Raw genomic sequence first — 55,312 nt, 5'->3', positions numbered from 1 at the left:
TTCACGGCTGCCTCCAGGGCCGGGACGACCGACGAGGGAACGAGGCTCGACGATGGCCACCGCACCGACTGCCCCGCGGGTCCTGCTCGCCCCCGACAAGTTCAAGGGCACGCTGACCGCGGCCGAGGTCGCCGGGCACCTGGCCGAGGGGATCGCGCTGGAACGACCCGACGCGGAGGTTGTCGTGGTGCCCGTGGCCGATGGTGGGGACGGGTTGCTGGCGGCGGCGGCCGCAGCCGGTTTCGAGCGGGTGGAGGTCACTGCAGCCGGGCCGCTCGGCGAGCCCGTCCGCGCGGCCTATGCCGCCCGCGCGGGCGGGCGCGAGGCCGTGGTCGAGATGGCCGAGGTATGCGGCCTCGCCCGGCTCAGGCACCGGCTGGCACCGATGACCGCGACGAGCCGCGGGCTCGGCGATGTGGTCGCGCACGCGCTCGACGCCGGCGCCACCTCCCTGCTCGTGGGCATCGGCGGAAGCGCCTCGACGGACGGGGGCGCGGGCCTGCTGCAGGCGCTCGGGGCCCGCCTGCTCGACGCCGACGGGGCGCCCGTGGGACCCGGCGGCGCCGGGCTGGAACGCCTGGCGGCCCTGGACCTCTCCGGTCTGCACCCGAGGCTGGCCACGGCGCGGCTGACCGTCGCCTGCGACGTGGACAACCCGCTCACCGGCCCGCACGGCGCAGCCGCCGTCTACGGGCCGCAGAAGGGGGCCGACGAGGACCACGTCCGGGCGCTGGACGCGGGCGTGGCCCACCTCGCTGAGGTGGTGGCTCGCCATACCGGCCAGGATCTGAGGGACACCCCGGGCGCAGGTGCCGCCGGAGGGGTCGGGTTTGCCGCGCTGGCTGTCCTGGGGGCCGTGCTCCGGCCCGGCGCCGAGGTGGTGCTCGAGCTCACCGGCTTCCACGATGCCCTGCCCGGTGCCGACCTGGTCGTCACCGGGGAAGGCTCCCTCGACGGGCAGACCCTGCACGGCAAGGCCCCGGCGGCAGTGGCGGCCGCGGCCCGCGCGGCGGGTGTCCCGGTGGTGGCGGTCGCCGGCCGGGTGGCGCTCGACGAGCAGCAGCTGCGGCAGGCCGGCTTCCGCGCTGCCCATGCGCTCGCCGACCTGGCCACCTACCCCCAGGAGTCCTTCACCCACCCCGAGCCCCTCCTGCGTGAGGTGGGCCGGCGGATTGCCCGAGAGCTGCCAGGGCCGGATCCGTCCCAGCCCGCCCAGCTAGACTTTCCATCCAGCAGAACTTTCCGCCCACCAAGCGGAGGGTGAGGAAGGATCCCATGGCCGAACCCAGCAGCGTCCCCACGGCGCGGACCGGTGGCGTGCAGTCCCTGGAGCGGGCCTTTGGGATTCTGGAGGCGATGGCGGACGCCGGGGGGATGATCAGCCTGTCCCAGCTGGCCGAGCAACTGTCCCTGGCGCCGGCCACCATCCACCGGCTCATCCGCAGCCTCGTCGACCTCGGCTACGTGCGCCAGGAGTCCAACCGGCAGTACTCCCTGGGCCCCAAGCTGCTCCGGCTCTCGGCGGAGTCCGCCCGGCGCATCGGGGTCTGGGCCGGGCCCTACCTCTCCCGGGCCGTCGAGCAGCTCGGGGAGTCGGTCAACGTGGCCGTCCTTGAGGACGACCACGTGACCTACGTGGCCCAGGTGCAGCCCTCGACGACGCTGATGCGCATGTTCACCGAGGTCGGCCGCCGCACGCTGCCGCACGGAACCGCGGTCGGCAAGGTGATGCTGGCCCAGCTGCCCGAGGATGAGGTCCGCGCCCTGCTGGCCCGCACCGGCATGCCGCGCCTGACCGAGCACACCCGCACCACGCCCGAGCAGCTCCTGGAGAACCTGGCGCTGACCAGGGGGCGGGGATACGCCACGGACGAGGAGGAGCAGGAGATCGGCGTGCGCTGCGTGGCGGTGCCGGTCCCCGGCGCACCGCGCAAGATGGCGCTGTCCATGTCCGGGCCGAGCGCCCGGATGGACGATGCTGCGGTGCGCCGCGGCGTCACCGTCCTGCGGGAGACCGCGCGGCAGATCGCCGACGTGCTCGGGTCCGACCGTTCGCTGCTCATCGGCTGAGGACCTGCCCTAGGGTCGAAGGATGAGCGAAGTCAGCGTCACCCACGAGCCCGAACAGCAGCGGTACGAGGCGCACCGGCAGGGGGAGCTCGCCGGCGTCGCCCAGTACCGTCTCGAGGGCGACCTGGTCGTCTTCACCCACACCCAGGTCGAGCCGGCGCACGAGGGCCAGGGGATCGGCAGCACGCTGGCCCAGGCCGCGTTGGACGAGGTGCGCGAGGCGGGGGAGCGCAAGGTGCGCGCCGATTGCGCGTTCATCGCCTCCTGGATCGACAAGCACCCGGACTACGCCGACCTGCTGGCGTAGCTCCTCGCCCACACCCTGCGGCACGAGGGGGGCCGCCTCCGCACCCTGGTGGAGGACGGGCGCGCGTCGCCGGAGCAGGCAGCCCCAAGCCGGCTGGAGCTGCCGCACCGTGGGCATCAGGCCCCGAGCGCGCTCCCGTGGTCGGTCAGCTCCTGGGCGAAGCCGCCCAGCAGTTCCTGCGCAAGCGCGAGGTCCTGCTCGCCCTCCCAGCCGAGCCGGACGGCGGCGGCCATCGGTGTCGCCCACCCCGGCTCGAACGCGGCCACCACCTGGTGCATGACGGCCGGGTCGCTGCTCCAGCCGCCCCACCGGGGCAGCACCCAGGAGAAGGCGATGCGGCAGAGCCGCCGGCCGGTCGACCGGCAGAACGTCCTGAGGTCGGGAGGGGTGCTGACCCCGCCGTCGGCGCTGCCGACGCTGACCCCGCCGTCGGCGCTGCCGACGCTGACCCCGCCATTGGCGCCCGTGCTGGCCGAGGCCTGAGCCAGCGTGCTCCCGTCCTGCCGCAGCCGCTGCAGGGCGCCGCGCCAGTCGCCCTGGACCCCTCGGGCAAGCTCGAGGTTGGCCTCGTGCGGCGCGACCTCCTCGCCGGCGTCCGGCCCCCAGACCGGCGTGCACAGCACCCGGATGTGGAAGCCACCGTCGTAGTGGTCGGCGGGGTCGACCAGGGCGGCGCGCGCGTCAAGCAGGATCCCGACGAAGCTGACCTGCGGGCCAGTCGCTCCTAGGGTTTCCTCCAGATCGCGCACGGTCTCGCGGTCAGCCGCGGTCGGTTCCCGCCGAAGCAACAGCTGACCGTCCAGGTCGGAGACCCCCAGGCGCGCGGTGCCGCGCGGGATGCTGCCGTAGAGGTAGATGCTGTCCAGGTCGGATCCGAAGGCTGCTCGGGCGTCGGCCGCATACCGCTGCACCAGGGGAGCGAACTCGGGCTGCACCAGGCTCAGGTCCCCCTCGCGCCGGACGTGACCGTGCCGGTCCAGCCCGCGGTCCTTCGGAAGCGTGCCCATCCGGGCAGGGTAGTCGGGAGGGCGGCGGTCTCTCAGGGGAGGGAGCCGACCAGGGCGAGGACCGCGAGGAGCGGCAGGGCGCCCTGCCGCACCGCCGCGCGCCGGTAGGCGGGTGAGCTGAACGCGAGCACGACCGCTGCGGCCAGCATGCAGCCGGTGCCGGCCAGCAGGAGGGTCAGCCCGACCGTCGTGGAGCCCAGGGCGTAGGAGACGGCACCGAGGGCGACGAGCAGGGCCAGGAAGAGGTTGTAGAAGCCCTGGTTGAAGGCCAGGAGGCGCTGCTGCTGGGCCTCTTGCGGCGTGGTGCGGAAAATCCGGCGCGCCTCGCGCGAGGTCCAGGCCATGGACTCGAGGTAGAAGAGGTAGACGTGCAGCACCGCCGCGAGGGCAGCGAGGATGAGTCCGGCGAACAGCACCGCGCCAGGATAGGAAGCCGATCTGGGGATCCGATCTCGGGACGGTCACGGATGGGTGACGGTCCGACAACAATTTCCGCAGATCGCCGTCGGCGGTGGTCAGTGCCGCCGTGCGGGTCGGTCAGCGACGCCGCGCTGGGCGAGCCTCGCGGTCCTGCCGCCCGAGCCAGACCGCGACGAGCACCCCGGCAACGGCGCCGAAGAGGTGGGCCTGCCAGGAGACGCCTTCGCGCAGCGGTAGCACGCCCCACAGCAGCGAGCCGTAGGCCACCACGACCAGCAGACCGACCAACGCCGGGCCGAACGCCCGTGCGACGAAGCCGTACACAGCCAGGAAGGCGGCGTAGCCGTAGACCACCCCGCTGGCGCCGATGTGGACGCTGCCCGAGCCGCCGAACAGCCAGACGCCCAGCCCGCCGATCAGCACGACCAGGCCGGTGACCGCCCACAGGTGGCGGGTGGCCAGGGCCAACAGCCCGCCCAGGACGAGCAGCGAGGTCGTGTTGGCGATGAGGTGGCCGAAGCCGAGGTGCAGGAACGGGCTGAGCACGATGCCGGCCAGGTGCCCGGTGTCGCGCGGGCGGATCCCGAACTGGTCGAGGTTCAGCGGCAGGAGCAGGTCGGTGAGCTCCAGGACCCACATCAGGGCGACCAAAACCAGCACCGGCACGAGGCGGTGCCGCCAGGTCGGGGAGCCGGCGCGGGTCTGCTGGGAGATGGTCACGGGTCCATCGTCGCAGGCCCGGCATCGAGGGCCAGACCGGCCGCCCCTCAGCCGAGCGGCACGAGCTCGCGAGCCCCGACGACGAGCGCGCCCACGGTGACCAACCAGAAGACGGCGGTCCACACCGACGCCGGCACACCGGTGAGCCTCCTCAACTGGTCGGCGTCGCTGCCTCCGCGCCGACCGCGGCGCTCGCGGTGCAGGTCGACCACCGCGCGGGGTGCCGCGAGGAGCAGGGTCCACACCATCAGGTATGCCGTCCCCGACAGCGCGGCCGCCGGAGCAGTCCAGGACAGCAACGCCACGCTGACCCCCAGCACGAGCACCACCCACAGCCCGTAGAGGTTGCGCACCAGCAGCAGCACGAGGGCGCAGGTGAGGACCAGCGCCCAGAGGACGCCTGCTGCATACCCCGCGCCGAGCAGGAAGGCGCCCGCCAGGCCGACCAGGGCCGGGGCCGGGTAGCCGGCCAGCATGGTGGCCACCATGCCGGGCCCGCGTGGTCGGCCCCGGGACACGGTCACGCCGGAGGTGTCGGAGTGCAACCGGATGCCGGAGAGACGACGCCCGACCAGGGCTGCGACCGCCGCGTGCCCGGCCTCGTGCACCAGGGTCACCAGGTGGCGCACCACCCGGTGGCCGAGCGGGCTCCAGGTGACCAGCAGGGCGACCAGGCCGAGCAGCAGGCTGCCCTCCCAGGGCAACGGGGGTTGCGTTGCGCTCGCCCGCGCCCAGAGGTCAGCCAGCACGGACCCGATCCTGGCACACATCCCCGCACCCGACGGTGCTCCGGGGCGCGGGTAGGTTCTTCGCCGTGCACTACACCGAGTACGACACCCGCCTGGCCGTCTACGCCGTCCTCGTGGACGAGCAGGACCGGATCCTGCTGACCTGGTTCAACGGCGGGCCGCGTGGGCTGCGACCGGGCTGGTCCCTGCCGGGCGGCGGCGTCGACTTCGACGAGCGGCTGGAGGACGCGGTGGTCCGGGAGGTCTACGAGGAGACCGGGTATGCCGTCACGGTCGGTCCGCTGCTCGCCGAGCATCACTTCTCCGGTCGCCAGGAGTCGGGCCGCCCCTTCCGTTCCCAGCGGCTGCTGTTTGCCGCGACGATCACCGGCGGGGAGCTGGGGACGGTGGAGCGTGATGGCACGACGGACTTCGCCCGCTGGGTGCCCAGGTCGGACTTCCCGCTGACCGAGCACACCGCGGAGATCGTGCAGCTGGCCGTGGAGCGCGCATGGAACCCGCAGATCTGACCGGCCCGACGGGGTACTGAACCCGACACGACCCCCCTGACAAGTGCACTTGACAGGCCGCTCGGCTGTCAAGTACACATGACACATGAGGTCTCGGGACATCTGCTTGCTGGCAGCAGCGTTGTTTCTTGCGGGGGTCGCGCTGCTTTACCTCGCCGACCAGCGCGAGAGCACCCTGATCCGGGTGCTGTCCAGCGCCTTGATGATCATTCCGGCCGGCCTGGCGGCCAACGTCATCTCCCGGCGGCGTCGTCGGGAGCGGCGGGAGGACTCCCCCGATAGCGTCGAGAGACGGGCGTGGCAGAACGCATACGAGCGGGCCCTCTTGGGCGTCCTGGTCATCAACGGGTTGCTCATGCTGGCTCTGCTGTACGTCCCTGGCCCCACGCCCGGCCTCTGGGGGATCGCGGCCTTCGCCGCGCTGCCGGTGCTGATCTGGAGCTGCTACGCCGTGGAGCTGAGGAAGTTGGGTGGCTGAGACCACGAGCATCCTGCGGTCGCTGCGCGAGGACCGCGGATGGAGTCAGGGGCGGCTGGCCGAGGAGGTCGGGGTCTCGCGGCAGACCATCAACGCCATCGAAACCGGCCGGTTCGACCCCAGCCTGCCGCTGGCGCTGCGACTGGCCCAACTCCTTGGTCGCCCGGTGGAGCAGATCTTCACCCTGGTCGACCGCTGAGTCGCCGGCGGCCAGACGGCCAGCCCGGCGAGGCCCCCGGGGCGCCCGGCGTCAGCGGACAGGGGTGGTCTCCTGCTCGGCCAGCGCCGCCTCGGCGCGGTCGACGACATCCTGGTCGACCCGGGTCGCTACCCAGGCGGTGACCAGCAGCGCCATCACGGTCGCGCCCACGAAGAGCACGGGTAGCCCCAGCTCGCGGGCGACCAGCCCACCGACCGGCCCGGCGACGGCCATCGTGCCGAAGACCAGGGTGCGGGTCGCGCCCCCGGTCCGGCCCAGCAGCTGCGCCGGGACCACCCGCTGACGGATGCTGGCGCCGATGACGTTGCCGACCATGTTGGTGGCGCCGATCACCACCAGCACCGGGCCGATCGCCCACCACGCCGGGACCAGCACCGGCACCAGCAGCAGCGCCGAGTTGACGAACCAGCAGCCGATCATCACCCGCACCTCGCCGACGCGCAGCAGCCATCGGCTGGGGACGAGTGAACCCGCGATCGCGCCCGCCGACAGCACCGCGACCAGGAGAGGGAACTGCCAGGGCTCCAGCCCGACCGCCGACCCCGGGCCGACCGCCCACAGCACGAAGACCGAGAAGTAGGCCGTGTTGGCGAAGTTGGTCAGCGCCGCCGAGATGGTGAACGGGCGCACGACAGGGTGGCGCAGCACGAGGCGCAGCCCTTCGGCCAGGTCCTGACGCACGGTCGCGGCCTCCTCCGCCACCGAGCTGTCGACGGATGACCGGCGCGGGGCGACGAAGCCCTCGGGCCGCCGCAGCCGGCCCAGCAGCAGCACGACGAGCACGACGACGGCCGCCGAGCTGCCGAACACCCAGCCGGCGCCGAGCATGACCAGCGCCCCGCCGATCGGCTGACCGACGAACTCCTGCATCAGCCGTTCGGTGCCCATCACCCGTGCGTTGGCCCGGGGCAGGTCCTCGCGCGGGACGAGCTGGGGGATCATCGCGCTGGCCGCCAGGTCGGAGAACACCTCGGTCACGGCATACGCCAGGCACAGGGCGAGCAGCACCCAGATCGTGAGCACGTCCGCGAGGGCCACGCCGACGCCCGCGCCGAGGACGCAGGTCCGGGCAGCCAGGGCGAGCCGACGCAGCCGGGCCCGGTCGGTGCGGTCGACCACGACCCCGACGAGCAGTGCCCCGAGCAGCCAGGGCAGCCACATCGCGGTGGAGACGAGGCCGACGAGCAGGGGGTCCCGGGTCAGGGTGATCGCCAGGAGTGGCACTGCCCCGGCGACGATGCCATCGGCAAGGTTGCCCAGGCCGACCCCGGCGAGGTGGAGGCGGAAGAGGTGCATGACGGCTCCTAGACTGATTGCAGCCAGAACACTGCAAAGAATTCTCTGCAAAGGTATATCTGCATCATGTTTGAGCGCAACCCCCCTCCCGTGCACGCCCGGGCCATCGACACCTCCGCGCTGAAGGCGTTCGCCCATCCGCTGCGCCTGCGCCTCTATGACCACCTCAAGGACCACGGCCCCGCGACGGCGACGATGCTGGCGCGGGCCACGGGGGAGAGCACCGGGCAGACCAGCTACCACCTGCGTCAGCTCGAGCGGCACGGTGTCGTCTCCGAGCTCGTCGGCCGCGGCACCGGGCGGGAGCGCTGGTGGCAGGCCGAGGGAATCTCCTTCGGCTTCGAGGTGCTCGCCGAGGACCCTGGGGCGCTGACCTCCGTGGAGCTGATCCAGCGTCATCAGGTCCAGGAACGTGCCCGGCGGGGGATGGAGTGGATCGACCGCCAGCCGCACGAGGAGCGCGAGTGGCTGGAGGTCGCCATCACGGACGAGCTCACCGCCCGGATGACCCCCCAGGAGCTCCAGGCGCTGAACACGGCCCTCGCCGAGGTCGTCGCCGAGCACCGGGACCGGGCGCGGGCCGCCCGCGAGGAGCACGGCGACGAGGGCACCCGGACGGTGAAGGTCTATCGGCAGCTGTTCCCGCTACGGGCTGAGGACTGACGTAGGGGCCACCGCCCGGTCCCGGGCTCGGTCGGTCCCGCCCCGAACACCCCGCGGTCGCCCCAGGCCCACCCGTCACCGTGGCAGGCTGACCCTATGACCCGGGAGCACTTCGACGGCATCGCGCAGGACTACGACGACCAGGACAAGGTGGACCGGGCGCGCCAGATCGCAGACGCCGTCCGAGCGGCCGTCCCGCTGACCGGCCGGGAGGGGCTGCTGGAGTACGGCGCCGGCACCGGCCTGGTCGCCCAGGCGCTGCAGGGCGCCGTGGGCCGGCTCACCCTGGCCGACAGCTCCTCCGGTATGCGGCAGGTCGCCGAGCGGAAGGTGGCCGACGGAGCGCTGCCCGAAGGCACCCGGGTGTGGGATCTCGACCTCACCGACCCCGAGGTAACCCTCCCCGAGGAGAACTTCGACCTAGTGGTCTCCAGCCTCGTCCTGCACCACATCCCCGACCTCGCGCCCGTGCTGGCGGGCCTGCACCGCCTCCTGGTCCCCGGCGGGCACCTCGCGGTCGCCGACCTCGACAGCGACGACGGGCGGTTTCACGCCCACCTGCACGACTTCGACGGGCACGACGGCTTCGACCGCCACGGCCTCGCGCGTCAGCTGCGGGCGGCCGGCTTCACCGACGTCACCGTCGACGACTGCACCACCCTGGTCAAGCACGGCGAGGTCTTCGCGGTCTTCCTGGCCGTCGCCCGTCGTTAGCGACGCCCCGCACGCGGGGTCCGCGTCATGCCGTCAGGACGACCGGACGTTCATCCCCACGCCCAGAGCCGCTGGCCCTCCGCGTCCCGGACCTGCGCCCGGTGCGCACCCTCCCGCAGGTCCAGCTCCACCTCCAGCCACTGCCCGTCGGCGCCCACCGACCGGTAGACGAGGTGCTCGTTGGCCAACGACACGGTCTTCGTCCGCGCGCGCACCAGCCAGGGGTGCCGGCGCCGCAGGCCGATCAGGTCGACGTGCGCGCGGTGCACCTGCTGGCCCCATGGCGCCAGCTCACCCGGGTCCTGGGGAAACCGCGGGCGCACCGCGTCGTCCCCGCCGGCCCGGTCCTCCTTCACGCCGGTATAACCCTCCTCGTCCCCGTAGTAGACCGAGGGCACCCCGCCGACGCTCATCAACACGGCCAGGGCCAGCACCGCCCCGTCCTCGCCGACCCGCGAGGCGATCCGCGTGACGTCGTGGTTGCCCACGAACGTCTGCGGCAGGAACGTCTCCAGGAAGTCGTCGTGCCGCCCCAGCCCGTGGTCCAGCTCGTAGAGGTTCGTGTCGACCAGCGCGGACCAGATCGCCTTCCACAGCTCGTACTGGGTCACCGAGTCCACGCCCGAGCCCGCCACGAAGGCAGGGTAGTCCCCGTGGATGACCTCACCCACGACCCAGGCCTCCGGGTGGGCGGCGCGCACCCGGTCGATGACGGGACGCCATACCTCGGCGCCCGGCGCGTAGGCGGCGTCCAGCCGCCATCCGTCCGCCCCCTGCTCCAGCCAGTGCGTCATCACCCCGGCCACCGCGTCGCGGACCGGAGGGTGGGCCAGGTCCAGCTCGACCAGCGTCGAGTGCCCCTCGAACCACCGCGGGTAGCCGTCCACCCACCGGATCCACCGCCCCGCCTCGGAGTCCGGCCCGGCCTCCATCGCCCGCTGCACGACGGGGTGCTCGGCGGACAGGTGGTTGAAGACCCCGTCGAGGACCAGTCGCACGCCGCGGGCGCGACAGCCGCCGACGAGCGCGGCGAAGTCCTCCTCGGTCCCCAGTCGCGGGTCGATCCGCCGGTGGTCGAGGGTGTCGTAGCCGTGCCCCGCCGAGGCGAAGACCGGACCGAGCAACAGCCCGTTGCAGCCCAGCTCCACCAGGTGGTCCAGCCACCGGGTGAGGTGCCGCAAGCGCGGGTATGGCATCGCCCCGGGGGCATTCGCAGCCTTCGCCTCCTCCCCGCTCACCGGGGCACCGGTGAACCCGAGCGGGTAGACGTGCCAGAAGATCGCGTGCTCCGGCCAGGCGGGTGATGTCGGCATCCGACCAGCGTAGGAGGTCGGCGGACGGCCCGCTAACGTCAAGGCCATGACCAGCTGGGCGAACCGGGGCGTCGTGACCTACCTGCGCCTGGTCCTGCACCCGGCGATGGCCACCCGGACACGTGGACTGCGCTTGCTGACCCGCGGGAAGGCGCCTGCCTCACCCCCGGGCCGGCTGCGCGCGAGGGTGCGGCGGCGAGCCCTGCCCGTCCCCGGCCGGCACGTCCTCGACCGGGTCCGGCCGTCGCCGACGACCGTGACCATGCCGGGGACCGCGGTGGTCTACTTCCACGGCGGCGCTTTCGTGCACGGCATCGCCCGCCAGCACTGGGACCTGGTCGGCGACCTGGCCGACGCCACGGGTGCGCCGGTGTACGTGCCGCACTACGGCCGGGCGCCGCAGCACACGGGGGAGGAGATCTTCGCTCTCGTCGACGCGGTGGTGGAGCAGGTCACCGGCCGGGACGGTGACGGACACCGGGACGGCGGCGACCGGGCGGTCGTGCGCATTCACCTCGCCGGCGACTCCGCCGGCGGCGCGATCGCGCTGCTGGCCGCCCAGCACCTGCGCGGCGACCCAAGGCTCGTGGGGGTGACCCTGATCAGCCCCGCCCTGGACCTCAGCCAGTCCAACCCCGGCATCGCCGAGGTGGAGCCCTCCGACCCGTGGCTCTCGCGGGCCGGCACCGCGCCGCTGATGGAGGCCTGGGCCGGCGACCGCGACCTGCAGGACCCGCGGGTCAGCCCGCTCTTCGCCGACCTCTCCGGCCTGCCCCCGATCCACGTCTACTCCGGCACCCGGGACATCTGCTGGCCCGACGTCGCGGTTCTGCAGCGCCGGTGCCAGGAGGCCGGCACGGACATCACCGTCCACGCGGCGAAGGGCTCTCCGCACGTGCACGTGCTCCTGCCCACCCCTGAGGGTCGCCGTGACCGCGGCGTCCTTCTGGCCGGCGTGACTGCGTCGTTGCGCGGATGACCGCGCTGGCCGACCTCGGCGCGCCGGTGGACGCCGACGTCGTGGTCGTGGGCGCCGGGTTGTCCGGGATCGGGGCCGCGCACCGACTGCTGACGGCGCTGCCGCACCTGCGGCTGGAGGTCCTCGAGGCCCAGGACGACCTGGGCGGCACGTGGAGCCTTTTCCGCTACCCCGGCGTGCGGTCCGACTCCGACATGTTCACCCTTGCCTACCCGTTCGCCCCCTGGCGCGAGCAGGAGGCGATCGGCTCTGGGTCACAGATCCTCGACTACCTGCGGCGGACCGCCGCCGAGCACGGCATCGACCGGAGGATCCGGCTTCGGCACAAGGTGATCGGGGCCTCCTTCGACAACGCAGCCGCCCGTTGGACGCTCACCGTCGAGACCCCTGACGGCCGCCAGGAGCGGACCTGCCGGTTTCTGCACGTCTGCACCGGCTACTACTCCTACGACGACCCGCACGACGCGCAGATCCCCGGGCTGGAGGACTTCTCCGGCCACGTGGTGCACCCGCAGTTCTGGCCGGAGGATCTCGACTACGACGGGCGCCACGTCGTGGTGATCGGCTCCGGAGCGACGGCGGTCACCCTGGTCCCGGCACTGGCCGGGCCGGGCGAGGACGGCCAGGCCGCGACGCAGGTGACGATGCTCCAGCGCACCCCCACGTGGGTCGGCTCGATCCCCTCCCGCGACCGGTTCGCCGACCGAGCCCGCCAGCTACTGCCCCCGGGGCCGGCCCACCGGGCCGCGCGGGCCAAGAACGTGCTGATCGGGTCCGCGCTGTGGGCAGCGATGCGGGGCGCACCGGGGTTGGCCAGCCGGGTGCTGACCGGCCGGGCGGTCCAGGCCCTGGGCGGTGACGACGCCGCGCGGGACTACGTGGATGCCCACCTGACCCCGCCCTACGCACCCTGGGACCAGCGGCTCTGCGCCGCGCCCGACGGCGACTTCTTCGCCGCCCTGCGCAGCGGCCGGGCGCGGATCGTCACCGGCACCATCGACCGGGTCGTCCCGGGGGGCGTGCGGCTGAGCACCGGGGAGGTCATGCCCGCCGACGTCGTGGTCACCGCCACCGGCCTGCGCGTCCAGGTAGCGGGCGGGATCGAGCCGCAGGTGGACGGCATACCGGTGCAGCTGGGCGAGCAGCTGGTCTGGGCCGGCGCCATGATCACCGGCCTGCCCAACTTCGCCTTCACGGTCGGCTACGTCAACGCCTCCTGGACCCTGCGGGCGGACCTCACCGCGCGCCTGGTCGCACGGGTGCTCTCCTGGATGCAGCAGCGGGGGTATGCCGTCGTCGCCCCCGCGGACGAGCCCGGGGTGGACCGGCGCAGGCTCATGGGCCTGGACGCCGGCTACCTGCGCCGGGCCGAGGGCCTGCTGCCCAGCCAGGGTGACCGGGACCCGTGGCGGATGCGGCAGAGCTATCTCACCGACGCGTTCGCCGTGCGCAGGCTCGACCTGGACCGGACCTTGAGCGGCCGCCGGCCCGGCCCCGTGCCGGGTAGGACTGCCCTGGCCAGCCCCGTTTTGCACCCTCAGGGGTGATCTTTACTCTGGTTTTGGCCAGATCGGTAACCTTCGGCACAGTTCTGGGGTTGAGTGCGTGAAGGAGGTGGTTGACGATGACCCAGTCTGAGGCCTTGGAGCCGATGGTCGAGGTGTGGGAATGGCAGCAGAATGGTGCCTGCCGCGACGCCAGCCCCGACATCTTTTTCCACCCCGAAGGGGAGCGCGGCCCCTCGCGGGAGCGCCGCGTCCAGCGGGCCAAGGCGGTCTGCGGCACTTGTCCGGTCCTGGACACCTGCCGCGCGCACGCCTTGCGCGTTCGCGAGCCCTACGGCGTGTGGGGCGGGCTGACCGAGGACGAGCGGGAAGCGATCTACCGCAGCGAGGAAGCCGGGAAGGCCAGCTGAGACCGGCTGGCGGTCAGCCACCCGCACGGTGACGGCCGACCCCTCGATGATCCGCCGGAGTTTCGCCTCGTCCCGCTGCCCTGCGCCCACCTGTCGAGGACAGGCCATCATTTGGGTCCTCACGCACCCGCGGGAACATCGAGGGCGCGCGGTGCGCTGACCTGATATGCGTATCGCCATTATCGGAGGACACGGCAAGATCGCCCTTGAGCTGCACCCGCTGTTGAGCCGGGCAGGCCACGAGGTCGATGCGATCATCCGCAACCCGGACCAGCAGGCTGACATCGCCGAGCTCGGGGCCACCCCCGTGGTGGCCGACGTGCAGTCGCTGTCGACGGAGGAGCTGACCGAGCTGCTGCGCGGTCACGACGTGGTCCTCTGGTCGGCCGGCGCGGGCGGTGGGGATCCAGAGCGCACCTTCGCGGTCGACCGCGACGCGGCTATCCGGACCATGGACGCCGCGTCGGCGGCCGGGGTCGCGCGCTACCTGATCGTCTCCTACCTCGGCGCGACCACCGACCACGGTGTGCCGGAGGACAACCCCTTCTTCGCCTATGCCGAGGCCAAGGCGGCCGCTGACGAGCACCTGCGCGGCACCGATCTCGCGTGGACGATCGTCGCGCCCGGGGCGCTGTCCCTGGAGGCCCCGACCGGGCACCTGCTGGTCGTCGGCTACGGCCCGGACGACACCGACCGCGACCCCTCGGTGGTCGGGGAGTCACAGGTCTCCCGTGCCGACGTGGCGCGCGTCCTGGCGGCCGTGGTCGAGCGCGACGACCTGGGCGGCGTGATGATCGAGTTCGTCAACGGGCCGACCCCCATCGCCGAGGCGCTGGACGCCGCCGCGCAGCGCTGAGGCACCCGGGGCCCTGTAGCCGCGACACCACGACGCGGCGGCTCCAGGTTTGGCATCCGCCTACGAGGCGGTCTCGTGCTCCAGGAGCGGGTTCTTGGGCAGCCGGCGCACCCGTCGCGGGCGGCGGGAGCGGGCCGGGATGAGGGAGCGCATGTTCTCCAGCCGGCCGAAGCAGAGCAGCCGGTCGCCGTCCTCGAGCTCTTTGCCCGGCAGCGGGTTGGGCACCACCCGCGTGCCGCGGTGCAGGGTGAGCACCTGGATGTCGTTCTCCCGCAGGCCGGACTCCCCGAGCGTCTTGCCGATCATGTCTGAGCCAGACATCACCGCGATCTCGGCCACGCCATACCCGGTCGAGACGGCAAGGCGCTGGCGCACGTCGATGTCCGGGAAGCCGACCTGGTCGGCGATGTAGTCGACGATCGCGCCGGCCACGTCCAGCTTGGTTGCCGCCTCGATGCCCTGCAGGCCGGGGGAGGAGTTGACCTCCATGACCAGCGGGCCCTCGTCGCCCTCCAGCATGTCCACGCCCGCGACCCGCAGCCCCATGATGTGGGCGGCACGGACCGCGACCTCGGCGTAGGCGGGGTCCAGGTCGACCCCCTCGACGCTGCCCCCACGATGGACGTTGGAGCGGAACTCGTCGCCCTGGGCGCGCCGCCGCATCGCCGCGACCACCCGGTCTCCGACGACGAGGGCGCGGATGTCCTTGCCCTTGGACTCCTTGACGAAGTGCTGGATGAGGACCTGCTGGTTGGTGCCGTGCAGAGTCTCGATGATCGCCTCAGCGACCTTGGCGGTCGGGGCCAGGATGACCCCGATGCCCTGCGTGCCCTCCAGCAGCTTGATGACGACCGGCGCCCCGCCCACCATCGCGATCGCGCTGCGCACGTCGTCGCGGTTGCGCACGAACGCGGTGGCCGGCATCGCGATCGCGTGGCGGGACAGGATCTGCGTGGCGCGCAGCTTGTCCCGGCTGTTCATGATGCCGTTGGCGGTGTTGGGCGTGTAGACGTCCATCTGCTCGAACTGCCGCACGACCGCGGTGCCGAAGTAGGTGACCGATGCCCCGATCCGGGGCAGGACCGCGTCGTAGCTCGACAACTGCCTGCCCCGGAAGGACAGGTCCGGCTCCTCGCCCGTGAGGTCGATCCCGAAGCGCAGGGTGTCCAGCACCTTGACCTGGTGACCCCGGTCGAGGGCGGCGGTGCGCAGGCGCTGGGTGGAGTAGGCGCGCAGCGACCGGGAGAGGATGGCGAGCTTCATCACGGCTTCCTGAGAGGATGGGCTGGTGTCGGAGCGAGCCCATCACACCACAGAGCAGACCGTCGTCGGCTGGCGGGAATGGGTGCGCCTGCCGCAGGTCGGGGTGGACTGGGTCAAGGCCAAGGTCGACACCGGCGCCAAGACCTCCTCCTTGCACGCCTTCGACCTGCGCGCCATCACCCGCGACGGGCACGACTGGGTCCGGTTCGGCGTCCACCCGTGGCAGGCGACCGCCGAGGACGAGGTGGTCGTGGAGCTGCCTGTGCACGACTCGCGCACGGTCCGGTCCTCCTCCGGCCACGCCGAGGAGAGGTATGTCGTGCTCCTGCCTCTGGTCCTCGGCGGGCGCACCGTCCCGGCCGAGGTGACGCTCACCGGCCGCGACGAGATGGGCTTCCGGATGCTCGTGGGTCGGGAGGCGCTCGTGCAGGGCTACCTCGTCGACCCGGCGCGGTCCTACCTTGGCGGTCGTCCGCCGCGAGACCTGCGGCGCCGCAACTGGGGCCGCGGATGAGCGAGCGTCGGCGGCTGCGTCCGTCCTTCGCCATCGGTGAGGTCAGGGTGCGGGCCGGCTCTCGGCGCGAGGTCAGCCTGCCGATCTCCCGGCTGGTCACCGGTGCCGAGGTGAGCCTGCCGGTGCACGTGCTGCACGGCCGCGAGGACGGCCCGACCGTGTGGGTCAACGCTGCGATCCACGGCGACGAGGTCGTCGGCATCGAGATCGTCCGCCGGGTGATGGGTCAGCTGGACCCGAGGAGGATCCGCGGCACCGTCATCGCCGTCCCCATCGTCAACGTGCTGGGTGTCATGACCGGGGACCGCTACCTGCCGGACCGGCGCGACCTCAACCGCAGCTTTCCGGGCTCGGCGCGGGGCTCGCTCGCCGGCCGGATTGCCCACCTGTTCATGCAGGAGGTCATCGCAAAGTGCGACGTCGGGATCGACCTGCACACCGGCTCGGACCGGCGCACCAACCTGCCCCAGATCCGCTGCGACCTGGAGGACCCGCGCACCCGTGAGCTCGCGGAGGCCTTCGGGGCGCCGGTGATGTACCACGCCCGGCTGCGGGACGGGTCGCTGCGCTCGGCCGCCCGGGAGGCCGGTGCCCGGGTGCTGCTCTACGAGGCCGGGGAGGCCTGGCGCTTCGATGAGTGGGCGATCCTTCCCGGTGTGGACGGGGTGCTGCGGGTGCTGGCCACGCTCGGGATGATCGACCCGCCCGAGCCGGCCGTCGATCCGGCCCGCCCCAGCGACGTCTGTTGGCGCTCGGGCTGGGTCCGGGCCCGCCGGACCGGCATCGTGCACATGGACGTCGCTCTGGGCCAACACGTCAAGGAGGGAGACCGGCTCGGCGAGCTGTTCAACTCCTTCGGCAAGCGGCTGGCCATCGTCAAGGCCGACCGCACGGGTGTGGTCATCGGGCGGTCCGAGGCCCCGCTGGCCAACCGGGGCGACGCCCTGGTGCACCTCGGCGAGCTCGGCGAGACGCACGGGAGCGCAGTCGGGTCAGGCCAGCAGCAGGGCGCCGACCAGCAGCGCAGCGAGCAGCGTGACCTCGGCGGTGGCACCGAGGACATCCCCGGTCACCCCGCCCAGCGTCCGTCGCGCCCAGGCACCGACCAGCAGGGCGGTGAGAGCGGCGGCGAGCAGCAGCGCGAGGGGGAGGATCCAGACCCCGGCTCCGGTGAGGCCGGTGCCGGCCCAGGTGGCCGCACCGCCGCACACCGCCGCCACCAGCACCCCGGCCCATAGCCGTCCGGCCGACAGGCCCTCCACCAGGCTGCGTCCGGTCCCCTCGTCCCGGGCGTAGGGCAGCCATGCCGCCAGCGGGAGCATCGCTGCGCGGGACAGCGTCCATGCCAGGGTCATGGTGATCATGGCCACGCCAGGAGCGGTGGTCTGCAGCAGGCCACCGATCAGGGCCACCTTCAAGAGCACATCCAGGACGACCGCAGCCACTCCATACACCCCGACCGAGTGGTCCTTCATGATCCGCAGCCGGGCCTGCCGGTCAGCGCCCCCCGTCCCGTCGGCGCAGTCGGCCAGCCCGTCCAGGTGCAGCGCGCCGGTGAGGACCACCTCGACGGCGACGACCACCACGGCCGCGACGAACCAGCCGAGCGGGTCGGCCGCCAGCACCCCGAGCGTGCCCAGGAGCAACCCCAGCAGTCCGCCCACCACGGGGAAGGCCCAGGCCGCGCGGGCCAGGTCGAACCGCCGCCGAGGCGGCACCGGCACCCTGGTCAGAAAGGCGACGGCGTCCAGGAAGGACCCGAGGACGCTCACCGGTCGCTCTCGCCCCCGGTGCTGGCCCTGCTGTCCCGCGGCCTCACGTCAGGCCGTCGGCTTCTCGTCCGCCAGGCCGAGGTCGGCGAAGCTGCCCATGTCCCGCAGCACCGCTGCGGCCGAGCGCAGGATGGGGACGGCCAGCGCCGCCCCGCTGCCCTCACCCAGGCGCATCCCGAGCCGCAGCACCGGCTCCAGCCCCAGAGCCTCCAGCTGCACCGCGTGGCCGGGCTCCGGCGACAAGGTCGCGGCGATCATCGCGTCGGCGCTGCGGGGCTCGATCCGCCAGGCGACCAGCGCCGCCGCGGTGGCGACAAAGCCGTCCAGCAGGACCGGCACGCGCCGGGCCGCGCAGCGCAGCACCACCCCGGTGAGCGCCGCGATCTCCAGCCCGCCCACGGCGGCCAAGATCTGCCACGGATCATCCAGGTCGCCATGGCGGCGCAGCACGGCGTCGACTGCGGCGATCTTGGCTGTCAGGGCCTCGCCGGTGACCCCGGTGCCCGGGCCGGTCACGCGGGCCGGGTCGCGATCGAGGAGGGAGGCGGTCAGGGCGCTCGCCGCGGTCGTGTTGCCGATGCCCATCTCACCCAGGCCGATCAGGTCGGCACCGTCGTCGATGAGCAGGTCGGCAAGCCCGACCCCATGGGCGACGGCCTGCTGGGCCTGCGCCAGAGTCATCGCCGGCCCCTCCAAGGAGTTCGCCGTCCCCGCGCGGACACGACGATCCAGCACGACGTTCTGGCCAGACTCGATGACGGGCGCCTGGATCACCCCGAGGTCGGCGACGAGGAGCCGGATGCCAGCCTCGCGGGCCAGCACCCCGACAGCGGCCGTCCCCGCGGCGAAACCGCCGAGCATCAGCGCGGTCACCTCCTGGGGGTACGCGCTCACCCCGGTCGCCGTGATCCCGTGGTCGCCCGCGCAGATGACCACTGCCGGCGCCTCCACGTGCGGCTCCGTGGTCGCCTGGATCCCGGCGAGCCTGGCCGCGAGGGTCTCCAGCTGGCCCAGGCTGCCCAACGGTTTCACCTTGCCGTCCATGGCCCCCGCCGCGGCGGCGCCGGCCTCATGGTCCAGCGGGCGGATCTGCTGCAGCGTCTGCTCGATCAGCTCGCGGGGGCTGGGGGTCGTTCCCTCTGCGCTCATCGCTCCTCCAGTGGGTCCAGGGTCAGGGTGCGCCCGGCGACGACGAGCTGGGCGCGGTGGGCATGCCGGGACAGGATCGCGTTGACCCGTCCCAGCCGGTCACGGTAGTCCCGGCTCACCGGGTGCATGGGGACGATCCCGAGCCCGACCTCGTTGGTCACCACGATCACGCTGCCCGGGTATGCGGCCGCCCAGCGGCCCAGTGCCAGCGCCCGGCTCACCGTGGTGGCCTCGTCGTCACCGTGCTCCATCAGGTTGCTCACCCACAGCGACAGGCAGTCGACGACGACACAGCGGTCGGCAGGTAGCCCGCGCACGGCGTCGACCAGGGCGACGGGCGCCTCGACCGTCTCCCAGCCCTCGGGCCGTTCTGCCTGGTGCCGGGCGATCCGGTCGGTCATCTCCTCATCACGCGCCTGGCCGGTGGCGACGAAGACCACCGGCAAGCCGGAGCCCTGGGCCCGGCGCACGGCCAGGGCAGACTTGCCGCTGCGGGCGCCGCCGGTCAGGAAGGTCAGGCTCATCGTGGGCTCTCTTCGTATGGGCTTTCTTCGTATGGGCTCTGCGGGCGGGTGCGGCTGGTGTGGCCCGCCACCACGGCGGCCAGCACCACGCACAGAGCGGCGGCGGTGATCTCGACGCGGTCGACCAGGCGCCGAGCCGCCCGGATCGTCGAGTGGTCGGGCCGGGGCCCGTCCCCCAGACGTGGCCGGTTCTCCACCCGGTCGCCGTACCGCAGCGGCCCGCCCAGCTCCACCCCGAGGGCGGCGGCGGCGGCGCTCTCGGCCACGCCCGAGTTGGGGGAGGGGTGTGCGGGAGCATCCCGGCGCACGGTCGCCAGCACGTCACGGCCCGCCCTGGGTGGCGCCACGGCCAGGACCGCGACGAGCGCGGCGAAGACTCGCGCGGGCGCCCACGCCATGGCGTCGTCGAGACGGGCAGCAGCCGTCCCAAACCGGGCGTAGCGCGTGCTGCGGTGACCCACCATCGCGTCCATCGTGTTGACCGCCCGGTGCGCCAGCACACCGGGCGCCCCGGCCACCAGCCCCCAGAAGACCGGTGCCACGACGGCGTCGACGGTGTTCTCCGCCAGCGACTCCACGACCGCGGCCGACACGCCGCCCGCGTCGAGAGCGCTCGGGTCCCTGCCCACCAGCCACGGCAGCAGCTCGCGTGCCCCGTCGAGGTCACCGGCACCGAGCCGGTCCTCGATCCGCGCCGAGGTCTCGCGCAGCATCCTGCCCGCGCAGGCCAACCCGACGGCGGTCGCTACCGCTGCCGTCCCGTGCCCCGGCAGCCTGCGACCCAGGCGGTCCAGCGCCCAGCCGGCCCCGGCACCCACCCCGACCCCGACCAGCGCGTAGGCCGCACCGGGTAGGCGGGCATCGGCATACAAGCACCGTTCCACCCGGCCCATGGTCGTGCCGAACCAGGCCACCGGGTGCCAGGCGTCCGGAGGCTCACCGAGCAGCCGGTCGAGGGTCAGTCCGAGGGTGACGCCGAGTGCGCGCCCGCCGAGGCGCAACCCGCGCGCCGCCGGCTGCCCGCTCACCGGAGGTCTGCTCGCCGCCTGCCTGCTCACCAGATCCGCTCCGGGTCGGGGTCCGCGGCGACGCGCGGCCAGGGGTTGACCTGCATACCGGTGCTGACCGCCTGGCGCACCGCCTCAGCCACCCGGTGGCCCCAGGGAGAACGGACCCCGGCGAAGGGCACCGGCGGGCGGCCCTCCACCGCGTCGGGGCAGAGCACGACGATCGCGTCGCTGGCCGTGCCGGTCCCGGGCACCCCCGCGTGCAGCAGCGCCTGGGCCTTGGCCTCGGTGACGGTGCCCACGGCCTGGACGAGGGCGGAGCCGGTGAGCGGGGCAGGGACGGTGACGACGATGTTGACGGTGCCCGGCTCCGGAGGCAGGTCCTCGTCCAGACGCACGCCCAGGCCGCCCGGCCGTGCGGCCCAGGTCGGCTTCGAGGCCGCGACCGTCGCCCAGGCCTGGACACCGTCCGCCTCGCCGCCGGTCCAGCACCGCACATCGGCCGCGGTGAGCAGGGCCACCACCGGCGCATCATCTCGCCCCAGGGCAGCCAGCCGCTCCCCGACATACGTGTCGAGGTCGGTGCGCAGGAACCCGTCGCCGACCCCGAGGTTGACCACGAGCCGGGGCCAGACCAGACCACCCCCGACGGAGGCCGAGCTCAGTGCGAGCCAGCCTGGGGGCACGGGGAAGAGCAATGCCCCGTCCCGTTCGATGAGGTGCACCACGTCGACCATCCTGCTCACCAACCCGGCGCGTCCTCGACCCGGGTGGCGCAGCGGGCCAGGTCGAGCAACGTTGGCAGGTCCAGATGCTCCTCGACCCAGTCGGCCAGGTGGTCGACGTGGGTGTCAAGGGCCTGCGCGTAGGGCTGGGCAGCCGGGCTGAAGGTGCGGCCCCGGGCAGCGGCGACAGCCCGGAGCAGGCCGTGCCGCAGGGCGTCGGCGTCGAGGACGCCGTGCAGGGAGGTGCCCCGCACCCGGCCGTCGCTGCTGATGCGGCCCTCGGCCCGCCCGTCGTTTTCGTCATCCTCGTCAGTGAGCCGGAGCCACGGCTCGCCATCCTCCCCGTGCACCGCTTCCGGTCTGCCCCAACGGATCTCGTAACCCGCCACCGGGGTGCCCGGCCGGTTGTCCACGACACCGTGGGCACGGCGGACGGTCTTGGGGGAGGTGAAAACGGTCCGCACGGGCAGCAACCCGAGACCGGTCACCGTGCCGGCCTCCGACTCGATCTGGTCGTGGATCGTGTGCCCCAGCATCTGGTAGCCGGCGCAGATGCCCAGCACGAACGGCCCGTCCGCGTCGCGGCGCAGGTCTGCCAGCGCCCGGTCGAGCCCGCGCTCCCGCAGCCAACCCAGGTCGGCGACCGTGGACCGGCTGCCCGGCAGGACCACGAGGTCGACGTCGGTCAGGTCGCCAGGGGCGCTTGCCCAGCGCAGCTCGACACCGGGCTCGAGGACGAGCGGGTCCAGGTCCGAGGGGTTGGCCAGGTGCGGCAGCCGGACCACGCCGACCCGGACCGGACGGCCCGTCGGGCCCGACCGGGGTGCCGAGGGTGGGGCAGCCGTGAGGTCGAGGGAGTCCTCCACCCCCAGCATCAGGTGCTCACCCAGGTGCGGAAGCACCCCCAGGACGGGTATGCCCGTTCGCTTCTCCAGGTCCCGCAGGCCCGGCTCCAGGAGGGAGACGTCGCCGCGGAAGGAGTTGATGACGACGCCGCGCAGGCACGCGCGCAGGCGTTCTGGAAGCAGCGCCCAGGTGCCGTAGGCCGCCGCGAACGCACCGCCCCGCTCGATGTCGACGACCAGCACGGCCGGGACGCCGGCCGCGGCGGCCAGGGGCAGGTTGACCAGGTCGCGGTCCAGCAGGTTGATCTCCGCCGCACCCCCGGCACCCTCGAGGACGGTCACCTCATGCTCGGCCCGCAGCGACTGCAGGGCCGCCAGGACGACGGGACGCAACCGGGCGGCGCGCTCGCCATACCCGACCGCGTCGGCGACCCCCACCTCCTCGCCGAGGACGACCAGGTGTGAGGTGCGGGCCCCGGAGGGCTTGAGCAGCACCGGCCCCATCCGCCGGTCGGTCTCGACCCGGGCCGCGAGGGCCTGCATCGCCTGCGCCCGCCCGATCTCGCCGCCGTCGGGGGTGACGGCACCGTGGTTGGACATGTTCTGCGCCTTGAACGGCGCCACCTCGAGCCCGGTTCGGGCCAGCGCGCGGCACAGGGCGGTAACGAGCGTGGACTTGCCTGCGCCGCTGGTGGTGCCCACCACCATGAGCGCAGCGCCACGACCCCGTGCCGCCCCCTGCGCGGGACGGGGTCGTGACGATGCGGGTCCGGTCCCCTCAGTAGTCGGTGCCACTCAGCTCGCGCCAGTCGTAGCGAGGCTGGGTGCGGGACTGGTGGTGGTCACGAGATCTCCTCCGTGCGTCGGGACTGCAGGTCGATGGTGGTGTGCGGTTCCCGCGCCGGCCGGGCGGGCCGAGGCGCGGGGACCACGACGATGTGCCCCTCGAGCTCGACGACCCGGATCGGGTGGCCGTACACGCGGGTCAGCAGCGCGGGGTCGAGGACCTCCTCGGGGCAACCGAGGGCCTGGGGCGCCCCGCGCTCCAGCAGCAGAAGCCGGTCGGCATACCGGGCGGCCATGCCGAGGTCATGCATGGCCGCGACGACAGTGAGGCCGTCCTGGTGGCGCAGCTCGTCGACCATCTCCAGCACCTCGACGGAATGACCGACGTCCAGAGCGCTGGTGGGCTCATCGAGCAGCAGCACGGGGGCCTGCTGGGTCAGGGCCCGTGCGATGACCACCCGCTGGGCCTCTCCGCCGGACAGGCTGCGCACCTGCCGATCGGCGAACGAGGCCAGCCCCAGCCGGCGCAGGACGCTGGTGACGATCTGCCGGTCCTGCACGGACTCCGCCCGCAGCCAGCCCAGGTGGGCGGTGCGGCCCAGCAGCACGTACTCGACGACGGTCATGCCCGGCGGCAGCTCGGGTGCCTGGGGCATGAAGGACAGGTCGGTCGGGTCGGGCACCCGGCCATCGCCGAGCTCCACGGTGCCGGTGCGCGGGACCAGGCCGAGCAGGCTGCGCAGGTAGGTCGACTTGCCCGAGCCGTTGGGCCCGATCAGACCCAGCCACTCGCCGGCGCGCAGCTCCAGGTCCACGCCACGGACCACCTCGTTCCCGTGGAAGGCCACCCGCACGTCGTGGGTGCGCAGGGCGTGGGTCGGGCGCAGGGGGGTCGGGGCCGAAGCGGTGGGAGCGGATGCGGGTGGGTTCATGGGCTGGCCTTGCCTCTCCACAGCACGAAGCAGAAGAACGGCGCCCCGATAAATGCGGTGATGACCCCGACCGGCAGCTCGGCGGGGGCGACCAGGGTGCGGGCGCCGATGTCCACGAAGGCCAGGAAGGTTGCGCCGAGGACGGCCGACAGCGGCACGACGAGCCGGTAGGAGTGGCCGACGAGCAGTCGCACCACGTGCGGGGTGACGAGGCCCACGAAGGCGATCAGCCCGCTGACCGACACCGCGGCCGCGGTGATCAGGGTGGCCGCGGTGACCACGACCAGGCGGGAGCGAGCCGGGCTGAGCCCCAGCGACCTGGCCTCGTCGTCGCCGAGCCGCAGCACGTCCAGGTGACGGGCGTGCAGCAGCAGGACGGCGCCGGCCAGGACCACATACGGCAGCAGCATCGCGACCGGCTGCCAGCCGTGGGTGGCCAGCCGGCCGAACAGCCAGGACAGCACCTCACGGGCGCGTGTCTCGTCCAGGCGAGTCAGGGCGTAGGTCTGAGCGGCGGAGAAGAGGGCCGCCATCGCGACGCCGGCCAGCAAGAGGGTCGCCGGGTCCCGGAAGGAGGCGCGGGCGACCAGCACCGATCCGGTCACCGCGACGAGCGCGCCGAGGAAGGCGGCCATCGGCAGCGCAGCGATGGGGCCCCAGGACAGGTCGAGGCCGAAACCCAGGGCCAGGACCGCGCCCAGTCCGGCCCCGGCGGACACGCCGAGCAGGTAGGGGTCGGCGAGCGGGTTGCGGAAGACACCCTGGTAGCCGGCCCCGGCGACGGCCAGGCTGCCTCCCACCAGTGCGGCCAGCACGGTGCGCGGCAGCCGGATCTGCCACAGCACCTGCTCCTGCTGGGGAGTCAGCGTCTGCTCGACGCCCACCCCGGGCAGCGTGTCGGCGAGCGCGCGGACGACCCCTTCCACCGGCAGCCCGGCCGCGCCTTGGCTTGCGGAGGCGAGCACGGCGAGCAGGAGCAGGGCCAAGGTGCCCAGCAGAGCGCTGACCGGCAGCCGGAAGGCCTTGGTGACGGACGCCTCAAGGGCGTCCGGCGCGGGCTGCGCGCGCGTGGAGGGGGTCGTCGACTTCATCGTGTCGGTCTGCGGTCAGTGGGGTTCGGTCGCCGCGTGCCGGTCAGCGCCCAACCGGTGCGGCCACCGAGTTCATCGCCTCGGCGACCAGCTCGACCAGCTGGGGCAGGCGAGGGCCCCAGCGCGAGGCGATGTCGGCGTCGACGGTGACGATGTTGCCGTTCCGCACCGCCTCGATCTGCGACCAGCCCGGACGGTTCGCGACGTCCTCGGCGGTGTAGGTGACCTGGTCGGTGATCACGATGAGCTGAGGGTCGGCCTCGACGATGGCCTCCTCGGTCAGCTGGGGGTAGCCGGTGGCGTCCGTGTCGGCATCGTCAGCGATGTTGACCGCGCCCATCTGCTCGTAGACAGAGCCGATGAAGCTGTGGCTGCTCACGGAGAAGAAGGTGTCGTCCAGTTCGTGGTAGACGCGGATCTGCTGGTCCTCTGGCGCGGCCTCGAAGGCCTCCTCCAGCTCGGCGCGCATCTCCTCATTGACGCTGGCGGCGCCGTCGATCTCCCCGGTGGCCATCCCCATGGCGGCGACGACGTCGTAGCCGCCCTCGATGTCGGCGGGGGCGGAGTTGGCCAGGACCGGGATGTCGAGAGCCTCGAGCGAGGCAACCAGGTCGTTGGAGTCGTTGGCGATCAGGACCAGGTCGGGCTCGTAGCCGACGATCGCCTCCACGTTGGGGTCCCAGCCAGACAGGTCGGTCGCCGGGGCCTCCTCGGGGTAGGTCGAGAACTGGTCGGCGGCGATGACCCGGTCACCAGCGCCGATGGCGAAGAGGATCTCGGTGGCGGACGGCGAGAGCGAGATGATCCGCTCCGGGCGGGACTCGATGGTCACCTCCCCGTTCTCGGCGTCGACGGTGACCGGGAAGTCGCCGGCCGCCGCGTCCTTGGTGTCGGCGTCCTCGGTGGCGCCCTCGGTGTCGGCGTCCTGTGTGGGGTCCTCGGTGTCGGCAGCAGTGTCGTCAGCTGCCGTGTCCTCGGCGGTGTCGTCGGTGGCGGTGTCGTCGGTGGCGGTGGAGTCAGTGCCTGCGGTGTCGGTGTCCTCGGCGTCGTCACCACACGCTGCCAGGGCCAGGCTCAGGGCGAGCGCCGCAGCAACGGCGCGGGAGCGGGTGAAGGGGGCAGGATGGGTCATCTGGTCTCCTGTCGGTCGAGGTGGCTGGTCTCGAGCGACAGGACCTGATCACCGGTCCGCCGTCCGAACCGGCCCTATGTCCTCGAGGGCGAGTGGTTGCGGATCATCGGGCAGTTCGACCGGACTTGGTCCGCCGTGACCTGGTCTGGTCAGGGGACTCCACCGTTGCGGGACAGTGCCGGATTTGCACCGGACTTCGTCTGCGCGACCTAGGCAGTCTATCCCGGACGCAGGGGGTATGCCCCGCGTCCGTCGGAGTCGGCCCGAGGCTGCGGCCACCCGCTCCAGGACCGCCCAGGCCCGACGCCGCCGCCGACGCTCCGTCGTCGCCGTGGGTGCCGGTAGGGGGACGAGAGGGTTAGATTGGGGCCCGAAAGCCACTTTTACGGCGGATTTTCCGCGACGCGCGGGCCCCCATGGTGGCTAAGCAGCCCGCCGTCTGCCTACGGTTGACCGACATATCAGCACGATGAAAGGGCTGTACCCATGAGCAAGAAGGTCATTGTCGAGGCCGTTGCCCGCGAAGCGGGCATGACCCAGGCCGCTGCCGAGAAGGCTGTCAGCTCCGTCCTGGAGGCCATCTCCGCCGAGCTGGCCAAGGGCGAGAAGGTGTCCTTCCCCGGCTTTGGCACCTTCGAGGTGCGTGAGCGCGCCGCCCGCACGGGCCGCAACCCGCAGACCGGCGCCGAGATCCAGATCGCCGCGAGCAAGGCCCCCGCCTTCAAGGCCGGGTCCAAGCTGAAGGAGCGCGTCTCCAGCTGACGCCGACACGTTGTGCCACGCCCGGTCCCCTCGTCAGGGGTGACCGGGCGCTGTGCGTCCAGCCGCAACGCCCAGCCATCCCCGACGGGCGGCCCCACGCACCCCACGCCACCTCATACCCTGAGCCCATGGCCGACTTCCAAGACCACCCCGAGCCCCGCTGGTGGCAGCGGTTCGTGGCGCTCGGCGACTCGTTCACCGAGGGCATGGTCGACGCCGACCCGCGGGGCGAGGGGGAGTACGTGGGGTGGGCCGACCGGCTGGCCAACCGGCTGGCGCGCCGCAACGGCGAGGCCGACGTCCCGTTCGGTTACGCCAACCTGGCCATCCGCGGCCGGCTGATCGACGCCATCCTCGAGGAGCAGCTGCAGCCGGCGTTAGACCTGACGCCCGACCTGGTGAGCCTGTCCGCCGGCGGCAACGACGTGCTGCGGCCCAAGGTCTCCCTGCCCGAGGTGATGGGCAAGCTGGAAGAGGCCACCTCCCGGATCCGAGCCACCGGCGCCGACGTCATCCTCGTCACCGCGCCGGACGTCTCCAGCACGCCGCTGGTCAACCGCGTCCACCCACGGATGGTCGAATACACCGCCCACCTGTGGGGCATCGGCCAGCGCACCGGCTCCTACGTCGTCGACATCTACACCCTCGCCGCGCTGCGCGACCCCCGGATGTGGGGCGTGGACCGGATCCACCTCTCCTCCGAGGGGCACGCGCGCGTCGCCGCCCAGGCCGCCTGGACCCTAGGTCTGGAGCCCGACCTGCGCGACTGGCGCCAGCCCCTGGAGGCGCTCCCGCCCCTGGGTCGGTTCGAGTCAGTGCGGGCCAACCGCGAGTGGATCGCCGCACACCTGCGGCCCTGGATCCGCCGGCGGCTGCGCGGTGAGAGCTCCGGCGACGGCCGCTCGGCCAAGCGCCCGGACGTCCTGCCGCTGGAGGTATGGCGGGACCCGGTCCCCCCGACCGGCGACACGGTCTGACCCCGACCGGCGACAGGGTCTGACCCCGACCGGCGACAGGGTCTGACCCCGACCGGCGACGCGGTTCGTCAAGCAGACCTGCCACCCGGCCTTATTCTTCGCCCATGGACCTCGTCGTGGCGCTCGCCGACGGCGTCGCCCACATCGTCGAGGTCCGCGACGGCGTGCCGGGGGAGCGCTGGCGCGTGCCGCGCGCGGACCTGCCCGGCTGGGCCGCGGGCCGGGAAGCCGTCGGCGCACGGTGGGTGTGGGCGGACTCCGCCGAGGTGTATGCCGTGCTGCTGCGCGCCGGGGTGCGGGTGCGGCACGCCGTCGACCTGCGGCTGGTGCGAGTCATCCTGCGTCGGTCCGCCGCAGCGGCCGGCACGGCGTACGCCACGGCTCCAGCCACGGCCCTCGACCTGCCGGGGGCCGACTTCGGCCAGCACGGGGCCGCTGCCCACGTGGACCCCGAGACGACCCTGTTCGACCTGCCGAGCACTGGCCCCACGATCGAGGAGTGCCTGGCCGAGCACCTGGCCCAGCAGGAGTGCCTGGCTCAGGTGGGCGACCCCAGGCTGCGGCTGCTCTGCCACGCGGAGTCGGTCGGTGCGCTCATCGCCCAGGAGCTGAACCAGGTCGGGGTGCCGTTCAGCTCGGCCACCCACGACCGCCTGCTCCGCGAGCTCCTGGGCGAGCCGGACCCGCACGGTGGCCGCCCGGCCCGAATGGTCGAGCTCTGCGGGCAGGTACGGGAGGCTCTGGCCGCGCCCGGGCTCAACCCCGACTCCGCGCCGGACCTGGTCACCGCCCTGCGCCGGGCCGGGCTCGAGATCACCACGACCAGGCAGTGGGAGCTGGAGCGGATCGACCACCCGGTCATCGCTCCACTGCTGACCTACCGCAAGCTCAGCCGTCTGCACACCGCCAACGGGTGGGCCTGGCTAGCGTCCTGGGTGCGGGAGGACCGGTTCCGGCCCGACTGGGTGGTGGGCGGGGTGGTGACCGGGCGGTGGGCCAGCCGGGGCGGGGGCGCCCTGCAGCTGCCGCGGCAGATCCGGTCCGCGGTCCGGGCGGAGCCGGGCTGGCGGCTGGTCGTCGCCGACGCCGCCCAGCTCGAGCCTCGCGTGCTCGCCGCGATGTCCGGAGATGAGGCGATGGCGCAGGCCGCCGCTGCCGGCGATCTCTACCAGGGGCTCGTCGACCAGGGGGTGCTGGCCACGCGGCAGCTGGCCAAGGTGGCCATGCTCGGCGCGATGTACGGCGCCACGACCGGCGAGGCCGGCGCGCTCATGCCGGTCCTTCGCCGCGCCTACCCACGGGCGATCGGGATGGTCGACGCGGCCGCCCAGGCCGGGGAGCGTGGCGACCAGGTCCAGACCTGGCTCGGCCGGACCTCCCCGCCGCCGCCGGCGCGGTGGCGCGACCTTCAGGACGCCGCCCAGCAGTCGGGGGCCGGGGAGGGCCCCGAGCGCCGGGCCCGCCAGGCGGCCCGGGACTGGGGCCGGTTTACCCGCAATTTCGTGGTCCAGGGCACGGCCGCCGAGTGGGCGTCGTGCTGGCTGGGCCACCTGCGGCGGCTCCTCGACGACACCTATGGTGGGTCGGCGCAGGCGGGTGCGCCGCGGCCCGAGCTGGTCTACTTCCTGCACGACGAGGTCATCGTGCACACACCGCGCCAGCATGCCGATGACGTCGCCCAAGCGGTCCGCGAGGCGGCGCGTGCTGCCGGGAGCCTGCTCTTCGGCGGGTTCCCGGTGCAGTTCCCCCTCGACGTGGCGGTGGTCGAGTCCTACGACCAGGCCGACTGAGCCGCCGGCCGAGTGAGCTGAGCCACCAGCCGGGCGAGATGCCCGGTCCGCCGCATCACCTCCGACCCCACTCCCACGACGGGGTGCTGAGCATCCCCTGACCGACAACCAGCGTCTCCCCGAGGTCCTTGGTGAGCTCCACCAGGCGCAGGTCGGGCACCCCGCCCTGGTCGCCGGGATCGGCCCAGTCGTCCGGCTCCTCGGAGTCGGCCACGCCGTCGACCGTCTCGGTCAGCGCCTCCACCAGCGCGGCGGAGTGAGTCACCACCACGACCTGTGCGCGGGCCGAGGCCCGGGCGATCGCACGGGCCAGCGGCGGCACGAGCGAGGGATGCAGGCTGGTCTCGGGCTCGTTGAGCGCCATCAGCCGGGGCGGCACCGGGGTCATCAGCGCCGCCAGCCACAGCAGGTAGCGCAGCGTCCCGTCCGAGAGCTCGGCCGAACGCAGGGGGCGCAGCATCCCCGGCTGGTGCAGCTCGACATCGAAGAGCCCGTCGGTCACCGTCACCCGCAGGCGGGCACCGTCGAAGGCGTCAGCGACCGCCTGGTCCAGCGACCCGGGCGAGTCCTCCTCGATCGTCTGCAGCGCCGCCGCGAGGTCCGAGCCGTCCTCCGCGAGCGCCCAGGTGCGGGTGCCCACCTGGGGGCGCCGAGCCGCCGCGTCGGGGTCCACCCGGAAGCCGTCGTAAAAACGCCACGAGCGCAGCTCCTCGCGCACCGCCCACACCTCGGGCGCGTCCAGCGGGTCCACGATCTCGCTGAGGATGCTGGCCCATGGCGCGACACTGACCGGCGCCTTGCGCCATACCCCGTCCTCGTCCCTCAGCTCGACCGCGTAGTGCTTGCGCCGGGCGGCCAGGGTGGCCGGCCGCATCACCGGCCCGGTCCACACGGCTTCGCGCTTGACCTCGGGGTCCCGGTTGAAGGCCGACGGGTGACGGCCGCCGCCTGCGTCCACCACCACCCCCTGCACCGGGATGCCGAGGTCGACGAGGTAGGAGGGCTCGCCCGGCCCGGCGGCGCCCACCCCGAGCCGCACCGAGATCCGCTCCTTGCGCATGCTGCCCTGCACCTCGTGCCCTCGACGCGCCTGCCCGAGCGACTCCGGGCCGGCCCAGAGCGCGGACTCCAGGCCGCCCTCGCGCGCGAGCGCACCCACCACCTCCCCGCGCCCGCAAGCGGCCAGCAGGCGCAGGGCGCGGTAGACGCTGGACTTGCCGGTGCCGTTTGCGCCGGTCACCACGGTCAGCCGGCCGAGCGGGAGCAGCACGTCGCGCAGGGAACGGTAGCCGCTGACGGCGACGGTCGAGTACATGCCCGGCAGCCTAGGAGCGGCCACCGACACCGGGCCCGGTCACCGGTCCCCCGTCACAGGGCCTGACCGACCAGCAGCCACAGCGGGATGGTCACCGCGCCCGCGAAGGTCTGCACCGCGATGATCGCCGCCATGAGCGGGGCGTCGCCACCGAGCCGGCGGGCCAGCACGTAGGCGCTGGAGGCGGTGGGGATCGACTGGAAGAGCACGGCGACGACGGCGGCGGGGCCGGACAGGCCGAGCGCCAGAGCGACCCCGGTGGCCAGGGCTGGGACGGCGAGGAAGCGGAAGGCCATCGACCAGCCGATCAGGCGGGCGGTCTCGCGGGTGCCCTTGGGCCGGCGCAGGCCGGCGCCGACGCAGAGCAGCCCGATGGGCAGCGCCGCGCCGCCCAGGATCAGGACCAGCTCGCCCAGCCCCGCCAGTAGCTCACCCAGCACCGGCGCCCTGACCGCCGCCTCACCCGTGGCTGTCGCGCCCACCAGGTGCACCGCCATACCCGCCGCACAGGCCAGCACGAGTGGGTTGCTGAGCACCTCGCGCGGCACCCGGGACCAGCCCGCCTGGCCCTGCCCGTGTCGGGCCAGGGTCAGCGTCGAGGTGATATTGACCAGCGGCACCAGCACGGCGTTGGACAGGGCCGCGAGCGCCAGGCCGTCGGCGCCGAGCAGCGCGGTGGCCACGACCAGGCCGATGTAGTTGTTGAACCGGATCCCGCCCTGGAAGACCGAGGTGAACGCGGGCCCGTCACCGGGAGCGATCCAGCGTCGCAGCAGCCACACCAGCGCGGCCGCCGCCACCGAGGACAGCGCGAGGACCAACGCCATCCGGCCCACCTGCAGCCCGGTGAAGTCGGCGCGGGCCAGCCCGGAGACGAACAGTGCGGGCAGGAGCACGAAGTAGGCCAGCCGCTCCAGGTCGCGCCAGAACACCTCGGTGAAGCGGAACCGGCTGCGCAGCGCCCAGCCCAGGCCGATGAGCACAGCAGTCGGCAGCAGCGCGGTGGTGAGCGTGGCGACCTCGAGCTTCATCAACCGTCCACCATCCGCGGCCGGCGCTCCACCAGCGCCAGGACGCCGACGAAGCCCAGGAGCATCCTGGCCGCGACCAGGAGGCGCCCCGGGGTTGCCCCCACGCCCGCGCCGAGCGCCAGGCCGAGCAGCAGCAAGTCCACCCGGCAGAACCTAGTGGGTGCCGCGAACGGCCCGGCCCGGGCCTGCTGGCTAGCGGCGCTCCGCACGGGTGCGCTGCCGTGCCCGGCGCTCGGCACGGTCGTTGATCAACCAGTCGGCAACCGTCGCCAGCCAGCGGCTGTGGCCGTCGCGGAGGCGGAGGAGCACCTCGTCGACCTCGGGTGCCCCGAGCGGGCCGAGCGCCTCCAGCGCGAGCATGACGAGTTCGCGATCCTCACCCTGGGCGACGGCGAGCAGCGCGTCCAGGGCGCCGACGGCCGGGTCGCCGACCGCCACGAGCACCTCGGCGGCGTGTCGCCGTACCTCCGGGTGCTCGGCACCGAGTGCCTCCGCGAGGCCAGGCACCGCCACCTCGCCCATCTGCGCGAGGGCCCTGGTCAGGGCGCGGCGCTGCTCCTCATCCTGTTGTTGGCCGAGCAGGCCCAGCAGGACCGGGGCGGTCTCGGGGACGGCCGTGCGCCCGACCATCCACCACGCCTTGGCGGCGACCACGGGGTGGGGGTCGTGGACCAGAGGTAGTGCGTGCTGGACGCTCTGCGGGTCCTGGATCTTGGCCAGGGCGTGCAGCACCTGTCCGCGCGACTCGTCCTGTCCCGCCAGTGCGGCGAGCAGGTGCGGGACGGTGGCGGGTGCCTGGCGCACCACGGCCCAGGTGAGCGTCTCCCGCACGAACGGGTCAGACTCGGACACCAGCAGCGCCACCAGGTCACCGGCGACGCTGGCGTCGGCCAGGGTGCCCAGCCGCAGCGCCCCCCACTGCCGGGCCAGCAGGTCGGGGGACAGCGCGGCGCGCAGGGCCTGCTGAAGCGGAGTCTCAGCGCTCACTGCTCTCCTCTCCGGTCGGGGGACCGTCTCGTCCGCTCCCTCAGCGTCTCATCCCGCATACCCCTTGGGGGTATGCGGTAGACTGGTTCGGTATGAGGAGGCGCGAGGGGGACGGGAGGTTGGGGCGGGTGCAGACGCGGGCATCCCGCCGCAGCCAGACTCCAGCCCGCCACCACAGTCACGACCACGCCTCCGCGACCAGGCCGCGCCTGGCAATCGCCTTCGCCCTGACGCTGGTGGTCGTCCTGGCCCAGGTCGTCGGCGCGGCCCTCACTGGCTCCCTGGCCCTGCTCGTCGACGCCGTGCACGGCATCACCGACAGCGCGGGGCTGCTTCTGGCCCTCGTCGCCGCCACCTTGATGCAACGTCCGCCAAACCCTCGCCGGACCTGGGGATTCGCGCGGGTAGAGGTGCTGGCGGCCGGTGCCCAGGCCACCGTGCTGCTCGGTGTGGGAGGTTTCGCGCTGGTGGAGGGGGCCCGGCGGCTCCTCGCAGCCGCGCCCCCGCAGATCCCCGGCCAGTGGGTCCTGGTCTTCGGCGCGGTGGGCCTGGTCGCGAACCTGGTCGCCCTGGCCGTGCTCGCCGGAGAGCGCCGGGCCAACCTCAACCTGCGGGCCGCCTTTCTGGAGGTCGTCAACGATGCCCTGGGATCGGTGGCGGTGATCGTCAGCAGCGTGCTCATCCTCACCCTCGGCTGGGACCGTGCGGACGCGGTCGCCGGCATCTTTATCGCGCTGCTGATCATGCCCCGGGCGGTGGTGATCCTGCGCGAGGCCGGCAGCGTGCTGCTCGAGGCCACCCCGCCAGGGCTGGACCTAGACGACGTCCGGGCCCACCTGCTGGAGCTGGAGCATGTGGTGGACGTTCACGACCTGCACGCCTCGCGGATCGGCACTGGCCTGCCCGTCCTGACCGCCCACATCGTCGTCGAGGAGCAGTGCTGGCGCGACGGCTGCACCCCGCAGCTGCTCGACGCTCTGCAGCAGTGCGTGGCCTCCCACTTCGAGGTCAGCGTCGAGCACTCCACCTTCCAGATCGAGCCCCCCGGCCACGCCGAGCACGAACGCGGCCACCATCCTTGAGACTGGGCCACCGCGAGCGGTGCCACCCCGGGTGTCCTATTTGACCTCGCCCGGCGGCGGCGGCGAGGCCCCCTGGCCGTCCCTGGAGCATGGTGCCGACCCCGGGGCCGGGGTGCGGACAGACCCGCCAGACGGTGCAGCCGTTCGGCCGCGCGGACCCGCTCGAAGGCCCTGCCGGCGGCGAATCTGACAGCACGTAGTAGTAGGCTGGAGCCACCGACACACCTCACGAGGAGCACGGTCATGCAGGTGCAGAACAAGGTCTTCGTCGTCACCGGAGCGGGCAACGGCATCGGGCGGGAGGTGGTCCTGGACCTTCTCAGGCGGGGTGGTCGGGTGGCCGCGGTCGACCTGCGCGAGGAGTCTCTCGTCGACCTGGGACGGCGGGTCCGGGTGGGGGAGCGGCTCACGCTGCATACCCTCGACATCACCGAGCGCCGGTCCGTCGAGTCGCTGCCCGAGCAGGTGCTGCAGGCGCACGGCCACATCGACGGGCTGCTCAACGTCGCCGGGATCATCCAGGAGTTCGTCCCCTTTGCCGACCTGTCCTACGAGCAGATGGAGCGGGTCCTGGGCGTCAACCTCTGGGGCGTGGTGCACACCAGCAAGGCGTTCCTGCCGCACCTGGTCGAGCGGCCGGAGGCCTGCCTGGTCAACGTCTCCAGCATGGGCGGCTTCGCCCCGGTGCCGGGCCAGACGATGTACGGCGCGAGCAAGGCCGCCGTCAAGCTGCTCACCGAGGGCCTGTACGCCGAGCTGCGCCAGACCCCCGTGGCCGTCACCATCGTCTTTCCCGGCGCCATCGAGACCGAGATCACCAGCAACTCCGGGGTCCGCGTGCCGGGCAGGACCAGCCCGGAGGAGGCGGCCCTCCAGGGCGTCGAGGATGGCGCCAAGGACGCCAAGCATCGCACCATGCCGGCCCGCGACGCCGCCCGCAAGATTGTCGAGGACGCGGTGAAAAAGGGCCAGTACCGGGTGATCGTGGGCCGGGACGCCGCCATGCTGGACCGGCTCTCGCGTCTGGCACCCCAGCGGGCCACCGACCTGGTCGCCAAGCAGATGGCTCACCTGCTGGGGTAACCATCCTGCCCGGCTGACCTGGCTGGACGGCGCGTCCAGCCAGGTGCGGCAGGATGGCGCGGTGAGCTGGCAGGAGGAGCGGGCGAGGCGCAGGCGTGTCCGCGAGATCGAGCGCCAGCTGCGCGAGCTCGACGACCTCGACCGCCGCTACGGCCTGGGCACACCCGTCGCCGCCGCGCCCCGACCGGCCCGCAGGTCCGGGGGCTGCTCCGGGCTGTTGACGCTGCTGCTGGTCCTGGCGATGGGGGCGATCTCGGCCTACCTCTTCGCCCCGCAGCTGCTGCCCGAGGCACGCTCCCTGCTGGATCGGTTGACGAACGACACCGGCCTGGCCGACCGGGCCTTCAGTGACGGCATGGACGGCGAGCCGGGCTCGGGCGGGGAGGGTTACACCTTTGCGGTGACCCAGCCGGACGGGGTCTCGCCCGTCACCTGGCCGTGCGAGGGCACGATCCCGATGGAGGTGAACCCGCAGGGCGCGCCGGAGGGGTATGCCGATCTGGTGGCCTCCACCGTGACGCGCATCAACGACGCCAGTGGGTTCACCTTCGAGGTGGTGGGCGAGACGGACGACCGCACCTTCGTCAACCGGGGCGCCGGGCCGGTGCTGCTCGGTTTCGCGGACGCGGACGAGGTGCCCGCACTGGGTGGGCCGACGGCCGGGCTCGGGGGCGCGGTGCACGCCCAACGCTCGATCGGTGGCCCCCGCGTCGCCGTCGGCGGGATGGTGGTGCTGGACTCGGAGCTGTTTGGCGGCCTCCCGACCCCGGTGGCGGAGGCGATCGTCATCCACGAGCTGGCCCACGTGCTCGGCCTGGGCCACACGGACACCGGCGGTGAGCTCATGCAGCCGGTCAGCCTGGGCCAGACCCAGCTTGGCTCGGGCGACCTGGCCGGTCTGCGCCACCTGCGCGAAGCCTGCTCCTAAGGGGTGCGAACGCGTGCGTCCCGGACCAGGCTGCTCGGTGGCAGCCTCAGCGCAGGGCCGCGAGGAGCACCGAGACGGCGATCAGGTTGTTCAGTGTGTGCAGCGCCACGGCCGGCCACAGCGAGTGATGCCGTCGGGCCAGCAATGCCGCTGTCAGGCCCAGGAGGAAGGTCAGCACCATTGCCGCAGGCACCACGTGCATCACGGCGAAGAGGACCGCCTGGACCAGCACAGCCAGGACCAGACCGATCCGGGACTCCAGCCAGCCCAGCAGGATCCTGCGGAAGATGACCTCCTCGACGAGGGGGCCGACCAGGGCGACGGCCACCCAGATGGCCGCGATGGCGACCGGCCCGAACTGCACCCCGCCCTCCATGACGTTCGGCTGCTCGCCGGGCGCCGACAGCTGGGAGACCACCAGAGAGGCCAGGAGCACCACCCCGAGGTAGGCCAGCGCGACCTGCCACCACCACCGGCGCAGGCCCGGCAGCCCACCCAGGCCGAGGTCGGCCCACGTCCAGCCCCGTGCGCGCAGGCCGTACCAAAGTGCCAGGAACCACAACGCCACCGTCGTCGGGATCCCGCCGGTCACCACCGCGGCTGGCTCCACACCGGCCAGGATGAGCACGGTGATCAGCACTCCGCCCAGGGCGGAGGAAGCGATGAACCCGCCCAGCGTGACCAGCAGGTCGGCGTGGGTGACGGGCCGCTCAAAGGTGCGCACACGGCCTGGCGCGGCGGTCGTCGGGGCGGGCCCTGGCACTGACGACGACATGGAGTCGACGCTACGCGTCGGGAACACCACGGCAGACCAGGGGTTGGAATAGGGGAGCTCGACCACCTGTTAGCCTAGTTGACACATCAACTACTTACGAGAGGCCGGAGCAGCCATGCAGTTCGGGATCTTCACCGTCGGCGACGTGACCACGGACCCCACCACGGGACGCACTCCGACCGACGGCGAGCGCATCGACGCGATCACCCAGATCGCCCTCAAGGCGGAAGAGGTCGGCCTCGACGTCTTCGCGACCGGGCAGCACCACAACCCGCCGTTCACCGTGTCCTCGCCCACCACCCACCTGGGCTTCATCGCCGCGCAGACCGAGCGGTTGATCCTGTCCACCGCCACCACCCTGATCACCACCACCGACCCGGTGCGCATCGCGGAGGACTACGCCGTCCTCCAGCACGTGGCCAAGGGCCGCGTCGACCTGATGATGGGCCGCGGCAACACCGGCCCGGTCTACCCGTGGTTCGGCAAGGACATCCGGCAAGGCATCCCGCTGGCCGTGGAGAACTACCACCTGCTGCGCCGGCTGTGGCGCGAGGAGGCAGTGGACTGGCAGGGCAAGTTCCGCACCCCACTGCAGGGCTTCACCGCCACCCCGCGCCCCCTTGACGGGACCCCGCCCTTCGTCTGGCACGGCTCGATCCGGTCCACCGAGATCGCCGAGCAGGCCGCCTACTACGGGGACGGGTTCTTCCACAACAACATCTTCTGGAACATGGAGCACACCGCCCAGATGGTGGCGCTCTACCGCCGACGCTTCGAGCACTACGGCCACGGCGCCGCCGACCAGGCGATCGTCGGGCTGGGTGGGCAGGCGTTCATGGCCGAGACCGAGGCGCAGGCCAAGAGGGTCTTCCGCCCGTACTTCGACAACGCCCCCGTCTACGGTCACGGGCCCAGCCTGGAGCAGTTCACCCACGCCACGCCGCTGACCGTCGGCACCCCCGAGATGGTCATCGAGCGCACGTTGGGCTTCGCCGACGCGGTCGGTGACTACCAGCGCCAGCTCTTCCTCATGGACCACGCAGGGTTGCCCCTGCCGATGGTCCTCGAGCAGTTGGAGATCCTCGGCCGGGAGGTCGTGCCCGTGCTCCGCACGCAGTTCGAGGCCCGCCGGCCCGCACACGTCCCCAGCGACCCGCCCACGCACGCCTCCCTGGTCGCGGCCGGCCCGGAGGCCAAGCACCACCTGGTGGCCCCCGCCGTTCCGGCGGCCGAGCGCGCCGCCACCCGCGTGAGCGCCTGAGCCACCTGGCTGTCCCGCTCCACGACCACCCCAGCAGACCCGAAAGGACACGATGAGCCGCAGGATCGTCGTCATCACCGCAGGCCTGTCCCAGCCCAGCTCCACCCGGCTGCTCGCCGACCGGATCGCCGACGCGGTCACCTCCCAGGTGTCCGCCCGCGGCGAGGCCGCGCAGGTGGAGGTCATCGAGCTGCGGGAGCTGGCGCAGGACCTGGCTACCACCATGACCACGGCAGGCATGCCGACCCCCGCCGTGGCGCGCGCCCGGGACGCCGTCTCTGCCGCGGACGGCGTGATCGCGGTCACCCCGGTCTTCACCGCGAGCTACTCCGGGCTGTTCAAGATGTTCCTCGACGTCCTGGACCCGGACTCGATGACCGGGATGCCGGTGATCATCGCCGCGACGGCTGGCACCGCCCGGCACTCGCTGGTCCTCGACCACGCCCTGCGTCCGGTGTTCACCTACCTGCGCGCGATCGTGGTGCCGACTGGCGTGTTCGCCGCTACCGAGGACTTCGGCGGTGGCGAGAGCGACCAGCTGGGCCGGCGGGTCGCCCGCGCGGCCACCGAGCTGGCGAACCTGGTCGTGTCCGAGAGCGGCTCGGTCGCCGGCTTCGCCCCGCACGCCACCCCGCAGAGACGCTCGGGGACCGCCGTGCACCCCGAGATCACCGACTTTGAGAGCATGCTGGCCGACCTCGGTCAGTGACAGCGCCGGATCCGTGGCAGGGCGAGCAAGATCGGGGTGCGCGGGCGTGCTCGCGACCATGGTCGTGCTCGCCCTGGTGATCACCAGCGTCATCGCCATCTCGCCGGTCGTCGATTTCGGCGACGTCCGCCGCACCGTGCTCACCCATGACCGGCTGGACGGTGTCCCCGGCTCCGGCGGCGAGGGCTATTCCTACCTCGCCACCAGCCAGAGCGGGGCGCCCGTCACCTGGGCGTGCGAAGCGATCATCGAGGTAGAGGTCAACCCCCAGGGTGCTCCGGAGGGGTATGCAGAGCTGGTCGCCTCCGCGCTCGCCACCGTCAACGAGGCCAGCAGCTTCACCTTCGAGGTTGTGGCCGAGACCGACGATAGGCAGTTCTTCGACCGGCCTCCTGGGCCGGTGCTGCTCGGCTGGGCCAGCGAGGAGGAGGTGCCGGACCTGGTCGGGCCGGTCGCCGGTCTCGGCGGTCCCTCGTACGTGAGCGGCCCGGGAGGTGCCCGGTCGGTCACCGGGACCGTCGTCATCGACACCGACCTGCCACGCGGCTGGTTCCGCGGGATGGACGAGGAGGCCGTGCTGGTGCACGAGCTGCTGCACGTCCTGGGGCTAGGTCACACGCAGGAGTCGGGACAGCTGATGGCGGCCCGGCACCACGGCCAGAGCGAGCTGGGTGAGGGTGACCTCGCCGGGCTCGCCGCGCTGGAGGCCCACGCCTGCGGGACGTCTTAGTCGATCGCTGCTCCGGGGGGTTGGGGGCCTGAGCAGGCCGTTCTCGGTGCGGAAACCGACCCGGACGACGTCTTGTACATCAACTGCCTCGTTTGTGCACGTTTCGTGCATGAACAGCCATTGCCCCCCTCGGTGGCTGAACCTAGTGTCACAACAGTGTGGGTGGCGTGTCGGCCGCCCTTTCTCAACGGAGAGGACTGTTCATGGAACATTCGGGTCGACGGCGTTGGTGGGCCACACTGGCCGCCGCGTCGTTAGTGACCTCGGGGATGGCAGGGTTGCCCGCTGCGGCAGCACCCACCCCTGACGGGAATGGCTCAGGAGGCTCCATCGATGCCGATGTGAGCGCCGAGCTGCAGGCCGAGGGGCGGGCGGACGTCTGGGTCCGGTTCGCCGAGCGGCCGGACATGTCGCAGTTCGCTGCGATCTCGGACTGGAACGCGCGCGGGCAGGCGGTGGTGGACGCTCTCCAGGCGACCGCCGAGTCCAGCCAGGACACGCTGCGCTCCAGCCTGGACGTCCAGGGGGTGGACTATGAGGCTTTCTGGGCGACCAACTCGATCCGGGTCAGCGCCGCAGACGCCGACCTGGTCAACTCGATGTCGCTCGCTGCGGGGGTCGAGGGCATCTATCCGACCATGCAGATCGAGATCCCCGAGATCGTCCCCACGGTGCCGGAGAAGGCGCCGAACGCGGTCGAGTGGGGCGTCAACGACGTCAAGGCACCCGAGGTGTGGGCGGACGGCTTCGAGGGTGAGGACATCGTCGTCGCCTCGATCGACACCGGCGCCCAGTGGGACCACCCGGCATTGAAGGAGCAGTACCGCGGCTGGGACGCCGAGACCGGCACAGCGGACCACAACTACAGCTGGTTCGACGCGGCGGGGACCTCTCCCAGCGTCCCCGCTGACACCAATGGGCACGGCACCCACGTCACCGGCACGATGGTGGGTGACGACGGCGGCGACAACCAGATCGGTGTGGCGCCGGGGGCCAAGTGGATCGCGGCCAACGGCTGCTGCCCCTCGGACGCGGCCCTCCTGTCATCGGGTCAGTGGATGCTGGCCCCGACCGACCTGAGCGGTCAGAACCCTGACGTCAGCATGCGCCCGCACATCATCAACAACTCCTGGGGCACGACCCAGCCGTCGAACGACCCGTTCATGGCGGATGTCATCGAGGCCTGGGCGGCCTCCGGCCAGTTCGGCGTCTTCGCCAACGGCAACTCCGGCGCCCTGGGCTGCCAGAGCTCCGGAGCACCGGGCAGCCTGGCCATCTCCTACTCGGTGGGCAATCACACCAGTAGTCACACCATCAACCCCGGCTCGGGCCGCGGCTACGGCGAGGACGGCACCATCAAGCCGGACATCTCCGCCCCCGGCACGGCGGTCCGCTCCTCCATCCCCGGCAACGGCTACGCCAGCTACAACGGCACCTCGATGGCCTCCCCGCACGTGGCGGGTGCCGTTGCCCTGGCCTGGTCGGCTGCGCCGGCCCTGCGGGGCGATGTCGAGGGAACGCGGAACCTGCTCGACGGGACCGCGATCGACACCGAGAACCTGCAGTGCGGCGGCACCCCGGAGAACAACAACGTCTTCGGTGAGGGTCGCCTCGACGCCCGCGCCCTGGTGGACGCGGCTCCGATCGATGGCGCCGGCACGCTCGCCGGTGTGGTGACCGACAGCACCGACGACTCGGCGATCGCGAACGCCTCGGTGCACGTGGTCGGGCCGATGGACCGCACCGTGGTCACCAACAGCGAGGGTGCGTTCAGCACCATGCTGTCGGCCGGTGAGTACGACCTGACGGTCAGCGCGTTCGGTTACGAGACCGAGACGGAAACGGTGACGGTCGTCGCTGATGAGACCGCCACGGTCAACATCGCGCTCGACCCGGCAGACACGGCGAGCCTCAGCGGCGTCGTCACCGACGGGTCCGGCTACGGCTTCCCGCTGTACGCCCGGATTGCGGTGGACGGCACGCCTGAGGCCACCTACTCAGACCCCGAGACGGGGGAGTACTCCCTGGACATCCCCTCGGGCGCCACCTACACGCTCAGCGTGCAGGTGCAGTACCCCGGGTACACCACCCCCTCACGGGAGGTCACGGTCAGCGGCGACGCGACGGAGAATTTTGCAGTCCCGGTCGACGCAGTGACCTGCACGGCCCCCGGCTACCACATCACCACCGACGGCGTCTGGGAGACTTTTGACGAGGAGAGCGCGCCCGAGGGCTGGGACGTGATCGACCACCAGGGCAACGGCCAGGTATGGCGCTTCGACGACCCGGGCAACCGGGGCAACCTCACCGGTGGCGAGGGTGGCTTCGCCGTGGTCAACTCCGACGCCTACGGCAGTGGACAGACCCAGAACACCACTCTGGCGACCCCGTCGGTCGACATGTCCGACAATGAATCTCCGGCGGTCGGTTTCAAATCCGACTACTACCGGTTCACCAACGACAGTGCGACCGTCCGGGTCAGCCTGGACGGTGGGGAGACCTGGGAGGACGTCGAGCAGTGGACCGCCTCTCGCAGGGGTCCGCGCGAGGAGATGCTCCAGCTGCCCATGGCGGCTGGAGAGAGCGACGTGCGCGTCGGGTTCACCTACCAGGGCACCTGGGGCTGGTGGTGGCAGATCGACGACGTCTTCGTCGGCGAGCGTTCCTGCGTCCCCGCCGGTGAAGGCGGTTATGTCGTCGGCAACGTCTATGACGGTGCTGGCGAGGGCATCGTGGGCGCCACGGTGACCAACGTGGACGAGGAGGACCAGAGCGGCCTGACGGCGGCGACGCCGGCTGACGACAACCTCGACGACGGGTTCTACTGGATCTTCTCCAACACCACGGGGGAGAACACCTTCCAGGCCTCGGCCACCAACTACGAGACCCAGTCGCAGGACGTGACCGTCGTCGACGGCGACGTCGTGCGCGCGGACTTCGTCCTCGGTTCGGGCCTGATCGTCGTGGACCCGACCGAGATCAACTCGACGCAGGGTCCAGACGAGGTCGAGGAGCACACCCTGACCATCACCAACGAGGGCACCAGCACCGTCGAGGTCGAGCTGCTGGAGCGGGACGGTGGCTACACGGCACCGGCCGCCCAGGGCGCCGACCTGGAGCCGGTCCTGCTGGACGTCCCGACCAGCTTCGCTGCCTTCGCGGACGACGAGGCCGCGGTGGGCACCCTCGATGAGGGCGTCCTGGCCCCGAACGACACCTGGGAGTCGCTGCCGAACTACCCGCGGGTCGTGATGGACAACCGGATGGTCAACCTCGAGGGTGAGGCCTACGTGCTGGGCGGAACGACCGGGACCGCGGCCTTCGCGGACGTCAACCGGTTCGACGCCGACACGCAGACCTGGCAGGCTGCCGCGCCGTTGCCGCAGGCGACCTCGGCGATGAACGCGGAGGCCGTCGGGGACCAGATCGTCGTCAGCGGCGGCTGGGTGGCGAGCGCCACCACCACCGACACCTTCGTCTACGACGCGGGTGCCAACTCCTGGACCCAGGTGGCCTCGGCCCCGACCGCGGTCTCCGCCTCGGGGACCGCGGTGATCGACGGGGTCATGTACGTCGTCGGTGGGTGCTCCACCAACGACTGCACCCCGATGAGCAACGTCACGATGGCCTACGACGTGGCGTCGGACACCTGGGAGAGCCTCGCCAACTACCCGACGGGCGCCGCGTTCGCGGTGTGCGGCGCGGTCGAGGGCGAGCTGGTCTGCTCCGGAGGTAACCCCGGCTCCGGCGGCATTGCCTCCACCTACGTCTACGACGTGGGCGCGGATGCCTGGAGCCCGGCGGAGAACGCCCCGGCCCCGCACTGGGCCGCCGGTGCCACGACGGCCAACGGTATGTTCGTGGTCCAGGGCGGTGTCCAGGGAGCGGGCGCGGGTGCGGTCAGCAACGCCACCTACGCCTTTGACGGCGGGCAGTGGACCACGCTGGCTCCGGCCGGGACGCCGGTCTACCGAGGTGACATCGCCTGCGGGATCGTCAAGGTCGGCGGCTCCACCGGCGGATTCACGCCGGTCGCCAACGCCGAGCGCCTGCCCGGCTGGGACGACTGTGTCACCACGACCGATGTCGAGTGGCTGGACCTGGACCCCCAGACCTTCACCGTGGAGGCCGGTGACTCCGTCGAGGTGACGGTCACCACCGACTCCACCGGTCTGGACCTGGGCACCTACTCCGCAGCCATCCGGGTGCGGAGCAACACCCCCCAGTCCGTCGACGACATCCCGGTCACGATGACCGTCACCGATGACACCGAGCCCCCGGTGGGCGTGATCGAGGTCGAGCCGACCACGGTGGAGCACACGGTGGAGTTCGGTGGCTCGGAGACGACCGAGGTGGCCTTCTCCAACACCGGTGACGCCGACGCCGAGGTGAGCCTGGCTCACGACGCGGACTGGCTGACGGTGGCTCCGGAGGAGTTCACGGTGGAGGCCGATGACTCGGTCGACGTCGCGTTCACCACCGACGCTGCCGGGCTGGAGGCGGGCACCTACACCACGCAGGTGGAGGTGACCACCGACACCGGGCAGGAGCTGGAGTCGATCTCGGTGACCCTGGTCGTTGAGGCCGGGGAGGAGCCGGAGCCCGGTTTTGAGGTCGAGCGGTGGGAAGGTAGGAACCGGTATGGCACGGCTGCGGCGGTGTCCTCGACGTATGAGGCGGGCGCCGAGGTGGTGTTCTTGGCCACTGGTCTGGACTACCCGGACGCGTTGACGGGTTCGGCCCTGGCTGGTTCGTTGGATGCTCCAGTGCTGCTGACCCGGCACGGTGCGCTGCCGAACTCCACGATCGCTGAGCTGGAGCGTCTGGCTCCGGAGCGGGTGGTGGTGCTGGGTGGTCCGGTCGCGGTTTCGGATGCTGTGCTGGTCGAGGCTGCGGCTGTGACAGGTGCGCCGGTGGAGCGGGTCGCGGGTACGAACCGGTATGGCACTGCTGCTGCGGTGGCTGCCGAGTTTGGTACTGCGGATCGGGTGTTCGTCGCTACTGGTGTGGACTTCCCGGACGCGTTGTCCGCGGCGGCTCGTGCTGGTGCGTTGGACTACCCGGTGCTGTTGGTCCGTCGTACGGAGATCCCGTCGGCGACTGCTGCTGCTCTGGATGCGCTGGCTCCGAGCCAGATCACGGTCCTGGGTGCTGAGGGTGCGGTGGACCAGTCGGTGGTGCGTGAGCTGCGTCAGTGGGCGCCGACGACGCGTACTGGTGGTCTGAACCGGTGGATCACCTCGGCCCGGTTGTTCGCTGAGGTCGCGAGCGCGGACACGGTCTACCTGGCTTCTGGTCAGAACTGGCCGGATGCGTTGGCTGGTGGCGCGAAGGCTGGCTCGGATCATGAGCCGTTGTTGATCACCCGCCATGATGGTCTGCCCGGTGCGATCGAGCGTGCTCTGGAGCGGTTGTGGCCGGAGAAGGTCGTCGTGCTCGGTGGGACCGACGCGGTCGCCGACAAGGTGATCGAGGAGCTGGAGGACCTGCTGGGTCGCGACTGACCTGGCTAGCCCCCGCACGCGGTGCCCCGTCGACCTCCCCGTCGGCGGGGCACCGCCCGTGTGCGCCCGTGTGTGCGGGTTGGGACAGCCTCCCCGGACACCAGGCCGGTGGAAGAAGAACGCCGACGCTTCAGGTATCCAGCTCAGCCAGTACCCGTGGGATCTGCAGGGTGAGCTCTCGCGCCAGGAAGCCGGCCGGCCCCAGCTCAGCCGTGAGCCGGTCGCCGGCGCTGCCGTGCAGGTGGCTGCCCCACACCGCGGCCTGGGAGGGTTCGGCCCCGCGACCGCAGAGGCCGGTGACCGCCCCCGCCTTGACGTCACCCGAGCCGGAGGTGCCCAGTCCCGGCCCACCGACCGCGCCGGCCCACGACCGGCCGTCGGGGTGGGCCGTCCAGGTCACGACGCCGCCCGAGGAGATGCAGACGCCGGTCCGGGCGGCGAGCCGGAGCGCCGCCTCGCGCGGGTCGGCCTCCACCTTGGCGTCCTCCCAGCCCAAGGTGCGGGCCAGCTCGGTCAGGTTGGGGGTGAGGACGGCCCGGCCCTGCAGGTGCTCCAGGCAGGACGGATCCTCGGTGACGGCGACCAGCGCCAGCGCGTCGAGCACCACGCTCGTCTGCAGACCCGGCAGGATCCGGGCCGTCAGTGCTCGAGCCGACTCCGGGTCGCCCAGGCCGGGGCCGATGAGCACCGCCTCGCACTCCTGCGCCAGCTCGACGGCGATGTCAGCAGCCTCCAGCGTCAGCTGCCCGGTGCTGTCCTCGGACACGCCCCGGACCATCGTCTCGGGCAGGGCGACGGCCAGTGCGGTGGCGGTGGACTCGGTGGTCACGACCTGGACCTTGCCCGCACCCACGCGCAGGGCGGCCTCGGCCGCGAGCAGCGCCCCGCCGGGGTTGTAGCGGCTGCCGCCCACGATCAGGACCCGGCCCCGGGACTCCTTGTCGGCCTTCAGCTCGGGCAGCGGCCATCCCCGCAGCAGGTGCGGGGTAACGACCTCCGGCGCAGGCCGGCTCATCGGCCCTGCCCCGCGGCGCGCCGGGAGCTCTGGTGGCTCTCGTCCTGCCCGTCGCCGGCCCCGTGCGACGGCTCGTGGGTCACATCCTCACCGGCCCGGTCGACCGCCGTCGTGTCGCCGTAGGTCACCAGCTCAAGGCCGTCGTCGCCGGCGCGATAGACAGTCGTCGAGCAGTTCGCCAGCGGCGTCTTCTTGTCGGCGGCCAACACCTCAGCCTCCCCTAGCCCCTCCACGGCCACCCGGAAGCTCATGACCGTGGCCTGGTGGGAGAACACCCACAGCCGCTCCCCGGCATACCTCTCCTGCAGCTCGAGCAGGATCTGCCGCACCCGCTGCACCACGTCCACCCAGCTCTCGCCGCCGGGCGGACGGTAGTAGTACTTGCCGACCCGTTGACGCCGACGGGACTCGTCCGCGTGCTCCTGCTCGATGCCGATCCAGGTCATCCCGTCGAAGGCGCCGAGGTCCCGCTCCCGAACTCGTTCGTCGACGACGAGGGGCAGGTCCAGACCCTCGACGACGATCTCGGCCGTCTGCCGGGCCCGACGGTATGGGGAGCTGAGCACCGCGGTCGGGCGCCGGTCCTCAGGCAGGCTGCGCAGGTAGTCCCGCACCGCCTGGGCCTGCTCGATGCCGGTCTCGGACAGTTCGACATCGGCGTCTCGGACGTCGATGTCGATGTAGGCCTCGCCTGCGTCCAACGCCGCACGGTCGGCCAGGTTGCCCATACTCTCGCCGTGCCGCACGAGCACTAGCTCGGCCAGGCCACGCGCCTCCGAGGCGCTCTCCAGGGACTCTCGGGTGGTGGTCATCTCGGCATCATCTCGCGCGCTCTGCGACCGCGCGACCTGCAGCGGACGGCCGCCGTGGCCCGCCACTGGGGCCACCCCGCGTGTCCTGCCGAGGGGAGCGACTCAGCGCCAGGGGCTGAAGTCCGGCGTCCGCTTCTCGCTGAAGGCGTTGGCGCCCTCCTTGGCTTCCTCGGTCTGCACGAACAGGTCCAGGCCGGCGAAGGCGATATTTCCCAGGCCCTGCATGTGGTCGGAGTCGGCGTTGAAGCTGTGCTTGAGGAAGCGCAGGGCGGTGGGGGAGTAAGAAGAGATCTTGGCGGCATACTCGCGCGCCTTGTCCATCAGCTGCTCCGGCGGGACCACGTCGTTGACCAGGCCCCAGCGCTCGGCGGTCTCGGCGTCGTAGAGATCGAGCAGGAACCAGATCTGCCGAGCCCGCTTCTCGCCGACCACCCGCGCGAGGTAGGCCGAGCCGAAGCCCGCGTCGAAGGAGCCCACCCGCGGCCCGCTCTGCCCGAACCGGGCGGTGCTGCTGGCCACCGACAGGTCGCACAGCACGTGCAGCACGTGGCCACCGCCGACCGCGACGCCGTTGACGGCCGCGATGACCGGCTTGGGGATGTCGCGGATGACCTGGTGCAGCTGCTGGATCTGGAACAACCCCCACTCGGTCTCGCCGTAGCTGCCGGTCTCGGCCCGTTCCTTGACGTCTCCGCCGGCGCAGAAGGCCTTCTCGCCCGCACCGGTGAGGATCACGCAGGCCACCCGCGAGTCGGCCCAGGCGTGCTTCAGGGCGGCGATCAGCTCATCGACGGTGCGGCCCCGGAAGGAGTTGTAGCGCTCCGGACGGTTGATGGTGACCACCGCCCAGCTCTCCTCCACCTCGTAGGTGACGTCGGTGAAGTCCTCGGGCCTGATCATGTGTGCTCCCTCGTCGCGGCGCGTTTTCAGTATGTCGCCATCTTGACGGTCGTCACGGATAGTGGCAAGGTCACAGCGTGTCGAGACGTCTGGAGCAGCCCGTCGCCCTGGTCACCGGGGCGGGTCGCGGGATCGGTGCGGGGGTCGCCGCCGCCCTCAGCAACGAGGGGTATGCCGTGGCCCTCACCTCCCGCAGCCGCGACCAGCTGGAGGAGACCGCGGCCCGGTGCGCCGGCCCCACCCTCGTGCTCCCGACGGACCTGACGGCACCAGGAGCGATCGAGGAGGTGGTCGACCGGGTCGAGCAGGAGTGGGCTGCACCGCAGGTGGTCGTCGCCAACGCCGGAGCAGGGGTCTCCGCCTCGGTGGACCGGACCACCGACGAGCAGTGGCAGCAGATGCTCGACCTCAACCTCACCGCCCCGTTCCGGCTGCTGCGCCGCACCATCCCCGCGATGAAGCAGGCCGAGCACGGCCGGATCGTCGTCGTCGCCTCCGTGGCGGCCAAGCTCGGCGAGCCCTACATCTCGGCCTACACCGCCAGCAAGCACGGGGTCCTCGGGCTGGTGCGCTCCGCCGCCGCCGAGCTCGCCCGGACGGGCGTCACCGTCAACGCCGTGTGCCCCGGCTACGTGGACACGCCGATGACCGCCCAGACCGTGCAGGGCATCGTGGACAAGACCGGGCGCACCCCCGAGCAGGCGCTCGCCGCGCTGGAGGCCAAGTCCCCCCTCCACCGGCTCATCACCGTCGAGGAGGTCGTCGAGGCGGTGCTGACCTGCGTGCGCAACAGCGGCATGACCGGCCAGGGGATCAACGTCGACGGAGGAGGGCTCCAGTCATGATCGAACTCGTCAACCCGCCCGAGCTGGGCCAGCCCAAGGGCTTCAGCCATGCGGTCGTCGGCACCGGCAGGACGGTCTTCCTGGCCGGGCAGACCGCCCTCAGTCCCGAGGGGGTCATCGTCGGCGACACGGTCGTCGAGCAGTTCGAGCGGGCGCTGTCCAACCTGCTCGTCTCCCTGCACGCGGCAGGGGGTGAGCCGACCGACCTGGCCACCCTGACGATCTACATCGTCGACGTGGACGACTACAAGGCCCACGGCCGCGAGATCGGAAAGGTCTGGAGGAAGCTCATGGGAGCGCACTACCCGGCCACCGCCGGGATCGGCGTCGCGCGGCTCTGGGACCTCGAGGCGCTGGTCGAGGTGCAGGGGATGGCCGTCGTAGAGCCTCGGGAAGGCCTGGCCGACTGACCCTCCCAGATCACTTTTTTATTGCGTTCTGTAGACGAGCGATACAGAAGCGACATATGGTGCAAGCCATCAGCCCGACCCGGCGACGGAGCCGGGTGCACCCGAGGAAGGGTTTCCAGCGATGACCGCACGACCGAAGACATACCTGCTCGCTCTGGTGGCGGCCGGCTCGCTCACGCTCGGTGCCTGCGGAGGTGGCACCCTGGGCGGCGGCGGGGACGACGACGAGGGCCCGGTCAAGATCGGCCTGCTCGTGCCGCAGTCGGGCGTCTACACCAGCCTGGGCGACGACATGCGGGCCGGCTTCGAGGTCTACCTCGACCAGCACGACAACCAGCTCGGTGGCCAGGAGGTCGAGGTGATCCTGGCCGACGAGGGGGAGACCGCAGACAGTGGGCGCGCGGCGGCCGACCGCCTCGTCCAGCAGGACCAGGTCCACGTGGTGACCGGCGTGGTGAACTCCGCGGTGATGAACGGCATCGTCGACCTCTTCGAGGGCGGGGAGATCCCGCTGGTCGGCTCCAACGCCTCCCCGACCACCCTCACCGACGTCGAGTACATCTGGCGCACGTCCTACGTCAACGACGAGCCGGGTGAGGCACTGGGCGCCTATGTGGCGGAGAACACCGAGGGCAGCGTCTACTTCCTCGCCGCCGACTACCAGGCCGGCATCGACGAGGTCACCGGCTTCAAGAGCACCTTCGAGCCCGCCGCCGGCGAGATCGCGGGTGAGGTCTACACCCCGTTCCCGGCCACGACCAACTTCCAGCCGTTCCTGGCCAACGCCCGCTCCTCAGGCGCCGAGGCGATGTTCACCTTCTACGCCGGTGGTGCCGCGGTCGAGTTCGTCAAGCAGTATGAGCAGTTTGGCCTCAAGGACGAGATCACCCACTACTCCGCCGGCTTCCTCACCGAGGGCGGCGTGCTCGACGGGCAAGGCGACTCCGCACTGGGCACCTTCACCTCGATGAACTACAACTACGACCTGGAGAACGAGCTCAACGCCCAGTTCGTTGCCGACTACGAGGAGAAGACCGACCGCAAACCCACGACCTACGCGATGGCCTCCTACGACGCCGCGAAGGTGTTGGACCTCGCCATCGCCGAGGCGGGCGGGCCCGACTCCCAGGCGATCAACGAGGCCATCGGTGGACTGGGTGAGATCGAGTCGCCGCGCGGCACCTGGCGGTTCAACGACAACGGCACCCCGATCCAGATGTGGTACCTGCGCGAGGTCCAGGAGGTCGACGGCGAGCTGACCAACGTCGTGGTCGAAGAGCTGGGTGAGCTGGGTGGCTAAGGTTCCTGCCCGGTCCACAGCGCACCGCCTGCCGCCCGCACCGTGATCACCTGGCTCGACCAGAACCTCGTCAGCATGATCGACGGGGTCGCCTTCGGGCTGCTCCTGTTCACCCTGGCGGTCGGTCTGTCCCTGGTCTTCGGGATGATGGACGTGCTGAACCTCGCGCACGGCACGCTCTACCTGGCCGGGGCCTACACGGCCTACGCGCTCTCCGACGGCAGCTGGCTGGGCCTGCTCATCGCCATCGTGGTGGGCCTGCTCGTGGGCGTCCTGGGCGGTGGGTTGCTCGCCGCGGCCGTGGCGCCGCTGCAAGGGCGCGGGCACCTGGACCAGGCGGCGCTGACGCTGGGCATCTCGTTCATCGTCGCGGAGATCTTCCTCATGGTCTTCTCCGCCGAGACGCTCTCCGCCGCCCCGCCCGCCGCACTGGCCGGCTCCATCACCGTCCTGGGCTACACCTACCCCCTCTACCGGCTGGTCTTCATCGGAGTGGCCGGCGTGCTCGCGGCGCTGGTCTACCTGGCCTTCGAGCGGTCCTCGGTCGGGGCCCTGGTCCGGGCCACCGTCGCCGACCGCGACATGGTGCGGGCCATGGGGGTCGACACCCGCAAGATCCTCTTCGGCGTCTTCGCCTTCGGGGCCGCGCTGGCCACCCTCGGCGGCGTCCTGGGTGCCCCGATCCTGGCGCCCGGGCCGCACGTTGACCAACGGGTGCTGGTGCTGTCCCTGGTCGTCGTGGTCATCGGCGGGCTGGGCTCGGTGCGCGGCGCGCTGCTGGGGGCGCTGCTCATCGGCCAGGTCCAGACGCTGGGCGTGGCCCTGCTGCCCACCTACGCTCCGTTCCTGCTCTTCGGAGCGATGCTCTTCGTCCTGGCCGTGCGGCCGCAAGGGTTGTTCGCGACGGGGAAGACCGCATGAGCACCACGCAGCCAGCGCCGCAGGCCCGGCAGGCCACCCGAGGGGCCCGACAGGGGGCCCGTCCGCAGGCCGACCCGCGGCGCCCGTTCCGCCCCGACCTGCGGACCAGCGTCGTCGTCGGTGCCGTCCTGGTCGCGCTGCTCGCCATCCCGTGGGTGCTGGGCACGTATGCGGTGATGACCTTCACCAAGATCCTGATCTTCGCCGTGCTGGCCATGAGCGTGAACCTGCTCACCGGGATCACCGGCCTGCCCACGCTGGGCCAGGCCGCCTACTTCGGGGTTGGCGCCTACGCCGGCGCGCTCACCGCGATCCACTTCTCCGAGCTGGGCATCGTGCAGATCCTCGTCGCGGTGGGCGCCGGGGTCATCGCCGCGCTGCTCACCGGACCGGTCGCCATCCGGGCCCGCGGCGTCGCCTTCCTGATGATCACCCTGGCCATCGGCGAGATCGCCTACAGCGCCGCCGGCCAGCTGCACGGCATCACCCGCGGCACCGACGGGCTGTCCGGCATCCCGCCGGTGGTGGTCGCGCCCGGGATGGAGGGCCTGCGCAACCAGGGCTACATCTACTACTACGTGCTCGCGGTCGCGATCCTCGCCTACGTCCTGGTGGCCATCCTGCTGCGCTCGCCCCTGGGCCTGACCCTGCGCGGGCTGCGCGACAACGAGTCGCGGCTGCGGGCCGTCGGTTACCGCACCGGCAGCTACGCACTCGCCGCCTACGTCATCGCCGGTGGCCTCGCCGCGCTCGCCGGCTCCCTGTGGACCTCCTCCCAGCGCTTCGTCGCGCCCGGCGACATGGGCTTCCAGGTCGCGGCGCTGGCCCTGCTGGCGGTCATCGTCGGCGGCGTCGGGTCGATGTGGGGCGCCTGCCTGGGCGCGATGGTGGTCATCTTCACCCGCGACTACCTGGGTCAGATGGCCTCCGGGCACGGGCCCCTGCTGCTCGGCATCCTCTTCGTCCTCGCCGTCTACCTGCTGCCCAAGGGCTTGGCGGGCGGCCCGAGACAGTGGGGCGGGCTGCTGCGGCGACTGCGTAAGAGCGCCGCGGGGGAGGTGGAGGTATGACGAGCCGACCGGACACCCGCGACACGCCCCATACCCAGGGCTCTTCGGGCGCACCCGCGCTGCGCCTGCACGGCCTGGGCAAGGACTTCGGCAGCCTGTCGGCGGTCAAGGACGTCAGCTTCGACGTCGCCCCCGGCGCCCGGCACGCCGTCATCGGGCCCAACGGGGCGGGCAAGTCCACCCTCTTCGCGCTGGTCGCCGGGGCACTCCCGGCGACGGCGGGGACGGTGATGCTGCACGGCGACGACGTGACGAAACTGTCCGAGCACGCCCGGGCCCGCCGCGGGCTGGTCCGTACCTTCCAGCACTCCTCCCTCTTCCTCTCCGCCACCGCCCGGGAGAACATCCTCATCGCCGTGCAGCGCCGCCACGGCGTGCAGGGGCAGCCCTGGCGGGCGGTGACCCGGCGCCGGGCCCTGCTTGCCGAGGCGGACGAGGTCCTGGAACAGCTCATGCTCCAGGACCGTTCCGGCGCGACCGCGGGCTCGCTGTCCCACGGTGAGCGACGCCAGCTGGAGGTCGCCGTCGCGCTGGCGACCCGGCCCTCGGTGCTCCTGCTGGACGAGCCGGCTGCCGGGATGTCCCCGGCCGACACGATGGCCTTCCAGGAGCTGGTGCTGGGGCTGCCGGCCGAGGTCACGGTCCTGCTCGTCGAGCACGATCTCGACCTCGTCTTCGGGGTGGCCGACCGCGTCACCGTCCTGCACCTCGGCGAGCACCTGCTCACGGGGGACCCGGACGAGGTGCGGGCCAGCGACGCCGTGCAGCACGCCTACCTGGGCGCCGAGGACACCTCGGAGCTGTTCCTCGAGGACGGGCCGGGATGAGCTCCGCCGCGTCCACGCCAGACCCCGCAGAAGGGACCGGTATGCCGCCCGCCCCACCCAGCACGCCCATCCTCGCCACCCGCGGGCTGGTCTCCGGCTACGACGGGTCCCGGGTCCTGCACGGGGTCGACATCGCCATCCCCGAGGGTGGGGTGCTGGCCCTGCTGGGCCGCAACGGCGTGGGTAAGTCGACCCTGATCAACACGATCATGGGGCTGGTCCGCCCGATGGCCGGCTCGGTGACCGTCGCCGGGCAGGAGGTGGCCGGCGCGCGGCCGGACCGGATCGCCAAGCTGGGCGTCGGTCTGGTGCCGCAGGGACGACGCGTCTACGGGCCGCTGACCGTCGCCGAGCACCTCGACATCTCCGACCGGTCCGGTCGGCAGGGCGCCTGGACCCGGGAGCGCGTGATCGACCTGCTGCCCCGGCTGGGCGAGCGGATGCGCAACCGCGGCGACCAGCTCTCCGGCGGCGAGCAGCAGATGCTGGCGATCGCCAGGGCGCTGCTGACCAACCCCACGATCCTGCTGCTCGACGAACCCTCCGACGGGCTGGCGCCGGCGATCGTCCAGCAGGTCGGTGAGGTCGTCCGCGAGGTCTGCGCCGCCGGGATGACCGTGCTCGTCGTGGAGCAGAACCTGCGCTTGGCCCTGTCCGTCGCCGACCACGTGGTCGTCATGCAGAAGGGCGCGGTGCACTGGGACGTGTCCGTCGACGAGTTCCGCCGCAACCGCACCCGCGCCGAGGAGCTGCTCGGCATCTGACCACCGGCGACACGGTCTGTTCCTCACCGGCGACACGGTCTGCGGGGTGTGTCGCCGGTTGCGCGCGGGCCGTGTCGCCGGTTGCGCGCGGGCCGTGTCGCCGGTCGAGGTGGGACGCCTCAGCTGACCTCGTCCACGAACCGGTGCGAGGGGCCCTCGAGCCGGCGCTGCAGCGCGAAGAACAGGTCGGCCGACCGCGTCCCGGCCCAGTCCCGAGGGAGCAGCTCGGGGGCCAGGCCCGGGTCGAGGTAGGGCAGGCGCCGCCAGGCGGTGAGCACGCGCACGTAGTCGGCGAACGCCATACCCGCGTCGTCCTTGCCTCGCCGGGCCCGCCAGCTCGCCAGCACCGGGGCGTGCTCGGCGTAGAACTGCTCGTAGAGCTCGCCCAGGCCCTCCAGGTCCCACCAGCGGGCCACCTCCTCGGCCGCGGCGGAGAAGCCGAGGTAGGTGGCCTGGAACAGGTCGACATACTCAGCCAGGTCCTCGCGCAGCAACATCTCGCGCGCCTCGTCGTAGAGGTGGGCCGGCGCCACCCAGACGCCGGGGCCGACCGAGCCGAAGCCCAGCCAGGACAGCCGCGAGCGCAGGGTATGCCGCCGGCGGCGCTCGGACTCCGGAACGCTGAAGACGGCCAGCACCCAGCCCTCGTCGACGGTCCCCCTGCGGCGGCGGAAGATGCGCCGGTCACCGGCGTCAAGGATCTCGCGGGCCTGGGCGGACAGGGCGTAGCCCGCCCGGCCGTCGATCCGCTCCGGCTCCAGGATGCCGCGGCGCTTGAGCCGGGAGATCGAGGAGCGTACCGCCGGCTCGTCCACGTCCAGGCGGGTCATCAGCCGGATGAGGGTACTGACGCTCAGCCAGCCCCCGACCTCGCGGGCGTAGAGGCCGTAGATGGTCACGATGAGCGCGCGCAGGCCCGCGTCGACCGCGGTCCCGGGGCGACCGGTGTCACCCGCTTGTGATGTCGTGCCCTTGACTGTCGTCACACAGCTAACATACTGGGAGGCACCGGGCACCGTCGCCGAAGGTGCCGAGAAGAGAGGTCTCCTGATGCCGGACGGTCCCCTGTCGCTCTCGCCGAGCGCGCACGTCGACACCTTCTGCCGGGACAACCTGCCCCCCGCGAGCTATGGCCGGAGTTCATCTTCGACGTGCCCGAGGTGCAGTACCCGGCGCAGCTCAACGTCGGCACGGTGCTGCTGGACGACGTGATCGACCGGGGCGGGGCCGACCGTCCGTGCATCCTCGCGCCCGACGGCACCCGCTGGACCTACGGCGAGCTGCGCGAACATGCCAACCGGATCGCGCACGTCTTCGTCGACGACCTGGGCCTCGTGCCCGGCAACCGGGTGCTGCTGCGCGGGCCGAACAACCCGTGGCTGGTGGCGATCTGGATTGCCGCACTCAAGGCCGGCGCGGTGATCGTCCCGACGATGCCGATGCTGCGCTCCAAGGAGCTGCGGACGATCTGCGAGATCGGCAACTTCAACCTGGCCGTGTGCGACCACCGGTTCACCAAGGACCTGCTCAACTCGCAGATCCCCGGGTTGCGGACGCT

At 72.1% G+C, this 55,312-nt stretch carries 56 protein-coding genes and 1 pseudogene (1 of these 57 only partly in view); 32 read left to right on the top strand and 25 right to left on the bottom strand.

Going from position 1 to position 55,312, the window contains the following annotated elements; all coding sequences use genetic code 11:
* Positions 1–52: 52 nt before the first annotated feature.
* From FY030_RS15705 to FY030_RS15695, 3 genes are read left to right on the top strand one after another with little or no spacing between them, the layout of a single operon-like run.
* Complete coding sequence (locus FY030_RS15705; protein WP_158062453.1) at positions 53–1,264, top strand: glycerate kinase; 1,212 nt, start codon at positions 53–55, stop codon at positions 1,262–1,264.
* 11 nt (positions 1,265–1,275) lie between these two features.
* Positions 1,276–2,070: an IclR family transcriptional regulator gene (locus FY030_RS15700; protein WP_158062452.1), complete on the top strand. Its 795-nt coding sequence runs from the start codon at positions 1,276–1,278 to the stop codon at positions 2,068–2,070.
* Between the two features lie 22 nt (positions 2,071–2,092).
* Positions 2,093–2,377 (top strand): GNAT family N-acetyltransferase, encoded by a 285-nt coding sequence (locus FY030_RS15695; protein WP_158062451.1) that lies wholly within the window; start codon positions 2,093–2,095, stop codon positions 2,375–2,377.
* Between the two features lie 116 nt (positions 2,378–2,493).
* On the opposite strand, the gene FY030_RS15690 is transcribed toward FY030_RS15695, so the two are convergent.
* The 4 genes from FY030_RS15690 to FY030_RS15675 form a co-directional block, all read right to left on the bottom strand.
* Positions 2,494–3,384: a nucleotidyltransferase family protein gene (locus tag FY030_RS15690; protein ID WP_158062450.1), complete on the bottom strand. Its 891-nt coding sequence runs from the start codon at positions 3,382–3,384 to the stop codon at positions 2,494–2,496.
* A gap of 32 nt (positions 3,385–3,416) precedes the next feature.
* Positions 3,417–3,800 carry a DUF1304 domain-containing protein gene (locus tag FY030_RS15685; protein ID WP_158062449.1) on the bottom strand — a complete coding sequence of 128 codons (384 nt, stop codon included), beginning with the start codon at positions 3,798–3,800 and terminating at the stop codon, positions 3,417–3,419.
* 121 nt (positions 3,801–3,921) lie between these two features.
* Entirely contained in the window at positions 3,922–4,524 is a 603-nt protein-coding gene (locus tag FY030_RS15680) for a rhomboid family intramembrane serine protease (protein WP_158062448.1), read from the bottom strand.
* A 47-nt stretch (positions 4,525–4,571) separates the two neighbouring features.
* The gene (locus FY030_RS15675) at positions 4,572–5,273 is read right to left on the bottom strand and encodes a M50 family metallopeptidase (protein WP_158062447.1); all 702 of its coding nucleotides are present in this window, start codon (positions 5,271–5,273) and stop codon (positions 4,572–4,574) included.
* Positions 5,274–5,338: 65 nt separating this feature from the next.
* On the opposite strand from FY030_RS15675, the gene FY030_RS15670 reads away from it, so the two are divergent.
* The 3 genes from FY030_RS15670 to FY030_RS15660 all read left to right on the top strand — a co-directional run bounded on the left by FY030_RS15670 (position 5,339) and on the right by FY030_RS15660 (position 6,459).
* The gene (locus tag FY030_RS15670; protein WP_158062446.1) at positions 5,339–5,782 is read left to right on the top strand and encodes an NUDIX hydrolase; all 444 of its coding nucleotides are present in this window, start codon (positions 5,339–5,341) and stop codon (positions 5,780–5,782) included.
* Positions 5,783–5,867: 85 nt separating this feature from the next.
* Positions 5,868–6,260: a hypothetical protein gene (locus FY030_RS15665; RefSeq protein ID WP_158062445.1), complete on the top strand. Its 393-nt coding sequence runs from the start codon at positions 5,868–5,870 to the stop codon at positions 6,258–6,260.
* Positions 6,253–6,459 carry a helix-turn-helix transcriptional regulator gene (locus tag FY030_RS15660; protein ID WP_202879724.1) on the top strand — a complete coding sequence of 69 codons (207 nt, stop codon included), beginning with the start codon at positions 6,253–6,255 and terminating at the stop codon, positions 6,457–6,459. The genes FY030_RS15665 and FY030_RS15660 overlap by 8 nt, the downstream gene beginning before the upstream one ends.
* Before the next feature lie 51 nt (positions 6,460–6,510).
* On the opposite strand, the gene FY030_RS15655 is transcribed toward FY030_RS15660, so the two are convergent.
* Positions 6,511–7,776, bottom strand: a complete 1,266-nt coding sequence (locus FY030_RS15655; RefSeq protein WP_192498648.1) for an MFS transporter — start codon at positions 7,774–7,776, stop codon at positions 6,511–6,513.
* Positions 7,777–7,842: 66 nt separating this feature from the next.
* Here FY030_RS15655 and FY030_RS15650 point away from each other — a divergent pair, with 66 nt between their 5' ends.
* Complete coding sequence (locus FY030_RS15650; RefSeq protein WP_158062443.1) at positions 7,843–8,439, top strand: winged helix-turn-helix domain-containing protein; 597 nt, start codon at positions 7,843–7,845, stop codon at positions 8,437–8,439.
* 96 nt (positions 8,440–8,535) lie between these two features.
* Complete coding sequence (locus FY030_RS15645) at positions 8,536–9,153, top strand: class I SAM-dependent DNA methyltransferase (RefSeq protein ID WP_158062442.1); 618 nt, start codon at positions 8,536–8,538, stop codon at positions 9,151–9,153.
* A gap of 50 nt (positions 9,154–9,203) precedes the next feature.
* Here FY030_RS15645 and FY030_RS15640 read toward each other — a convergent pair whose 3' ends face one another.
* Complete coding sequence (locus FY030_RS15640; protein ID WP_158062441.1) at positions 9,204–10,466, bottom strand: alpha-amylase family protein; 1,263 nt, start codon at positions 10,464–10,466, stop codon at positions 9,204–9,206.
* Positions 10,467–10,512: 46 nt separating this feature from the next.
* On the opposite strand from FY030_RS15640, the gene FY030_RS15635 reads away from it, so the two are divergent.
* From FY030_RS15635 to FY030_RS15620, 4 genes are all read left to right on the top strand, one after another.
* Entirely contained in the window at positions 10,513–11,445 is a 933-nt protein-coding gene (locus tag FY030_RS15635; protein WP_158062440.1) for an alpha/beta hydrolase fold domain-containing protein, read from the top strand.
* The gene (locus FY030_RS15630) at positions 11,442–12,992 is read left to right on the top strand and encodes a flavin-containing monooxygenase (RefSeq protein WP_158062439.1); all 1,551 of its coding nucleotides are present in this window, start codon (positions 11,442–11,444) and stop codon (positions 12,990–12,992) included. Before FY030_RS15635 ends, FY030_RS15630 begins: the two co-directional genes overlap by 4 nt.
* Before the next feature lie 77 nt (positions 12,993–13,069).
* Complete coding sequence (locus FY030_RS15625) at positions 13,070–13,360, top strand: WhiB family transcriptional regulator (protein ID WP_158062438.1); 291 nt, start codon at positions 13,070–13,072, stop codon at positions 13,358–13,360.
* 166 nt (positions 13,361–13,526) lie between these two features.
* Entirely contained in the window at positions 13,527–14,216 is a 690-nt protein-coding gene (locus FY030_RS15620) for an NAD(P)-dependent oxidoreductase (protein WP_158062437.1), read from the top strand.
* Between the two features lie 60 nt (positions 14,217–14,276).
* On the opposite strand, the gene rimK is transcribed toward FY030_RS15620, so the two are convergent.
* On the bottom strand, positions 14,277–15,479 hold the full coding sequence (gene rimK / locus FY030_RS15615) for a 30S ribosomal protein S6--L-glutamate ligase (RefSeq protein ID WP_158062436.1): 1,203 nt from the start codon (positions 15,477–15,479) through the stop codon (positions 14,277–14,279).
* Positions 15,480–15,504: 25 nt separating this feature from the next.
* Here rimK and FY030_RS15610 point away from each other — a divergent pair, with 25 nt between their 5' ends.
* Together FY030_RS15610 and FY030_RS15605 are read left to right on the top strand one after the other, a co-directional pair.
* Positions 15,505–15,993 (top strand): ATP-dependent zinc protease family protein, encoded by a 489-nt coding sequence (locus FY030_RS15610; protein WP_158062435.1) that lies wholly within the window; start codon positions 15,505–15,507, stop codon positions 15,991–15,993.
* A pseudogene (locus tag FY030_RS15605) lies at positions 15,990–16,952 on the top strand (succinylglutamate desuccinylase/aspartoacylase family protein); the annotation flags it as partial. The gene FY030_RS15610 and the pseudogene FY030_RS15605, both read left to right, overlap by 4 nt.
* 33 nt (positions 16,953–16,985) lie before the next feature.
* Here the strand turns inward: FY030_RS15605 and cobS are convergent.
* From cobS to FY030_RS15560, 9 genes are all read right to left on the bottom strand, one after another.
* Positions 16,986–17,765 (bottom strand): adenosylcobinamide-GDP ribazoletransferase, encoded by a 780-nt coding sequence (cobS, locus tag FY030_RS15600; protein WP_158062434.1) that lies wholly within the window; start codon positions 17,763–17,765, stop codon positions 16,986–16,988.
* Between the two features lie 48 nt (positions 17,766–17,813).
* A complete protein-coding gene (gene cobT, locus FY030_RS15595) occupies positions 17,814–18,914 on the bottom strand; it encodes a nicotinate-nucleotide--dimethylbenzimidazole phosphoribosyltransferase (RefSeq protein WP_158062433.1) in 1,101 nt (366 codons plus the stop codon).
* A complete protein-coding gene (gene cobU / locus FY030_RS15590; RefSeq protein ID WP_158062432.1) occupies positions 18,911–19,438 on the bottom strand; it encodes a bifunctional adenosylcobinamide kinase/adenosylcobinamide-phosphate guanylyltransferase in 528 nt (175 codons plus the stop codon). The genes cobT and cobU overlap by 4 nt, the downstream gene beginning before the upstream one ends.
* Positions 19,435–20,466 (bottom strand): adenosylcobinamide-phosphate synthase CbiB, encoded by a 1,032-nt coding sequence (gene cbiB, locus FY030_RS15585; RefSeq protein ID WP_202879723.1) that lies wholly within the window; start codon positions 20,464–20,466, stop codon positions 19,435–19,437. The genes cobU and cbiB overlap by 4 nt, the downstream gene beginning before the upstream one ends.
* Positions 20,467–20,492: 26 nt before the next feature.
* Complete coding sequence (locus FY030_RS15580) at positions 20,493–21,182, bottom strand: adenosylcobinamide amidohydrolase (protein WP_158062883.1); 690 nt, start codon at positions 21,180–21,182, stop codon at positions 20,493–20,495.
* Between the two features lie 5 nt (positions 21,183–21,187).
* Positions 21,188–22,723, bottom strand: coding sequence for a cobyric acid synthase (locus FY030_RS15575; RefSeq protein WP_158062431.1), 1,536 nt, complete (start codon positions 22,721–22,723; stop codon positions 21,188–21,190).
* A 134-nt stretch (positions 22,724–22,857) separates the two neighbouring features.
* Positions 22,858–23,733, bottom strand: coding sequence for an ABC transporter ATP-binding protein (locus FY030_RS15570; protein WP_158062430.1), 876 nt, complete (start codon positions 23,731–23,733; stop codon positions 22,858–22,860).
* On the bottom strand, positions 23,730–24,824 hold the full coding sequence (locus FY030_RS15565) for a FecCD family ABC transporter permease (RefSeq protein WP_158062429.1): 1,095 nt from the start codon (positions 24,822–24,824) through the stop codon (positions 23,730–23,732). The genes FY030_RS15570 and FY030_RS15565 overlap by 4 nt, the downstream gene beginning before the upstream one ends.
* A gap of 43 nt (positions 24,825–24,867) precedes the next feature.
* The gene (locus FY030_RS15560; protein ID WP_158062428.1) at positions 24,868–25,956 is read right to left on the bottom strand and encodes an ABC transporter substrate-binding protein; all 1,089 of its coding nucleotides are present in this window, start codon (positions 25,954–25,956) and stop codon (positions 24,868–24,870) included.
* 486 nt (positions 25,957–26,442) lie between these two features.
* Between FY030_RS15560 and FY030_RS15555 the strand changes: the two genes are divergently transcribed.
* The 3 genes from FY030_RS15555 (at position 26,443) to FY030_RS15545 (ending at position 29,485) form a co-directional block, all read left to right on the top strand.
* Complete coding sequence (locus FY030_RS15555; RefSeq protein WP_158062427.1) at positions 26,443–26,718, top strand: HU family DNA-binding protein; 276 nt, start codon at positions 26,443–26,445, stop codon at positions 26,716–26,718.
* A 128-nt stretch (positions 26,719–26,846) separates the two neighbouring features.
* Positions 26,847–27,695 carry an SGNH/GDSL hydrolase family protein gene (locus FY030_RS15550; RefSeq protein WP_158062426.1) on the top strand — a complete coding sequence of 283 codons (849 nt, stop codon included), beginning with the start codon at positions 26,847–26,849 and terminating at the stop codon, positions 27,693–27,695.
* Positions 27,696–27,799: 104 nt separating this feature from the next.
* Positions 27,800–29,485, top strand: a complete 1,686-nt coding sequence (locus tag FY030_RS15545; protein ID WP_158062425.1) for a bifunctional 3'-5' exonuclease/DNA polymerase — start codon at positions 27,800–27,802, stop codon at positions 29,483–29,485.
* Positions 29,486–29,540: 55 nt separating this feature from the next.
* Here FY030_RS15545 and FY030_RS15540 read toward each other — a convergent pair whose 3' ends face one another.
* Genes FY030_RS15540 through FY030_RS15530 form a run of 4 tightly spaced genes read right to left on the bottom strand, consistent with a single transcriptional unit; the run spans position 29,541 to position 32,818 of the window.
* Positions 29,541–30,800 carry an AAA family ATPase gene (locus tag FY030_RS15540; protein WP_158062424.1) on the bottom strand — a complete coding sequence of 420 codons (1,260 nt, stop codon included), beginning with the start codon at positions 30,798–30,800 and terminating at the stop codon, positions 29,541–29,543.
* 53 nt (positions 30,801–30,853) lie between these two features.
* A complete protein-coding gene (locus tag FY030_RS15535) occupies positions 30,854–31,831 on the bottom strand; it encodes an AEC family transporter (RefSeq protein WP_158062423.1) in 978 nt (325 codons plus the stop codon).
* A complete protein-coding gene (locus tag FY030_RS16475; RefSeq protein WP_192498647.1) occupies positions 31,831–31,974 on the bottom strand; it encodes a hypothetical protein in 144 nt (47 codons plus the stop codon). Before FY030_RS16475 ends, FY030_RS15535 begins: the two co-directional genes overlap by 1 nt.
* 49 nt (positions 31,975–32,023) lie before the next feature.
* Complete coding sequence (locus tag FY030_RS15530) at positions 32,024–32,818, bottom strand: HEAT repeat domain-containing protein (RefSeq protein ID WP_158062422.1); 795 nt, start codon at positions 32,816–32,818, stop codon at positions 32,024–32,026.
* Between the two features lie 92 nt (positions 32,819–32,910).
* Between FY030_RS15530 and FY030_RS15525 the strand changes: the two genes are divergently transcribed.
* From FY030_RS15525 to FY030_RS15515, 3 genes are all read left to right on the top strand, one after another.
* On the top strand, positions 32,911–33,900 hold the full coding sequence (locus FY030_RS15525) for a cation diffusion facilitator family transporter (RefSeq protein WP_158062421.1): 990 nt from the start codon (positions 32,911–32,913) through the stop codon (positions 33,898–33,900).
* 243 nt (positions 33,901–34,143) lie between these two features.
* Positions 34,144–34,983, top strand: coding sequence for an SDR family NAD(P)-dependent oxidoreductase (locus tag FY030_RS15520; RefSeq protein ID WP_158062420.1), 840 nt, complete (start codon positions 34,144–34,146; stop codon positions 34,981–34,983).
* Between the two features lie 61 nt (positions 34,984–35,044).
* Positions 35,045–35,911 carry a zinc metalloprotease gene (locus FY030_RS15515; RefSeq protein ID WP_158062419.1) on the top strand — a complete coding sequence of 289 codons (867 nt, stop codon included), beginning with the start codon at positions 35,045–35,047 and terminating at the stop codon, positions 35,909–35,911.
* A gap of 46 nt (positions 35,912–35,957) precedes the next feature.
* On the opposite strand, the gene FY030_RS15510 is transcribed toward FY030_RS15515, so the two are convergent.
* Positions 35,958–36,686, bottom strand: a complete 729-nt coding sequence (locus FY030_RS15510; protein ID WP_158062418.1) for a CPBP family intramembrane glutamic endopeptidase — start codon at positions 36,684–36,686, stop codon at positions 35,958–35,960.
* 115 nt (positions 36,687–36,801) lie between these two features.
* On the opposite strand from FY030_RS15510, the gene FY030_RS15505 reads away from it, so the two are divergent.
* From FY030_RS15505 to FY030_RS15490, 4 genes are all read left to right on the top strand, one after another.
* Complete coding sequence (locus FY030_RS15505; protein WP_158062417.1) at positions 36,802–37,947, top strand: LLM class flavin-dependent oxidoreductase; 1,146 nt, start codon at positions 36,802–36,804, stop codon at positions 37,945–37,947.
* A gap of 52 nt (positions 37,948–37,999) precedes the next feature.
* Positions 38,000–38,656, top strand: coding sequence for an FMN reductase (locus FY030_RS15500; protein WP_158062416.1), 657 nt, complete (start codon positions 38,000–38,002; stop codon positions 38,654–38,656).
* 46 nt (positions 38,657–38,702) lie between these two features.
* Positions 38,703–39,386 carry a matrixin family metalloprotease gene (locus FY030_RS15495; protein ID WP_158062415.1) on the top strand — a complete coding sequence of 228 codons (684 nt, stop codon included), beginning with the start codon at positions 38,703–38,705 and terminating at the stop codon, positions 39,384–39,386.
* A gap of 341 nt (positions 39,387–39,727) precedes the next feature.
* Complete coding sequence (locus FY030_RS15490) at positions 39,728–44,890, top strand: cell wall-binding repeat-containing protein (protein ID WP_238348463.1); 5,163 nt, start codon at positions 39,728–39,730, stop codon at positions 44,888–44,890.
* Between the two features lie 130 nt (positions 44,891–45,020).
* Here the strand turns inward: FY030_RS15490 and FY030_RS15485 are convergent, their stop codons facing one another.
* The 3 genes from FY030_RS15485 to FY030_RS15475 all read right to left on the bottom strand — a co-directional run bounded on the left by FY030_RS15485 (position 45,021) and on the right by FY030_RS15475 (position 47,617).
* Positions 45,021–45,905, bottom strand: a complete 885-nt coding sequence (locus FY030_RS15485; RefSeq protein ID WP_158062413.1) for an NAD(P)H-hydrate dehydratase — start codon at positions 45,903–45,905, stop codon at positions 45,021–45,023.
* Entirely contained in the window at positions 45,902–46,717 is an 816-nt protein-coding gene (locus FY030_RS15480) for a histidine phosphatase family protein (protein WP_158062412.1), read from the bottom strand. Before FY030_RS15480 ends, FY030_RS15485 begins: the two co-directional genes overlap by 4 nt.
* A 102-nt stretch (positions 46,718–46,819) precedes the next feature.
* The gene (locus tag FY030_RS15475) at positions 46,820–47,617 is read right to left on the bottom strand and encodes an enoyl-CoA hydratase-related protein (protein ID WP_158062411.1); all 798 of its coding nucleotides are present in this window, start codon (positions 47,615–47,617) and stop codon (positions 46,820–46,822) included.
* Between the two features lie 77 nt (positions 47,618–47,694).
* Between FY030_RS15475 and FY030_RS15470 the strand changes: the two genes are divergently transcribed.
* From FY030_RS15470 to FY030_RS15440, 7 genes are all read left to right on the top strand, one after another.
* Entirely contained in the window at positions 47,695–48,462 is a 768-nt protein-coding gene (locus FY030_RS15470) for an SDR family NAD(P)-dependent oxidoreductase (protein ID WP_202879721.1), read from the top strand.
* Positions 48,459–48,872, top strand: a complete 414-nt coding sequence (locus tag FY030_RS15465) for a RidA family protein (protein WP_158062410.1) — start codon at positions 48,459–48,461, stop codon at positions 48,870–48,872. Before FY030_RS15470 ends, FY030_RS15465 begins: the two co-directional genes overlap by 4 nt.
* Positions 48,873–48,993: 121 nt before the next feature.
* On the top strand, positions 48,994–50,172 hold the full coding sequence (locus tag FY030_RS15460; protein WP_158062409.1) for an ABC transporter substrate-binding protein: 1,179 nt from the start codon (positions 48,994–48,996) through the stop codon (positions 50,170–50,172).
* A gap of 75 nt (positions 50,173–50,247) precedes the next feature.
* Positions 50,248–51,093, top strand: coding sequence for a branched-chain amino acid ABC transporter permease (locus tag FY030_RS15455; protein ID WP_158062408.1), 846 nt, complete (start codon positions 50,248–50,250; stop codon positions 51,091–51,093).
* Positions 51,090–52,163, top strand: coding sequence for a branched-chain amino acid ABC transporter permease (locus FY030_RS15450; protein WP_158062407.1), 1,074 nt, complete (start codon positions 51,090–51,092; stop codon positions 52,161–52,163). Before FY030_RS15455 ends, FY030_RS15450 begins: the two co-directional genes overlap by 4 nt.
* Positions 52,160–52,990, top strand: coding sequence for an ABC transporter ATP-binding protein (locus FY030_RS15445; RefSeq protein ID WP_158062406.1), 831 nt, complete (start codon positions 52,160–52,162; stop codon positions 52,988–52,990). Before FY030_RS15450 ends, FY030_RS15445 begins: the two co-directional genes overlap by 4 nt.
* Positions 52,987–53,754 carry an ABC transporter ATP-binding protein gene (locus tag FY030_RS15440; RefSeq protein WP_202879720.1) on the top strand — a complete coding sequence of 256 codons (768 nt, stop codon included), beginning with the start codon at positions 52,987–52,989 and terminating at the stop codon, positions 53,752–53,754. Before FY030_RS15445 ends, FY030_RS15440 begins: the two co-directional genes overlap by 4 nt.
* Positions 53,755–53,873: 119 nt before the next feature.
* Here the strand turns inward: FY030_RS15440 and FY030_RS15435 are convergent, their stop codons facing one another.
* Positions 53,874–54,740 (bottom strand): PaaX family transcriptional regulator, encoded by an 867-nt coding sequence (locus FY030_RS15435; RefSeq protein WP_238348462.1) that lies wholly within the window; start codon positions 54,738–54,740, stop codon positions 53,874–53,876.
* Positions 54,741–54,905: 165 nt separating this feature from the next.
* On the opposite strand from FY030_RS15435, the gene FY030_RS16615 reads away from it, so the two are divergent.
* Positions 54,906–55,312, top strand: the 5' end (the start) of a protein-coding gene (locus FY030_RS16615; protein ID WP_238348461.1) for an AMP-binding protein. It continues 1,291 nt past the right edge of the window; the window shows 407 of its 1,698 coding nt (coding positions 1–407); the start codon lies at positions 54,906–54,908; its stop codon lies off the right edge, out of view.

It is taken from the genome of Ornithinimicrobium pratense, assembly GCF_008843165.1.
GTDB lineage: Bacteria > Actinomycetota > Actinomycetes > Actinomycetales > Dermatophilaceae > Ornithinicoccus > Ornithinicoccus pratensis.
Note: the sequence above shows the minus strand (reverse complement) of the source record. Positions and strands in the feature narration are given on the sequence as shown.

Bases quoted from the DNA above. Each gene is read 5' to 3' on its own strand.
- FY030_RS15575 (WP_158062431.1), bottom strand. From the start codon at position 22,723: ATGGTGGTGGGCACCACCAGCGGCGCAGGCAAGTCCACGCTCGTTACC.
- FY030_RS15620 (WP_158062437.1), top strand. From the start codon at position 13,527: ATGCGTATCGCCATTATCGGAGGACACGGCAAGATCGCCCTTGAGCTG.
- FY030_RS15520 (WP_158062420.1), top strand. From the start codon at position 34,144: ATGCAGGTGCAGAACAAGGTCTTCGTCGTCACCGGAGCGGGCAACGGC.
- cobT (WP_158062433.1), bottom strand. From the start codon at position 18,914: ATGAGCGCAGAGGGAACGACCCCCAGCCCCCGCGAGCTGATCGAGCAG.
- FY030_RS15695 (WP_158062451.1), top strand. From the start codon at position 2,093: ATGAGCGAAGTCAGCGTCACCCACGAGCCCGAACAGCAGCGGTACGAG.
- FY030_RS15650 (WP_158062443.1), top strand. From the start codon at position 7,843: ATGTTTGAGCGCAACCCCCCTCCCGTGCACGCCCGGGCCATCGACACC.
- FY030_RS15690 (WP_158062450.1), bottom strand. From the start codon at position 3,384: ATGGGCACGCTTCCGAAGGACCGCGGGCTGGACCGGCACGGTCACGTC.
- FY030_RS15545 (WP_158062425.1), top strand. From the start codon at position 27,800: ATGGACCTCGTCGTGGCGCTCGCCGACGGCGTCGCCCACATCGTCGAG.
- rimK (WP_158062436.1), bottom strand. From the start codon at position 15,479: ATGAAGCTCGCCATCCTCTCCCGGTCGCTGCGCGCCTACTCCACCCAG.
- FY030_RS15445 (WP_158062406.1), top strand. From the start codon at position 52,160: ATGACGAGCCGACCGGACACCCGCGACACGCCCCATACCCAGGGCTCT.
- FY030_RS15500 (WP_158062416.1), top strand. From the start codon at position 38,000: ATGAGCCGCAGGATCGTCGTCATCACCGCAGGCCTGTCCCAGCCCAGC.
- FY030_RS15655 (WP_192498648.1), bottom strand. From the start codon at position 7,776: ATGCACCTCTTCCGCCTCCACCTCGCCGGGGTCGGCCTGGGCAACCTT.
- FY030_RS15480 (WP_158062412.1), bottom strand. From the start codon at position 46,717: ATGACCACCACCCGAGAGTCCCTGGAGAGCGCCTCGGAGGCGCGTGGC.
- FY030_RS15550 (WP_158062426.1), top strand. From the start codon at position 26,847: ATGGCCGACTTCCAAGACCACCCCGAGCCCCGCTGGTGGCAGCGGTTC.
- FY030_RS15540 (WP_158062424.1), bottom strand. From the start codon at position 30,800: ATGTACTCGACCGTCGCCGTCAGCGGCTACCGTTCCCTGCGCGACGTG.
- FY030_RS15555 (WP_158062427.1), top strand. From the start codon at position 26,443: ATGAGCAAGAAGGTCATTGTCGAGGCCGTTGCCCGCGAAGCGGGCATG.
- FY030_RS15665 (WP_158062445.1), top strand. From the start codon at position 5,868: ATGAGGTCTCGGGACATCTGCTTGCTGGCAGCAGCGTTGTTTCTTGCG.
- FY030_RS15580 (WP_158062883.1), bottom strand. From the start codon at position 21,182: ATGGTCGACGTGGTGCACCTCATCGAACGGGACGGGGCATTGCTCTTC.
- FY030_RS15635 (WP_158062440.1), top strand. From the start codon at position 10,513: ATGACCAGCTGGGCGAACCGGGGCGTCGTGACCTACCTGCGCCTGGTC.
- FY030_RS15640 (WP_158062441.1), bottom strand. From the start codon at position 10,466: ATGCCGACATCACCCGCCTGGCCGGAGCACGCGATCTTCTGGCACGTC.
- FY030_RS15630 (WP_158062439.1), top strand. From the start codon at position 11,442: ATGACCGCGCTGGCCGACCTCGGCGCGCCGGTGGACGCCGACGTCGTG.
- FY030_RS15450 (WP_158062407.1), top strand. From the start codon at position 51,090: ATGAGCACCACGCAGCCAGCGCCGCAGGCCCGGCAGGCCACCCGAGGG.
- FY030_RS15645 (WP_158062442.1), top strand. From the start codon at position 8,536: ATGACCCGGGAGCACTTCGACGGCATCGCGCAGGACTACGACGACCAG.
- FY030_RS15625 (WP_158062438.1), top strand. From the start codon at position 13,070: ATGACCCAGTCTGAGGCCTTGGAGCCGATGGTCGAGGTGTGGGAATGG.
- FY030_RS15455 (WP_158062408.1), top strand. From the start codon at position 50,248: ATGATCGACGGGGTCGCCTTCGGGCTGCTCCTGTTCACCCTGGCGGTC.
- FY030_RS15560 (WP_158062428.1), bottom strand. From the start codon at position 25,956: ATGACCCATCCTGCCCCCTTCACCCGCTCCCGCGCCGTTGCTGCGGCG.
- FY030_RS15460 (WP_158062409.1), top strand. From the start codon at position 48,994: ATGACCGCACGACCGAAGACATACCTGCTCGCTCTGGTGGCGGCCGGC.
- cobU (WP_158062432.1), bottom strand. From the start codon at position 19,438: ATGAGCCTGACCTTCCTGACCGGCGGCGCCCGCAGCGGCAAGTCTGCC.
- FY030_RS15525 (WP_158062421.1), top strand. From the start codon at position 32,911: ATGAGGAGGCGCGAGGGGGACGGGAGGTTGGGGCGGGTGCAGACGCGG.
- FY030_RS15485 (WP_158062413.1), bottom strand. From the start codon at position 45,905: ATGAGCCGGCCTGCGCCGGAGGTCGTTACCCCGCACCTGCTGCGGGGA.
- FY030_RS15475 (WP_158062411.1), bottom strand. From the start codon at position 47,617: ATGATCAGGCCCGAGGACTTCACCGACGTCACCTACGAGGTGGAGGAG.
- FY030_RS15700 (WP_158062452.1), top strand. From the start codon at position 1,276: ATGGCCGAACCCAGCAGCGTCCCCACGGCGCGGACCGGTGGCGTGCAG.
- FY030_RS15510 (WP_158062418.1), bottom strand. From the start codon at position 36,686: ATGTCGTCGTCAGTGCCAGGGCCCGCCCCGACGACCGCCGCGCCAGGC.
- FY030_RS15565 (WP_158062429.1), bottom strand. From the start codon at position 24,824: ATGAAGTCGACGACCCCCTCCACGCGCGCGCAGCCCGCGCCGGACGCC.
- FY030_RS15440 (WP_202879720.1), top strand. From the start codon at position 52,987: ATGAGCTCCGCCGCGTCCACGCCAGACCCCGCAGAAGGGACCGGTATG.
- FY030_RS15535 (WP_158062423.1), bottom strand. From the start codon at position 31,831: ATGAAGCTCGAGGTCGCCACGCTCACCACCGCGCTGCTGCCGACTGCT.
- FY030_RS15570 (WP_158062430.1), bottom strand. From the start codon at position 23,733: ATGAACCCACCCGCATCCGCTCCCACCGCTTCGGCCCCGACCCCCCTG.
- FY030_RS15505 (WP_158062417.1), top strand. From the start codon at position 36,802: ATGCAGTTCGGGATCTTCACCGTCGGCGACGTGACCACGGACCCCACC.
- FY030_RS15705 (WP_158062453.1), top strand. From the start codon at position 53: ATGGCCACCGCACCGACTGCCCCGCGGGTCCTGCTCGCCCCCGACAAG.
- FY030_RS15465 (WP_158062410.1), top strand. From the start codon at position 48,459: ATGATCGAACTCGTCAACCCGCCCGAGCTGGGCCAGCCCAAGGGCTTC.